Genomic DNA, 57,671 nt, shown 5'->3' with positions numbered 1-57,671 from the left:
CGCATTTCCGAAGTTCGCCCCGTAGACGTGGAAGCCGCCAGCGCCGAAGTTAGTTCCGCCACTTCCGCCGCCAGACAAGCCAAAGCGAATCTAGCTCTAGCTTACATCCGCTCTCCCAGAGACGCGCAAGTCCTGAAAATTCACGCATATCCAGGGGAAAAGGTGGGGAATGACGGGATTGTCGAACTCGGACAAACTCGCGAGATGTTGGCTGTGGCTGAAATCTACCAAAGCGATGTGGATCAGGTACGAATTGGACAGCCGGCTAAAATTACTAGCGATTCTTTCCAGGGCCAATTGCAGGGAACTGTTGAACATATCGGCTTACAAGTACAGCGGCAAAACATTGTTAATACCGATCCTTCTGCGAATATTGATGCTCGAATTGTGGAAGTGAAAGTGCGTTTAGATGCAGTTTCTAGTCGGAAAGTCGCTGGATTGACTAATTTACAAGTTAAGGTGGCGATCGGCGGAAATTAAGGATTAAGAAGTTTTTAACCGCAGAGAGCGCAGAGGACACAGAGGAAGAGAATAGAGAGTTGCTTTTTTCAATCCAAAATCTAACATCTAAAATCCACAATCCTATGCTTGGACTAATCAAACCATTACAACAGTTAAGAAACAGAACTCCTCTCGGATGGCTGCAACTGAGTCATGACAAAGGGCGCATGGCTGTAGCTATAGCGGGAATTGCCTTTGCTGACATTTTGATGTTCATGCAGTTGGGCTTCCAAAATGCGCTTTACAGCAGCAATACGCGCCTGCACCAAACTTTGCAAACCGATTTAGTTTTGGTCAGTCCCCAAGGTCGCAATTTACTGAATTTGTCTTCGTTTCCCCGGCGCAGATTATATCAGGCTATGAATGTACCGGGCGTGCGATCGGCCGATCCACTTTATGTCAAACTTGCTAACTGGAAAGTCCCGGCCACAGGTCGCGAAACGTCTATTATGGTGGTGGGCTTCGATCCCGATCGCCCTGCTTTTTCCCTGCCAGAAGTCAACCAAAACTTGAACTCGATTAAATTGCCGGATACAGTGTTATTTGACCGAGCTTCCAGGGGAGACTATCAAGATGCGATCGCCCAAATCAATCAGGGAAAAATTGTGAAAACAGAGATCGATCGACGCACGATTACGATCGACGGCTTATTTAGCATTGGAGCATCTTTTGCAGCCGATGGAGCTTTAATCACCAGCGATCAAAATTACCTACGCTTGTTTCCCAAACAAAATGCCGGGAGTGTTAATGCCGGATTAATTCAATTGCAAACCGGTGCCGATCCAGTACAAGTCCAACAAGTTTTAAAAGCATATTTGCCACCGGATGTCAAGGTATTAACCAAAGCAGAATTTATAGAATTCGAGAAAAATTATTGGGCTAAAAATACTGCTGTCGGCTTTGTATTTAACTTAGGCGTCGCCATGGGTTTTGTAGTTGGTGTCATTATTGTTTATCAAGTTCTCTCCACCGATGTCAGCGACCACATGGCAGAATACGCTACTTTTAAAGCAATGGGATACCGCAATATTTACTTACTCGGCATTGTTTTTGAAGAAGCTATAATTCTTTCAATTCTCGGTTTTTTACCTGGTTTAGGAGTTTCTTTCGGCCTCTATTCTTTAACTCGTAAAGCAACAAATCTACCCATGTATATGACCCTAATTCGGGCAATTACCGTATTAATTTTAAACACAATCATGTGCAGTATTTCAGGAACTATTGCCACTCGCAAACTGCAAGCAGCCGACCCCGCAGACATTTTTTAATCTGCCTTTCGGCTCTCTCCGATCTATCTCTGTGTTCTCTGCGCCCTCTGTGGTTAAAAAAATCCAAATCTTTAACTTATGAACTCCACTATTGTCAACCCCACAACCAACAAGTTACCCATTTCAGAACCTGTAATTTCCATGCACAAACTAGACCACTACTTCGGTCAAGGTCAACTGCGAAAACAGGTACTTTTTGATATTAACCTAGAAATCAATGCAGGCGAAATTGTCCTGATGACAGGGCCTTCAGGTTCTGGAAAAACCACCCTTTTAACCTTGATTGGTGGACTGCGTTCTGGTCAATCTGGAAGTCTCAAAATTCTCGGTCAAGAAATGTGTAACGCCAGCCCAGATAAATTGGTTAAGACGCGGCGCAAAATTGGCTATATTTTTCAGGCGCACAACTTGCACCGCAGTTTGACCGCACTGCAAAACGTACAAATGGGTTTGGAAGTTCACGGCAATTTGTCGCGTTCCGAAATGCGCGATCGCTCTGCAAAAATGCTAGAATTAGTAGGACTGGAACAGCGGATTAACTATTATCCAGATGACTTGTCAGGGGGACAGAAACAAAGAGTTGCGATCGCCCGTGCATTAGTCAGTCACCCGCAAATTGTGTTAGCTGACGAGCCCACAGCCGCCCTGGACAGCAAATCTGGTCGCGAAGTGGTGAATTTGATGCAGAAACTGGCCAAAGAGCAGGGTTGTACCATTCTGTTAGTTACCCACGATAACCGAATTTTGGACATAGCCGATCGCATTATTAACATGGAAGATGGAAAATTAGCATAAATAGTTATTGGTTATTGGTTATTTGCTCCCAATAACCCATAACCAATAACAAATAACAACTAACCAATAACAACTAACCCATAACCAATAACTAATTGGTAACAGCCAATCCAGGGCGATAAATCTCCAAATTTTGCTGATACATTGCTTCTAGTTTCGGCATCGAAGATTCCACAGAACCGCCAAAACGCCGAAAAGATGGCCAAGTGTAAGCGAGTTTTCTGACTGCTGGTTCCAATCGACCCGCTTCTATATCTTGTAAGGCTCCTTTTTCTCGGATTAACTCTACAGCTACAAGGTCTTGATTTTCCGGGCTGAAATCCTTGATCCGAAATTTTTTGGCGAACCTGTCCCAAGTGGTGCTGAGAAACTGATATCGCCCTGCTGCATCGGAACAGAGTTTTTTACCGTAGCGACGGCCGCACCTCATTTCTCTGGGATGATCTTGAAAGCTGACAAATTTAGTGCCTGTGTACTGGGTGCGGTAGCCATCGGGAGTAGCCGTGCCTTCGGCGCTGGCAATCGTATCCAGAAAGGCTTTGACTCGACGATCGCGCCCGATGCTATCCTCTTCTTGGTCTGGTGAATTCCGCGTTGGTGTTTCTGATGCCTCATCATACCCGCTGCGATTATCTCCTGGGTTTGGTGAATCGATGGCTGCAACGGATGGTAGACGTTTTGGGGTGGGCGCAGTTTCTGCCAAGATAGATTGCCCCCACAGTCTGGGAGTCATTCGACCGAAGAAAAAGCACAAACAGATTAAGAAACCCCAAGACAGTTGAAAACGCAGGCGTTTGAAGCGATACCGGCCCACAACCGGCCACCCGTAAAGGGGGAGTGTGGCGGACAAAATTCCGGTTTGCTGGCCGAAGGCGAACAGCGATTTCAGCGCTACCAAGGTTTGCTTGTAGAAACGGGGTGCAAGTTTCCGGGCTCTCATGGCAGCGGCGAAAGTGTGGATATCTGTGAGACTAACTTGTGCCAGCGGTTTTTCTACAAACGCTCTAAAATAATTGGCAGCCTGCCAGCTAAAGCGCCGATAGCGGGGGGATTGGCGCTTTACCCACAGACGAATTAGCTCCTGGTCGGACATAGGGAGCAGATGGCTTCCCAGATGTTCTGGTGCGTACAAAAGTACCTCCTGATATCAGTTCTGGTTGAAATATCCCTGTCAATGGATTGGGGATTAGTTCGGCAGTGGAAATTGGGGGTGACGAAAACCTCGAATTTTTTCGTCATCACCGAATAGTAGGGACAGGGATCAAGATAAACAGGCTTCAACCATATCCAGTGATACTACTAAGTGTTCGTTAGGTCAAGTTTATGGGTAAATTTGGCATCGCCTTGAGTCGAAAATTTGGTGATGACCAAGGCCAGACTATCCCAACTGATATGGGTTTCAAGGTAGCCATCCATCCCATTTTTTCGGCTCTGATATCTTTGATATTAAGAATTCTTGCGCTTAGAGGGTGGCGAGGATGGTTGCTCTTGGTTGTTGAGCAAATGCTGGCGTTTTGCCAGCATCAGGGAACCATATCGGTTAGCCCAAACTTGGGTAAACTCAGCACCTAAAAATAGTATCTGAGCTGAATAATTGATCCAAAGTAAGATAATCACGAAGGAGCCAGCAGCACCGTAGGTAGAGGCGACACCGCTACCACCAAGGTAAATTCCAATTAGGGATTTGCCGATCGTAAACAACACGGAGGTGATAGCGGCACCGATCCAAACATCGTTCCAAGCAAGATCGACATCGGGCAATAGTTTGTAAATTAAGGCAAACAACAGCGTGACTACACCAAAAGAAATGGCAAAGTCCACAATCTGCCAAATACCGACTGGTAAGTGTAGCAAGCCGTTCAACCAATAGCTGACTGCTGCTAAAAGAGCGCTAATTACCAAAGAGACTAGCAATAAAAAACCTATGCCTAAAATCATGGCAAAAGACAATACGCGGTCTTGCAAGAATCCCCAAATGCCTCGTCCGGGGGCTGGTTTAACATTCCAAATAGTATTGAGGGCTTCTTTGAGATTAGTAAAAACATTGGAAGCACCCCACAACAGGGTAGCAACGCCGACTAACGTAGCAATCATTCCCGATTTGGGTTCCGAGGCTTTGACGATCAACTCTTGGACAGTTTGGGCACCATCTTTACCGATTAAACTTTGGAGTTGGGCGACGATTTGGCCTTGGGCTGCGTCGGCACCAAAGACTAAACCCGCGATCGCAATCACGATAATTAGCAGCGGAGCCAGAGAAAACACAGTGTAATACGCTAGGGCTGCTGCTAGAGTTGGCGCTTTATCTTCTTGCCATTCAGTAAAAGTTTGTTTGAGTAGCGATAAGACTGTTTTTAAAGTCACGGCATTTAGTTTCCTTTACTTATCGTTGACAAGCAGATTTTAAGCTTTCAAGATTTTTTTAGCGTCGGCCACAAGATAGATTTAACCATTAGCCAAATTTCCCAAATTACTGTAATGTCAGATTCAAACACAATTGTTAACGACACCCCCCAAAAAATATCTACAAGGGCAATCTCCTGGGCAAAACTCAGCGCCTTGGTAGCTGTGGTAAATTTCGGACTGGTACTGTTTAATTTCACTTACCTTAAGTTGCGCCCTTTCTATCTGAGTTTCTTCCCCAGTTTAGTGAAAGCTTACGACCCTTTCAAAGGCATTGATTCAAGTTTGCCCAATTCCGAATACTTAAAAACCGCTGACGGGTTTTGGCGGATTGATGCCTTTTTTATCTGTTTTTTTGGGGTTGAGTTTTTAATCAAAACTCTTTTTCACCAACGCCGGAAACCGGGGGTAACTTGGTTAGATTTTGTACTGCGGCGCTGGTACGAAGTTTTTCTGCTACTTCCGATATGGCAAGGGTGGCGGATGTTGCCGGTTTTGGTGCGCCTCCACAAGTCGGGTTTGGTCAATCTCGATCGCGCAGTTGCTCAAATCACCTACGAACCAGTGGCTTATTTAGCCGATACCATGTCGGAATACATGATGGTGCGGTTGATCAATCAGGCCCAAAGTTCGATCGAACAAGGCGACGCAGCCCGCGTGCTGCTACAGCAGCAACCATACCTGCACGTCAACCAAGAAAACACGATCGAACAAATTACCAACCGGATTTTGGAACTGACAATTTACAAAGTTTTACCGCAAGTGCAACCCGGTTTAGAAGATTTGCTACACCACAATTTAGAATCGACAATCAAACAATCAGATTTTTATCAAATCCTACAAACTTTTTCGCCTGTTAATATCTTGCCCCCCGAAATGACAGAACAACTAGCAAATTATCTAGCGAAAACAGCGGTAGATGTAGTAGCCAATACTTACGAAGATGATAAGGGTCGAAAAATCATCGATAATTTTAGTCAAGAATTCAATCAAAGCTTGCGACGAGAATTGCAGGATGAAAAAACCCTAGGAGAATTGCAGTCGCTGCTGTCAGATTTATTGGAAGAAGTCAAATTAAATTACATTCAAGGAGGCTTAAAAATAGATCCAGAAAAGACATTTACAGAAATTGAATCCCTGCGAGAAGTAACAGATAATTCCCAGGGGAGTGCCGTTTTAAATGAAAACAGGTAATGGGTAATCGATCGGGGGTAATGGGTAAAAAGTAGGTTAGGTGCGGATATCCGAAACAAGAAGGGGGTCAACCCATTTAAAATATTAGCTAAAATTAAGGAATTAGCAGACAACCTTTATCATATTATCTATCTACTTTGAACAGTATTACTTCCCTAGAAATAGAAGTCGCCCAAACACTGCTGAGATTGTCGATGTTGCTGAGCTTAACACTCTTAATCGCCTTTTTTGTGGCGTCAGAATTGGCCTTAGTATCAGCAGACAGACATCAAATCCGTCAACTCGCGCAGTTGTCAGACTCTCCAAAAACCGCCGCATCCGCCGAACTCGTCCACCAAGCTCAAAACGACATCCCCCATTACCTATCAGTCACCCAAACAGGCACAACTGCTGGCAGTTTGCTACTAGGTTGGCTAGGCGAGGGAGCAACAGTGCATTGGATCGAACCGTGGATCGGCAAATTGCCCCTCGGTCATTTTCCGGCGATGCTAACGGCTCATGCGATCGCAGTTCCAGTCGCTTTCATCTTAGTAACATACATAGAGATAGTATTAGGAGAACTCATCCCCAAAGTATTAGCATCCCACGCCCCTGAACGCACCGCTTTACTACTGATCCGTCCCCTAAAAATCTGCTCCTACTTGCTGTGGCCCTTGCTGGCAATTCTCAACGCTAATGTACGACTGCTGACAGGTAGAATTACCAGCCATCAGTCTCCACCTCTACTATCACCTCCCCAGACAACTCTCGTGCAAAAAGACGCACATTCAGCACTCATTTCTGGGGTATGGGAAGTGACAGAACTCAACAAACAACTGGGATTAAAACTACCAATTAGCGACGCTTATCAAACAATAGCTGGATTCATGATTCACCATTTGGGTAAAGTGCCAAATCAAGGAGAGCGATTGTTGTGGGGCGAGTTAGAAATAGAAGCAGAAAATGTAATAGAAGGCAGTTTAGAAACAGTGCTGATCCGTCAAGTAACACGTCCTTTGTTTGAGACTAAACAGCCAGAACTTGTGTTGAATTGAACTACTACGAATATCAACAATAATTACTCAACCCTTTATCCTCTCTTCCCTTCCATACTCTTCCTTCGTGTCCTTCGCGCCTTCGCGGTTCGTTTAAATCCAGAGATTTGAGATTAGCAACCAATCCCAAATCTCAAAAACAGCGAACTTAATCACCCAACAGCCACCTTGATAGAAGCACCAATAAACTGCTCATAATCCGTCAACAACCACGAAGGCAAACAGCTATTCGCATCCTCAACCCGCAACTGTCCAGCGCGACAAAACAGCATCGCAGCTAACAAATAATTCACAACTTTAGGTCTTCCAAACCCTTTACTCAACTCAGCAACTAACGAATTAAAAACAGCACGTTCCGTTTCATGCAACGGCTCATTAATAAACCCACTAGCGAGAATTGCTTTATAACCTTTACCAAAATCGCTCCGGTACAAAAGTTCCAGTTGCTCCTCAGAGACACTCAGCCACAAATCAGCAATTTGCTTGCGAATTTCCCGCAAATCGGCTAACACTGGTTCAGCCGTATTGTCTATTTTATAAAGATTGATAGCACCAGTTAATCGAGCCAAAAACTGCGGTAGATAGTCTTCTTTGACTACAGTTTTTTCTGTTTGAGCAAAGGCACTTTCAAAAACCCGGTCATAATCGTCAAACAACCACTTGGGTAAACGAGTATTAGCATCGGGAATCCGCATTTTACCGGGCACAAAATACAACATCGCACCCAACAGAGCATTGATAGCTTGCGGATGCACCAGCCCTTTGCTAATTTCAGTCAACTGCTGCAAAAACTGCTGTTCGGCTTCACTCATTGGTTCTGTTTGCAAGCCACATCCCAGTATTGCTTGATATGCTTTGCGAACTTCGCCTTGATACAAAGTTGGCAATTTTTCTGGCCCAACAGTTAGCCAAAAATCAGCCAATTGTCGGCGAAGTTGGCGGAGTTCCAAAACTACCGATGCGTCTGATGAATCAATGCGGTAGAGATTGACGCATCCTAATAATTGATTGACAAATTGTGGGGATTGAATGTATTGAGCTAGTAAGTCAGAACTCGATTCGGAATTCACAGCGGTTTCGGGCTCAAAAACTTGTTCGTAATCGCCGATTAACCATTGGGGTAAACGGTTCCTAGCTTCAGGGATTCGCATGGTTCCCGGTGGGAAATATAGCATGGCGGCTAGCAGAGCATTCAGAGCTTGGGGATGTACTAATCCTTTGCTAATTTGGATTAATTGCTGCAAAAATCTTTGTTCTTCTTCCCTCATTGGTTGATGTTGAAAGCCGGAGGAAAGCAGGCTTTTGTAGTTTTTGCCGGGGTTGCTTTTGTAGGTATTTTCTAGATTGTCAACGGCAACGTTTAGCCAAAATTCGGCTATTTCTTTGCGGATTTGACGCAACTCGGAGATGGCTGAGGTGTTTGATGGATTGGTTTCATATAACTGGAGGGTATGGGATAGGCGATCGCCCAAAGTGGCCGCTTTGGGAATGCTATCCTGTAGGATGCGGGATGCTGCTTGGTGGCTGGTTTGCCATTTGCCAAAGAGTTGTTGAAATAATTTGGCGATCGCCCCCGAATATGCAACACTATCAAAACAAGCCGGATTGCCCTGCATTTTCTGCTGAATTTCCTGCCGGTACCGCTGCCGCAATTCAGGATTAGTACCGAGAGTAACAGCTAACTGAATATAAGAAGCTTCGCTATTAGTAATTAAATCAGGCATTTGTAATTCCCGCAACATCGCCGCCCCTTGCCGAAACCGCAAAGCATTTCCTTCCACAACCACCGTCGGTAATCCTACTTGCAAAGGATCGATTAACGATGTTGCACCCGCATAAGGATAGGAATCGAGATAAACATCTGCTAGCTGCAAAAACTCTTTCACATCCGCGCGACTAGGCAGTTGTTTTACAAAACACAAACGGTTATTATTAACACCATATTTAGCACATACAGCTTTCAAATTGTTGACAAAAGGTGTGGCGGGATAACTGCGAGTCCAAGCCGGGCCAAAGGGATATAAAATCAAGATAGAATCGGGTACTGCTGCTAAAATTTTGACCCAAGTTTCTCTCAATTCCGGCAAAATCTTGTAGAAGTTTGCACCGGAGATAAAAACAGTTGTTTTGTCGGAAATACCGAGACTTGGGCGGGTAGGCTTAACTGTCGCCACTTCCGATTCCGTTGCATATTTGAAACAAAAACCGCTGCCTTCCATAACGGCTAATTGTTCTCGATATTGTTCTTGATAGCTGGCATCAGGAACCGTAAATTTTCCGGCAATGTAGTAATCCATATGCCTGATTCCCGTGGTAGTTGGGGAACAGAAAGATGTCGTTTGTACCCGCGCCAAACGGTGCATTGCTAGTGAAACCAAGGGTTTGTTAACAGCAGTTAAATTCGTACCAAAAAACAGGATATCTAAGTCATCGGCGCGAATTGTTTGGACTTGAGATGCAAAGTCTGTGGGGAGTGTAACTAGCTTGTCTGCACGACTTTGGCAATACTGTTCTAATGGGTGTCCGTTGGTGTTGAGCGCATAGAGAATAATCTCGAATTGGTCGCGGTTTAAATGCTCGAAAACCGGGATTGTAGCGAAGGTTTCAGTTTGGGGTGTGAAATGGTCGTTGATGATGCCGAGGCGGATTTTGGTTCGATTGGGCGATCGACCTGGGAAGATACAATCAATAGAACTCCCGCGATTTTTTAGCGAAAACTCGATAATTTCTGCCCGTTTGGTGTAAAGTTCCCGCAGGTTAGCCGTTGTGAAGTACAGCGGGATAAAGTTAGCAGCTTGGGAGAAAAAGAAAGCAATATTTTGCCAAAGTTGTGATTCGGGATTTTTGAAAATATTGCTATGGATGTAATTCACCCAAGCCTGGATGAATTGATAGTAATTGTCAGCTTCTCCAACTGTTTGAAACAAACTGGGAGAGGCAAACATAAATTTGAGATAGTCGTTGGCGAACCAGTTGGGGATTTGAGCGCGATCGTACTTGATATGCAATTGATCGGCGCGTCGGTACAGCATGGCTGCTAGCAGGTAATTAATAGCTTTCGGCTCATTAAATCCTTTAGCAATATATGCTGTTAGTTCACTGACCAAAGTCTCTTCTGTATCCGTTAGCGGTTCATCTTTAATTTCGCTATTTAGCAGCAACAGGTGCTGTTTGCCCGCCTCACCTGCATAGGCGCTGGCAAGCTGTTCGGCAGTTAAATTCAGCCAGTTTTCTGCAATTCTTTTTCTAGCTAGGCGGGCATTTTCTAGGAGATTTGGATTTGCAGAATTTTTATGATATTGCTCAATAATGATTGATAAAGAAGTTTGATTCTCACTCGAAATAGCAGGTATTTGTTGTTGGGTATCACAGGCTCGTATCAAAGCATCACTAACTATTTTGGCCATTTTTGACCAAGAGAATTTTTTAGCTTGTTCCAAACCAGCAGAAATTAAGGATTGGCGAATCTCAGGCTTTTGAACTTCAATTAGTGCCTGTTTCAATCCTGCAACATCTTCTGAGTTCACATACAAAGCTGCTTGAGCAGCCACTTCAGGAATTGAGCTATTTTTACAGGCAATCACTGGACATCCGCAGGCGATCGCTTCCAGAATTGGCAATCCAAAACCTTCATATTTTGATGTTTGAACTAATGCTATAGCACCGGAATAAGCGCTTTTTAACTCGTTGTCGCTCAGTTTTAGTAGGTGAAAGTTGATGTCAGAAGTGTATGCTTTTAACTCTGTTTCTAATACTGAGTTACCGCCTACGCAGACTATTTCAAAGTCATGTTTATTGTCTAATTGAGCAAAGGCTTTGAAAAACAACAGAGCATTTTTATAACCGTTAAATCCGATGCGATCGCCCACCCACAAAAAGTACGGTTTTGAGATGCCGTATTTCATCTTAAATTGATTAACTTCGACAAAGGTTAAGGGCGAAAATCCTTTGTCAATACCACAATATGCTACTGTTACTGACTCAGGAGAAATTTCAGGAAAGCATTTGACTAAATCGCGGGCAGTATTTTCCGAAATCGCTATGTATGCAGAAGCGTGACGAATACCATGATATTTTTCTGTCCACATTGGGTTAGCTAGATTAGCTCCCATGACTTCTGGAATCATGTCGTAAGCCATGAATACAGATGGTGTCGATCGCGGTGTGGTATAGTAAGTGGAAATAAACAAATCCGCTTGTTCTTCATCGCAGATTTGCTGCAACATTTCGCGATCGCCTTCAGTATTACTATAGTCATAAGCTGGGACTTGCCGATAATTGATCCCGGCAATTTTGGGAAAAGTTCCATTGCGATCGAGTACGAGGATGTGCTGGCTGAAATTCTGAGTTGCCCATTCTGTAATTAATGATTGCCAGACACGGGTAATTCCAGACTTGTGAATCTGAAACATTACGCCGTCAATGATAATTTTTAGCGCAGGTTTCGCTTCTGTATTACTCGGTTTTTGTACAGTTTCACTAGATAAGAATACAGCCGGAAGTAAGTTAATTACTTTGGCAGAGGTGCTGCATTTCAATCCTTCTTTAATTTGGGCGATCGCTGAATTTTGGTCTCCTTTAGCAATCATGGAATGGGCCATTTTCAAAGCTTCGATCGCATAATGCTCTCTGGATTGATTTGATAATTCCTCAGCGCTTTCTTGAGGTAAATAAGATTGAGAAATTTCGATCGCCTTTCTAGCCTCTGCAATATTTTCACCCGCTTGAAATAAGCGAGATGTCCATGATGAAGAGTTGATCCGCGTACAAGCAAAAGTTTGAGGCTCATACCACATCGGATAATACACTGCAATTCGCTTCCACATTTCCCAATCAGCAGCAGCACCAGCCTGGGGACAAAATCCACCCAACTCCTCATAAACGCTACGCTTAACTACCATAGAAGCCGCCGCAATCCAAGAATACACAGCCAGTTTTTTGATCCAGTCAGTTAAAATCCCAGGAGTTTCCCTTTCCAAAGGTGATAACCATAAAGGCGCATTTTCTTCATTCACATGGAGACAGCGACAGAAAGCAGCACCAATTGTTAATTGTTGTTCGATCGCTCCTCGAAGGCTGCTATAAAATCCAGGCTTGACAAAATCATCATCGTGCAGAATGTGCACCCATTGACCGCGTGCTTGCTGAATGCAAATATTAAAAATGGCAGTTTGGCCAACATTAGTTTCAGAATGACGATAAAATTTGATGCGATCGCCAGCCACTTTTTTGATAATTGCTGCTATCTCAGCTTGAACTGACTGACTCGGATGATCGTTGACAACTTCAATCTGCATTTCATCGGGAAAGGGAGCTTGTTCAATAACACTCCTGAGCGTTTGTTCGAGATATTTTTCCTTCAGATTATAGGTCGGTATCATCACCGACCAAAAAGGTCTTTTATTGCTTGGCGAGAGCGGCAAAATTTTCGGAAATTCAAATTGAGAAGATGTTTTCATGGTCAAGTTTTGATGTGATAAAGCTAATTGGCGCGAATCCCAGCCTGAAATCAACTGTTGTAATAACTGAGTATAATTTTCATCAGTAATTAACATAATATTTTGAGTTATGTCTGTTTTGGTCAGCAACTCAGTTTTGACAAAGGTTTTTAGCTGTTCGTGCCAGCCGTATCGCTCTGCGGTATATAATAGCGATCGCGCCGCTTTAACATACTCCCCATTTTGCAATAGAGCCTGACGAATCAAGGTCAAATAGAAGTCAAAATTTAGCGGGATTTCTTGGTTAAATCGGCTTCGCGCTGCGGAAAATCCTTGAATCAGAGCAGTGTAAGCACATTCTACTACCTGTTCAATTGGGCAAGCCGTCATTTCTAAAACTTGCTCCGATGACTGTTGCGAATATTCCCGATCGTGGGCGATCGAAGCATATACTGATGTAGATGCTAGCAACAACTGAATCATCGGTAATGGTTTGGCCCAATCTGTTAATGCTATCTGCGTTACGCCACTCGAACAGCCAATTAAAAGAGAGCAATACTTAGTTAACTCCGCATTATCCCGTAGCGTCAATACACTACCATCAATAATACGTGTATCTCCTGTGGTAATTTTAATGTGAGATGACAGAATAATAGTGCAATCGGGTAAGCGAGACACTAGCCCTTGAGCAACAGACAAAGCGTATTCTGGCTTCACAAAAGACTGACTGCTACTACTCGTATACTCGAATAAAATTACATGACTGCGTTTCAGTAAATTGTGATGTTCTGCAAAATTGCGAACTCTTTCAATCTCATCACTTCGGAGGCGCAAAATATTCTGAATCGGCACCGTAATCGGCTTGGGATAGCCTCGAAAAAGAGAGGCTTTAGTAGTTCCATCATAATTTTGATAGTTGTTCGGGCTCACCTGCGTCAAAAATACTTCATCAAATTCGCCGCGACTGAGGCGCACCTGTACCTCTTTTTCTAGGTCATACCAAGCAGCCACAATTTCCGACCAATTCCTAGCAGGAAATTCCCAAATTTCATCCACAAAGGGATTACCTTCTATCATACTTCGGCACATTGATGAAATTGCCCAAGTCAAATGACAATTCGGATAATCATGCTTAATTTGTCTCGCCAAGGTAGTTGCATGAAGACAATCTCCATTTGAGCCAAGTTGTGCCAACAAAATGCGCTGACCGGAATTATTTTGTGGGAATTCAGCAGTGAAAAAACCTGACCAAGAACGTTCTGTTTGCCAACGTGGTATCTGAGCTTCCAGAGATTTCGCGCTGCCCTCCATAACCACAACTTGGTCAATGTCAGGATTATTTTGCAGCAACATCTCACCTTCCCCAGTAGTGAACCATGTAATTATGCAGTTTGGTTCGCTATTTTTGAGATTTTTTGCTGTGGGCAGATAGGACAATATTTGCTGTGGATTAAAAAATGCAAAACCGTAATGCTTGTGCATCGGTTTATAGGGGTAAGAAGCTGGGTGAGATAATTGTTTCATCATGGAAAGCTCTAAATTGAGACGGTAATTTTATAGGGTTTCTAGCATCATAGTTGCGAGTTGGCGCAGGTCAATCTTGGGATGCCAATCTAGGCTGTGCATTAGCGCCGGATTGGATACTAATCGCTGATATTCAGGCTGAAAATTTTCCGCCTGCTCTACATAGCCTGTCCAATCTAAACCGAGGTGGGAAAAGCACATTTCTATCCAATCTTTGATAGAATGAGTTTTACCCGAACCGATGACAGCTTCAAAAACATTTTCCTGTTCTACTAGCGTCATCATTCCCTCTGCTACATCACCGGCAAAGGTCCATTCTTTCTCTACATTAACATCGCCCATCTGAATTTTTTCCTCAGATCCACGAGCAATGCGCTTAGCAGCAAGTACAATTTTTTGACTGACATGATTTGGCTTTCTGAGAGGGCTTTCATGATGGAATAAATATCCTACATAGGCTTTGATACCCAGAGTTCTGTAATATCGAGCAGCATAAACTGATTGGATTCGAGCAACGGCATAATGACTACTTGCTTCAAAACAAGTATCTTCAGAAATGGGATTGCCATCATTATGAAACTGAACACCGCTACCTGTAATAAAAACTTTAGAATTGGCGCTATGCTTGTAAACCGCTTCTAAAATATTGAGTGTACCTGTCGAAATTGCTGCATGATTTTCAAACAGCGCATCGTGTCGTGTTGTTGATTTAGCCGCTAAGTGAAATACATAGGTTGGTTGGTATTCTTTTACGAACTCCTCAACCTGTTTGTAGTCAGACACATCGCCACGCATCCAATCTCCCGATCGCGATACAGCTAAAGGTTTAATTCCTTTAGCTTTGCACAACTGATGGAGATAGTATCCATCTTGTCCGTTAGCACCAAAAATAAGAGCGTTCACAGTTTATTTTTCTGAAAAACAAAGGTGGCAAATGTATAACGACATCCTTCATAGATAAAATCGGGGTTCGGACAATCCCACTGCGGAACATCAGGGAGAACACAATTTTTCAATAAAGGAAGCAGTCGTTGTTTGAAGTCTTTTTGAGTGTAAAGACGAAAGTCTACGCCGGGAATGCGATCGCCCGGTTTATACTGGTCATTATAATCGCACGTTAAAATAGCAACACCTCCCGGTGCAAGAAGTTCAGCAATTTGGATCAAAAACAACTCGTCATTTTCAACGTGTTCCACCACCGAGGTGGAAAAAATAATATCATAGCTCCCTTTGATAGTAGACGGCTTTTGGAAATACACATTCAGATCGCAGTTGATCGCCGGATCAATTTCTTCCAAGTGGTATCCGATTTGCTTCAAGGCAGCAGCAGCACTATCTTCATAACTGCCCACGCATAAAATCTTAGGTTTGATGAATTGGGAGGCAAATTTTTGCACCGTATCCAATATAAAGGCTTGCTGAATATTCGCTGCTGGTATTTTACGCACCATCATCTCAGGAACTAGCGCAAATAACTGATCGATGATAGGTTGGTACTGCGATCGCGCCGCATCATCCAAGATCCGATTGAATGATGTTACATTGGGAATCCCAACATCTAAATACCTCTGGCTGTGCGACTTCTGTGGCTTTTCTAATACTTGAGCAAGTATACGCTCATAATCCAAAATGAAATTAGCTTCGCTCCATTCATTGTAAAATGGCACCAGCGGTGCAATACCGTTATCAACAATTTGTTTCAAGCTGGAATCTTCTATACAAATTGAAGGCTTTGCTGAAACAATATGTCTGAACATATTGCTTTTTGTAATGGCGATCGGTCTTTTTACAGCCAGGGCATGATCGATGGTGCTAGAGATACCACGATTATCATATCTTTCATAAAAAAATGCGTTGAGCGTATTTTGTGCCAGAAAATCCAGTAATTGCTCTTGAGTGAGAAAATCGTGACTTAAACTCAGTTTAATACCAGGCTTGACGATCGCCTGCTGACATCTTTTTGCTATGGCTACTGCTTGACTTCCATCAGCATCCGCAAAAGTTGCAAAGGGAATATGCAGCCTAATCAATGCCTCATCATACTCTTGCTGTACAGTAGCAATCACCTTCTCAAATCCTTTTCCTTCCAGTCCAAATCCAAAACTACCAATAGTTACGATCTCTGGTAATTTGTGATTATTCCTGTAGGGCAATACGATTCTTCCCGTTTTAAATACAATTGGATTCTTCAGTTCTAAAGTCGGATCGGGAGCTATATGGTATTGAAAAAGTGAATCATTTGATACATCGGCGATGCGCTGAGTAACTTCATGAATAATGCCTATATGTGGCACATTGATAGATTGAAGAATAGTTGGATTGACCCAACTTAAAGTCAAGGGATGATAGTTGTAAATAATTGCTACTGGCTTGAGCTTTTTGACGCTCTCCAACAACTCTTCGGAACTGGAACACTCGGCATATACGAAACAGTATTTAGTGGATTTTTCCAGGGTTTTTGCTATGTTTAAACCATACTGCTGCACGCCGCATTGTTTTTCTTTGTGGGAGACAATCAAAATTTTATCCTGCAAGTTATCGTTCTCTTTACTTGCTGATGCTGTCTGAAATTTTGATTCCCTAGTAACCCAAATATTTGCTGTTTTAGCTTCTCCTGTAGATAAACTAATCTCTTCAACTATCTTGCCCAGCCATTGTTGGAGTTCGGCATAATTCTTGGCATAAACCACCGGATTTTCCAAGTTGTCCCAAAGTTTCTCGGCTAAGTCCCAGCCCACAATGCAACGAGGTTTATATCGATTAATCTCCGTTTGGCAAGCGGCGTTGATAGCGCTTCCTTTCATCAACAAACCAATACATTTGTCTCCCATTTGCGACAATTGCTTCAGATTCATGCCACTGCAATCTACAAGATTTGCCGCCTGGGATTTAGGTGGAGCCGAACAGTAAAAATTGAGTTCAGGAAAATCCGCTGCTATTTGTTTGAGGTGTTCGTTTAAATAAAAATAGCTTTGATTCGAGAAAACTTCCCCGTTTTCTACCAAGATACTGTTGGCTCTAACTTCTATTTCCGGCTCTCTCTGCCCAAAGAAGTTAATTGTGGGAGTGTGAATCGGTATCGGCAGGAGATATTTATGATTCAGTCTGTACTGATACATCTGGCGATTAAAGGTATGAACGTTATTTTGGTACGTCATACCGTAGAGTTTCAAAATATCATCAAAAACCCCAAACCATGTATTGACAAATATGGCATCCGCAGGGCAGTTTGGCGTGGGTTTTGTGCCTTTGTATTCGCCGTCTTGAAAAAAGGCGATCGCTAAATCTAAATCATCCCAAAGATAAGCAGATACTTCATCGCACTCTAGGGTAATTTTTACCGCCGGGAAACTAATTCTCACAGCCTGAATGAGGGCTCTTGTCAAAATCACATCACCGCTCTGAAAACTGTTATGAATGAAAAAATGTGTCATAGGTTGATTCTCTTTTGTGTCCGCTTAGTATTTGATAATTTCCAGGTTAGGCAAAGGAAAAATTAGACCTACACCGCTGTTGAGTGTTTCTTGCTCGCGCTTGAGAAATTCTTCCTTAAAATGCCAAGGCAAGACTAAATAATAATCCGGTTTCATTGCCCTAGAATCCGCTTCGCTGACAATCGGAATGTCAGTACCGAGCGTATAAGCACCATATTTATCTGGGTTTCTTTCCGCTGCTACATCTATAATTCGATTATCAATTCCACACCACTGCAAAATTGTATTGCCTTTAGTCGATGCACCGTAAATGTGAATGCTCTTACCTTCTTTTTTCAGCATTTTTAGCAGCGAAAGTAACTGCTCTTTATGCACGTTGATCCTGTCTTGAAAATGCTTATAAGGTTTGTCCGTATCCAGCTCCAAATCAAATTCTGTCTGACGTAATAGCTTGATACGTGTCAAAGCTTCTTGTTTCTTGAAGGCAAAGTTATCAAGATGCGTGGCATAACAACGAATGCTACCGCCGTTGCTGTCATTCAGGACGGCATCTACTATTTTCAAATCAGCTTGTTTGAGAATATATTCCAGTACAGCTAAACTATAATATTCCAAATGCTCGTGACAAATTGTGTCGTAAGAATTCATTTTGAGCATGGATGGCATATAGGACATCTCAAAGACCCACAAACCAGCAGGAGCGAGCGCTTTTTTGATTTCTTTGCAGAAGCTTACTGGATCTTCAAGGTCATAAAACATGGCGATCGATGTAATAATGTCAAATTGTTCGCCTTGCAAAACCTTGGTGAGTTCTTCTGAAGGAAAAATGTCTTGAATTGCAGTAATATCTCCGGTTATTTCTTGGGCTACGTCAGACGGATCGACACCAAATTTGATAAATTCTTGGGGATAACACTTCAATAAAGTACCATCATTGCAGCCAATATCTAAAACGCGAGCATTGCTTTTACCAATCAGCGATACTGCTTCTTCAGTAATTCCTTGTAAGTGACTGCGCATGGTTTGGTTTGTACCGGAACGATACCAGTAGGCAGAATATAAAACTTCTGGCGGTACGGTATGTTCCATTTGTAATAAACCGCAAGCTTTTTCATCTCTGGTTGGATCGCAGCGTACTAGAGAAAGGGCAATTTTGCGGAGGGGTGGTTCTTCTTTTCCTGGTTTGACAAATGAACCTTGTAAATGCTGTTCGCCTAAATTAATCACTGGGGTGAGTGCTGAAGAACCGCAGACTCGACAAGTTTTGCGATGACCTAAGTGCATTGATTGACCTCCAAAAATCTTTAATTATTTATGATAGCTGAGTTTTTCTACAAGTGCTTGGAAATTTTTGTCTATGCCGTCTATGCACTTATTCCGTTGCAAGTTCAGGATGGCTAGCTGTTTGACTACTAAATCTTTTTCTGTTACAGCTACTTTTTCAAATTCATACACTTTTTCTTGTTCGTGCCACAAGTTGCAGTTAACTTGAGCGAGTTCGGAGAAGATTTCGCCGATGCTACCACCGACATCAGGTACATAATTGCCTTCTTTTTTATAAACTTTATTTGACGCAAAAATCAGGCGATCGCTCGGAATTTGCCCACCTATAGCAGCACTAATAAATTCGTTGATTTCCTCCTGAAGCTGTTTTTCTTGAACCGCAAGGCTCTTGAGTCTGATTTCGTCTTCGGAATGCCACTGTTTCAATTTGACAATTGTCAATTTATCGCAGAGAGAGCCAAGTGTTTCTGCCATGGGTCAAAGGTGATTGGTTGGAAATAATTTGATTCTGGATGCTGGCGATAGTTAGTATTGTCTAAAGGAAGTTTGGGCACATCACCCTACATCCCGTCCCTACTTTAGTGCTAAGTCATACACTGAATATTTTATCCTAGTTGTTACCACCAAGTTACTAATATAGGTCGTTTGCTATCAGACGAATACCTATGGTGGCTGTTCCCAGAATCATCTATACTATTTTATACAAAGTCTTTGGGCATACACAGGATTATCTTAGATAGAAAGCAGCATTAGCACTATTTCCTCTGGATACTATTGAGCAATTAAACTTCCCAACAGTATTCCTATAGCAGTTGACAAAAAACACTAATTGTGATACCCCCAACCAAATATTGAGAGAAGCCTACTGTGAGGATGAGCTAGAAGCCCTAGGCTAGGACATGAGCAGCCGATCGCCCACAGCCGAGATTCCAGCCAACCAAAAACAAGTTACAATTACGTTAAGATTGATGAACATAAATAAAAATTCCCAAATCACAGGGACTAAAAATTAGGAGATCCACCTCAGTGAATAAACGCTGGAGAAACGCTGGCCTGTACGCACTTCTGGCTATTGTAGTCATTGCCTTAGCAACCGCATTTTTTGACAAACAGCCCCCAAGCCGCGAAGTTTGGAAGTACAGTCAATTCATTCAGGAAGTCGAAGGCAAGAGAGTAGACAAAATCAATATCAGTTCCGATCGCACCAAAGCCCTGGTCACAGCCCAAGACGGCAACAAAGTGATCGTCAACTTGCCCAACGACCCAGAACTGATCAACATCCTGACCAAAAACAACGTAGACATTTCCGTTCTACCGCAAAGCGACGAAGGCTTCTGGGTAAAAGCCCTCAGCAGCCTCTTCTTCCCAATTCTACTGTTGGTCGGACTCTTCTTCCTGGTGCGACGCGCCCAAAACGGGCCCGGCAACCAAGCCATGAACTTCGGCAAATCCAAAGCTAGAGTCCAAATGGAGCCGCAAACTCAGGTAACATTCAGCGACGTAGCCGGCATCGAACAAGCCAAGCTAGAACTCGCCGAAGTCGTGGACTTCCTGAAAAATGCAGACCGCTTCACCGCAGTCGGTGCCAAAATCCCCAAAGGCGTGCTGTTAGTCGGCCCTCCCGGAACAGGCAAAACCCTCTTAGCAAAAGCAGTCGCTGGCGAAGCAGGCGTTCCTTTCTTCTCAATTTCCGGTTCCGAGTTTGTCGAAATGTTCGTCGGTGTGGGTGCTTCCCGCGTCCGCGACTTGTTTGAACAAGCCAAAACCAACGCTCCTTGTATCGTATTTATCGATGAAATTGACGCCGTAGGCCGTCAACGCGGCGCTGGTATGGGCGGTGGTAACGATGAACGGGAACAAACCCTCAACCAATTGCTGACTGAAATGGACGGTTTTGAAGGTAACACCGGCATCATTATTATTGCTGCTACGAACCGTCCTGATGTGCTGGATGCTGCCTTGCTCCGTCCAGGTCGCTTCGATCGCCAAGTAGTAGTAGATCGCCCCGACTTCGCCGGTCGCCTCGAAATTCTCAACGTTCACGCCCGCGGCAAAACCTTGTCCAAGGATGTGGACTTAGAAAAAATCGCCCGCCGCACACCTGGTTTCACTGGTGCAGATTTGTCCAACCTGCTGAACGAAGCAGCAATTTTGGCAGCCCGCCGCAACTTGACCGAAGTCTCCATGGATGAAGTCAATGATGCGATCGATCGCGTCCTCGCAGGCCCAGAAAAGAAAGACCGCGTAATGAGCGAAAAGCGCAAAACTTTGGTAGCTTACCACGAAGCCGGTCACGCCCTAGTCGGTGCGCTCATGCCCGATTATGACCCCGTGCAAAAAATTAGCATTATCCCCCGCGGCCGCGCCGGTGGTTTGACTTGGTTCACACCTAGCGAAGACCGGATGGATTCTGGCTTGTATTCTCGCTCATACTTGCAAAATCAAATGGCCGTTGCTTTAGGCGGCCGCATTGCTGAAGAGATTGTCTTCGGTGAAGAAGAAGTGACCACAGGCGCTTCCAATGACTTGCAACAAGTGGCAAGAGTCGCACGGCAAATGGTGACTCGCTTCGGTATGAGCGATATACTAGGCCCTGTAGCCCTCGGTCGCCAACAAGGAAATATGTTCATGGGTCGCGATATCATGGCTGAACGGGATTTCTCGGAAAAAACCGCAGCGGCGATCGACAATGAAGTTCGGTTGTTGGTAGAACAAGCTTACCGACGAGCTAAAGATGTCCTGGTTGGTAATCGCCACGTCCTTAATGCCTTGGCAGATATGCTAGTAGAAAAGGAAACTGTGGATGCGGAAGAATTGCAAAATTTGTTGGCTAATAGTGATGTCAAAATGGCGACTATTGCCTAATTGATTTTGGATTTAATCTAAAGTTTGAAATCTGTAATTGGGGTTATTCTGGAATTGTCCGGGATAGCCCCGATTTTTTGATAGATACACCACTTTTCAGGTATGTAGGTACTAGCTCTTGTAGGGACACGGCAATGCCCATAGGTGTCAACTTAAGGTCAAACCCAGTCAGAGACTGTTGTTTGACTATTAAATCTAGATCCCCCCTAGCCCCCCTTAAGAAGGGGGGGACAGGAGTCTTTTCTTTCGTCCCCCTTCTTAAGGGGGATTTAGGGGGATCTAGACTTAGGTAAAAGCGAGATATACCAAGGGTTTCAGGCTTAAGTTGACACTAAAAAATTCGCAGGCTTCAAAAAAAGCTAGCACGGCAACCCAAAGACTCAAAACGTAGAAACAAAACTCGCATTCAGATAGCCAAACTGCACAATCAAATTGCAGATACTCGCAAAGACTTTTTGCACAAACTGTCAACCAAAGTTGTTAGTGAGAATCAAACTATTATTTGGGAAGATTTAAACGTGTCTGGTATGGTTAAAAATCGCAAACTTGCGAGATCAATTAGCCAGCAAGGATGGTACGAATTTAGAGCTTTGTGTGAGGCAAAATCTGAAAAGTTTGGCAGAGAATTTAGAGTAATTAGTCGCTGGGAACCTCTGAAATACTATATAAATCATTTAAAATAAAAGATTAAACCAAGTGAATCCTTCTCGCCATCGATGTCTGCCCGATCGCACTTATGGTAAATTTAATACATCCAGCCTTGCCATCAAAGCCAGATAAATCAAGGCTTGTAGTCGATCGCCCAAAACGCCATGCCCGATTCCGAATTCTCTGATGATTTAAAGTGGACACCCGAAGCCAAGGCCAAGCTGAAAAATATTCCCTACTTTGTCCGGGGAAAAGCTCGCGTCCGCATCGAACAGTTGGCCCGCGAAGCCGACACCGAAGTTGTCACAGTGGACTTAGTTGAGCAAGCTCGCATCGAATTTGGCCAATAGGCGATCGCAATGTACCCTAAAGCCTTAAACTATAACTTGCCTCTCCTAATGTTCACAGAGCTACTGAGTCACCCGTGCGGAAAATTGTTATTGCTGGCAACTGGAAAATGTACAAAACTGGGGCTGAATCCCTAGAGTTTCTTAAAGGATTCACCTCCTCTTTGACGGAAACCCCGGAGGAACGAGAAGTCGTGCTTTGCGTTCCCTTCACTTCATTAGCCGTCCTCTCGAAAAATCTGCACGGTGGCCGGGTGCGGCTCGGTGCTCAGAATGTTCATTGGCAAGAGTCGGGAGCTTATACCGGCGAAATTTCAGGGCCGATGCTCGCAGAACTTGGGGTTCGCTACGTCGTCATCGGGCACAGCGAACGGCGTCAATATTTTGGTGAAACTGACGAAACGGTGAATTTGCGCCTGAAGGCCGCTCAGAAGTATGATTTAATTCCGATTTTGTGTGTCGGGGAAACGAAGCAGCAGCGAGATGCAGGGGAAACTGAAACTCACATTTTCTCTCAGTTGGCACAGGATTTGGTTGATGTCGATCAAACTAAGTTGGTGATTGCTTACGAGCCGATTTGGGCGATTGGCACCGGCGATACTTGCGAAACTAAGGAAGCGAACCGAGTTATTGGTTTGATTCGCAGTAAATTGAGCAATCCTGACGTGCCAATTCAATACGGCGGTTCTGTTAAGCCGGAAAATATTGATGAAGTTATGGCTCAGCCAGAGATTGACGGGGTTTTGGTTGGTGGTGCTAGTTTGGAAGCTGCCAGTTTTTCGCGCATTGTCAATTATCAGAAAATTGATAATTGGTAATTGCTAAATTTGTCGATGGAAATTCTATTTCCAAGTCAAACAAAACTGTTGAATAACTTTATTTTTTAGGCCGCTGCTGCTGATAAACACTCACAACTTTATCCGCATAGGTAGCTGTCGCGCCACTTTTGCAAGCAGCCGATTCACCTGTCATCCACCAACAAGCAGCGCGACGGATAGCAGTCAATTCATTATTGTTGCTAGCTTTGTACTCGTCGCGCAGTAAGTCTCGTGCTATGCAGGTGACAATTGACTTGGCTTTTGTCGCGTCAGCCTCAAATTGTTGTGGCGTTAAGTCCTGTTTGGTGCAGAATTTGGCCCAACGGGAAATATTGTTCGGTAAAACTTGCCATTGACTATACATTCCGTCCTTGGGGGTTTGGGGTGGTGCAGCTTGTCGCAGGGCTTCTACCAGGGCCGAAACTTGGGCATCGGTAACTGCTTCGGCTGCTGCGGGAAGTGTTTGCCATCCCAGGCTAATTATCAGGCTGCTTAATAATAGATTGGTTTTGGCGATCGACTTTAACTTCATTTAGCTATGCCCTGTTTGATTTGAATTTTCTTTACTGCCAAAAGTTATACTATTTGGACGATCGACTTCCTCTGTCTTGAGCATGATTTTCTCCCTGAAGTCAAGATGTCTGGCTGTAGAGCAATTCTGCTTTCAAAGCTGCTTCTACTATTTGATATTCGGCTTTAACTTTTTCTAGAACCCCATCGGCTTTTGCAGACAAAGACTGGTTAGCATTTGTCGCCATCCGCCCCATTAATTCTAGTTCTTCGCAAAGCTCAAATAATTGAAAAGCACCGAGAGTGCCACTAATCGACTTTAAAGAGTGAGCAGCCTGCCGCAAAGCGAGCGGATCGGCGTTGTTTACGGCCTCAGAGATGCTTGTTAGCAATTGGGGGGCTGTTTCGATGTAAATGTCGATCGCCTCTTCTAAAGCTTCTACTTCTCGCAGTCCCTCAATAATTTTGCGACTCAGGGAGTTCTGATTGTCTGACGGGACTTGGCATACTAAAGATGGAGTAGGCACAATGTTGGGCTGGGAAATTGTCAGTTGTTGCGGTTCGGCAAAAGTCACATTCGATCGCACTTCTAATTGATTTGTACCCTCCATCTCTTCAGCATTTGAGTTAACAGAAATCATCGATTGCCACCGCTCAAACTCGATAGGCGATCGAGATTTACAACTCTTCAAAACTCGAACCAGTTCGTCAATTTGGATGGGTTTGCTCAAATAATCATCCATTCCCGCAGCGATGCACTCTTCGCGATCGCCCCGCATCGCATTGGCCGTCATTGCCACAATCCAAGGTTTCGCAGCATCATCCCATTCTTGACAAATCAGCCGCGAAGCTTCCAAGCCGTCCATTTCCGGCATTTGCATATCCATCAATATCACATCGTAGGGCTGGCGGCGCAAAGCTTCCAAAACTTCCTTGCCATTTCCCGCCACATCAGCGCGATAGCCCATCCGCTGCAAAATCTGTAAACCCACTTTCTGATTCACCAAATGATCGTCTGCCAACAAAATCCGCAGTGGCAAATCTTGGGCAATCCTGGGTATACTTTTGGATAAACTTCCGCTACTGCGCTGCACTCTCACTTCACTGCTCGATTCCCCAAAAATATTGATTAAAACATTATAAAGTTGGGATTGTTTGATCGGCTTGTTCAAAAAAGCAGCAAAATTCACCTGCTGCATCACCGGAGAGTTAATTTCCTGCCTGCCCATAGAAGTTAGCATGACTAAGGGCAACTGTTCCCCAGACTCTAACATCCGAATTTCTGATGCTAAAGTCAACCCATCGATTTCCGGCATTTGCATATCCAAAACCGCTAAGTCAAACTGTTCTTTTGCACTGAGCCAATCTAAGGCTAAAGTAGCAGAAGCAGCCGCGATCGGCACCATTCCCCAAGACTGAGTTTGGAGAGTCAAAATTTGACGGTTAGTAGCATTATCATCGACAATTAAGACTCGCTTCCCGGCTAATTCGGGTTGAGAATTGCTCAAATTAATGGGCAAGGAATTATGGCAACATCTAGCGATTGTCGTGCAATAAAAAGTAGAGCCACTGGATTTTAGATGATTACTTGGAGTATCAATGTCATTGAATTCTGGTCCTTCGCCATTGTCTCCCAATTCCCGATTCAAAACTGTCGGTTTAAAATCTTCTGGAGGATTGCCAGCTAAATTGCCCCTACTTTCCACCCACATCCTGCCGCCCATCATTTCCGATAAACGCTTACTAATTGCTAAACCTAATCCAGTACCGCCGTAGTGGCGGTTGGTAGAAGAGTCAACTTGACTAAAAGATTTAAACAACCGATCCATGCGATCGGCTGGAATACCGATACCAGTATCTTTTACCGCAAATTGTATTTCGTAGATTTGGTCAATTTGTGATTCTTCGCTATCAAATGCTGACTGTGGTTTGGAACTTGCTACAACTCTGGGCCTTTTTTTGGCAGTACAGGATAGCACCACTTCTCCCGCTTCAGTGAATTTAACGGCATTACTGAGCAAATTGATTAAAATTTGCCTCAAGCGGGTGCTGTCCCCGATCGCCGTTACGGGCACGGAACTGTCTATAAAATAAGCCAATTCCAATTTTTTTTGTGCCGCCCTAGCAGCTACCAAGTCCAGAGATTCCTCAATGCAGGTGCGGATATCAAAGGGATGCTCCTCCAAGTCCAATTTACCCGATTCAATTTTCGAGAAATCGAGAATATCGTTAATCAGAGTTAGCAAAGCATCGCCACTGCTGCGGATAGTTTCAACAAAATCTCGTTGTTCCGAGCTTAAGCGGGTATCCAGCAGCAAACCCGTCATCCCGATGACTCCATTCATGGGAGTACGAATTTCGTGGCTCATGGTTGCCAAAAATTCACTTTTGGCTCTCGTGGCTGCCAGTGCTTCGTCCCTGGCTTTTGCTAAATCAATGCCCGCTTGCTGGCGTTCTAGTTCGCTACCTACCCACTGAGCCATCAGTTTCACCAATTCTCTGTCTACCACTCTGAAAGGTTCTGTCATGGGATGAGCACTCCAGAAGCAGAGAGTACCGTAGACTTCCCCAGCCACGATGACAGAGATGCCCATGTAGGCTTCTATGTTGAAAGCCAGGTCATTATTGAATTTGCGATCCGATGTGTTGAAGGCCAAGCACAAAAACTTCACCGACTCAAAGTGCAGCGGTTCTTTTGACTGGGCTGTGGCCAGGCAGAAGGTTTTGTCCAAATCATAGATTTGTCCTTTGGCGATCGACCCATCGGGACACTTTACAGCCATGATTTGATAATTGTTACCTTCAATTGCCGACAAAATTCCCACTTCCAGCCCGAACTGTCTGCATCCCATAGTCAGCAGTTCTTGGAGTCGCAAATCGAAGGTTGAGAGGCGATTTAGCGGGTCTGTACGGGGTGCTGACGTCACTTGATACAGAGCTTTAATGGCTGCTTCGCTTTCTCGCAGTTCTTGTTCTGTTTGCTTGCGGAAGCTGATATCGCGGGAAATCCCAATAATTTCTTGAACAGTCCCTGTTTCAGGATCGCGGATGGTGCGACTGGTCGTTTCAAACCAGATATATCGGCCATCTTTGCGACGGACACGGTAGCTGAGGGTGTAAGTCACTGGCAGTGCCATCAATTTCGCGTGGGCTTTAGATAGCTTTTCTACATCCTCTGGATGAAAATAATCCTTGGGGACGTTGCCGATCAGTTCTTCTGGTTGATATCCCAGCAAAGCGTTGCAAGCGGGCGATACGTAAACAAAAACACCTTTGGGGTTGTGTCGGCTGATCATGTCCGTTGAGTTATCAGCCATCAACCGATAGCGGTCTTCGCTTTCATTGCGTTCGATTTGAGAATTGCCCAAGGCTTCTAGCATCTGGTTGATAGTGTCTGCTAGGCTGGAGAGTTCATCTGCTCCGGGCATATGAACGCGCAAGTCTGGGTCGCCATTGGTGGCTATGTTGTTGACGCTGATACTCAAGTCTTGCAATCTTGCTAAGACCAATTTTTCTAGTAATATCAGTGCGATCGCGCTAAATACTAAACCTACGGCCAATATCGATAGAGTAAACAGTTCTAAGGTGGCTTGACCTTGGCTATAGATTACTCGGTTTACTTCTACTCGCAACATCAGTGCTAGATTGCCGTGGATGTCCCGAATCAGTGCGTATCCAGCGACTAAGCTTTTGCTAAGGGGTTCAACTAAAACTTCTACTGATTTGAGGTTGGAAATTCTGATTTTGAGATTTTCCAATTCTTGCTGGGACTGAACTATCCTTTTGGTATCTGGCCCATAGTAGCTGGTCGCTCCGACTTTAAAATCTAAAGTTGGCAATCTAAAGTCTACGGACAAGTGAGTCAGTTCTGAGAGTAATTCGATTTCGGTGTTGTCGAGATACCGTGCCACAATCAGAGTGCCGCGACGGGGACCGATCTCGTTGCTATTGAGAATTGGCTTGGAGCTAATCAGCAACGTGGCTTCTGGGATGGTGATCACCCCTGTTTTGACCAATGGCATCCCATCCCCCGCATCTGCCCCAGGCTTTAGCAACGCCGCCGTCAGATGCTCTTGTAAGCTTTGGGGAATCGGGGTCTCGGCTTTGGATTTCAGGTCGAAACCTTTACTGAAGACCACACGCCCCTCTGCGTCTAGGACCATCAATAAATTCAGCCTTAAGTAAACAAATGTAGAATCTACGAAATTTGATTTGACAAAATCCTGACTATGGCTGTTGACGAAGGAGTAGGTGTCATCCCACTCTGCATAATCTCGTGCGCTAGTATCTAAATTCGATAAGTCATCATCTAAAGCATCCAAAGCCCGCGCTACATCCTGACGGACGTACTGCGCCTCTAGATTATGGAAATCGTGCAGCAAAATGGTTGATGCCGTCGCATACAGAACCACAATCAGGCAAATCAGAGCTGCACCAACAATTAATAGTGTTTTTTTTCGGAGTTGCATCGGGTTGCCCTCCTCAAGATGCCAGGAGGAAAATTTCCTGGGTCTGTTTGAAATGTAAGTCGTTTAACATTCTATTGGGATGACCTGCGTATTTTAACTGAGCTTGGCACATATGCAGTAGCCATTGCTATACCTTAATATTCTCGATTTCACCAAAAATAATCAATCTAGTATCTAAATAGTATCTAAAAACCTTTAGTTCCTTACTATTCATAACCCATGAATTGTGAGTTGTTACCTTATTATCTCAATTTTTTCAATTTGCACGAGCAAGCGGAAAACAATTAAGGTTTAATCCTAGCGTAGCTTGGTCGCCGGTGGTTGGACAGGGCATAGTGGGAGACGGGGAGATTGTGACAGGGGAGGGGGGGAGATAGGGGGAAACTATTTTTAGTTTGACAAATAATTGTTAGGGACTTTTGGTTTGACGTTTTAAATTATACCCAGAGCCCCGACTTCACTTAAGAAGTCGGGGCTCTAAAAGAAGAGATATTTACGTCTCCCAAAATAGGGAGTGGGACAACCCCCCGTGGAGGACTAGAGGAATTGTTGTTACCGAATTACCGCTAGAGCACCAGCACCGGCGGCTGCCGCGGCGGAGGAAAGTGCGGTAAAAAACAGCCACCAAGCCGCAACTTCTGCTGCTTTGCGGGTTTCTTCGGCTTGTTTTTCCGCTTGCAATTTGATACTTTCGAGGCGAATCTGTGCTTCTTGCTGCAAGCGTTCAGCTCTTTGCAGGACTGTGTTGCGGCTTCTTTCGATCTGGTCGATCAAGCGGTTGGCGTCTGCTTCGGAGATATCGTCACGGGAACTAATGAGTGCTACTAAAGTATCCCGGTTGAAGTGTCCGAGCCGATCGCGCAAAGCTTCAAATCCAGCTTGGGGATCGTCAAATAACTTACGAACATCCTGGGTAATACCTTCGTAGTTGAGTTCTGGGCGATCGAGGGAATTGAGATAATCCCGAATTTTTGCCAAAATTCCGTCAATTACCGACTGAATGCGCTCCTGAATTTTCTGAATTTGCTGTTGGAATTGGTCGCGCACTGACAAAACTTGATCGACAATGCGATTGGCTTCGGCTTCCGAAATATCCGGCCGCTGAGACAGCAGAGAAACTACTGTAGCGCGATCGATATGGGACAGTCGTTCACCCAAACTGTAAGCCCCAACTTTCGGATCGTGCAGCAACAATTGCAAATCCCGCTTAATAGCTTCAGGATTCAATTCCTCCTTGCCCGTATTCCGCAAATAATCTTCTAAAACACCCTGAAAATCATGTACTTGACTTTGCATCCGCCTTGCCAAACGGCGGGGCGATTTCACAATGGAGCCGATGGTATCCTGCACTTGGTCGATAATTTGATTGACTTGTTCTTCGGTCAAATCTTCTCTTTGAGAAAGCAGTTTTACCAAAGTATCCCGGTCAAAGTTCGACAGACGACCTCGCAGGGCTAAAGCTCCTTCTTTGGGATTTTCCATCAATTTAGTCAAATCGCGCTTAATCCCTTCAGGATTGAGTTCAGATTTGCCCGTATTCCGCAGATAATCTGCCAAAGCGGTGGTTGTTTGGTCGTACTGTTCCTTAGCTTTTTCAGCGATTTTTTGCGGTGCGCTCAGGGCACTGTGCCAAGTCTCTTCGGCGCTGTCTAGTAGTTGATTCACTTGGTCTTCGCTGAGGTCTTTCCGCTGAGATAGCAATTTTACCAAGGTGTCGCGATCGAACTTAGAAGCTCTGGCTCTGAGCGCCCACATTCCCGCTTCTGGGTTGTTTAACAGAGTTTTAAAATCTCGCTGAATCCCTGCGGGGTTGAGTTCTTCTTTTCCGGTAGATTGCAAGTATTCTTGCACTTTTTGCCACTGATTGTCTAGGCGGACTTGGGCAGCTTCTTGCAGACCTTTGGCATCTGCTAAAACTACATCTTTTGTCCTTTCCAACTCTTTAACAATCTGTTCTACTTCTTGAAATCCGAAGTTTTCCCGACCTCGGAGGATTTGGATAAAACTATCACGATTGTAGGGAGCAATCCGCTCGCTCAACTGTTCGTAACTAGCATCGGAGTCTTCGAGGATTTTCTTGAACTCCTTACCAATACCTGCTGCTGTCAGTTCCTCTTTTGGTGTTAACTTCAAATAAGTTTCCACTCGCCACTGCAAATCCCGGATTTTTTCTTGTTCCTCCGCAAACATCACAGTGTTTAAAACTCGCTGTCTAATTGCGTCTAATTCATTGGTGATTTCTTTGATTTTGCTTTGAGTAAATACTCCTCGGCTAGCCAATATCTCCGCAAATTTCGACTTGTTGAGTTTTTCTAATTCGCGGCGAACTGTTCCAGGATCGGCGCTAGGATCGTAGAGTACATCTCTAAAATCGCGCTCGATGGTTTGCGGATTCATTTGCCAGGAATAAGCATTAAGAAGGTAGTTTTCGACATCGGCTCGAATTGGGCTGTAAGTTTCCGGTTCGCCTTTGACTTGAGCGGTGATTTTATCAGTTTGTTGGCTAACTTTATCTTTTGCTGTTTTGAGTTGACCAACTACTTTTTCCACATCCAAGTCAGAAATATCTGTGCGTCCCAATACGATTCCCATTAAAGCATTGACTGCCATGGTCGTTGCTTGGGACATCATGGTTGGGTTTTGTCCTTGATTTTGACCGCCCAGATTGCTGAGGGCTTGTTCTACCCTACTTGTCAATTTATCTGAGAGCAATTCTCCCGATTTTGCCGACTTAAAATATTCTACTAATTGGGCGATACCGTCCGTTTGCTGGCCCTGTTTTCCTACTTGTTTCCAAGCGTCTTGCAGTTGGTCTACAATGCGGTTGACATCGCGTTTTGAGAGGTCCGATCGCGAACTGACTAATTCTACAAGGGTTTGGCGATCGAGATTGGGCAAATTCTCGCCGGCTATAGACTTAAGTTGGGGATCGTTGAGCAACTTTTCAAATTCACTCCGCATCCCTTTGATGTCTAATTCAGGCGGTTTGAGGCTTTGAATATAGTCTTCGACGTTTTCCCGTAAACTTATGGGATCGATCGCGCTACCGAGCTCATGACCCACTGCTGCTGCTGCGGCTTTGGCTGTGGCCACCACTTGATTGCTGGCTGCTTTAGCGCCCAGGGCGGCGGCGGCGGTGCCGACAATCGCTTGAAAGCCAGATGTGGCGGTGTTGACGACGGAACCGATCAGGGAACCAACGGTGGTGGAGCTCACCCACACCAGCATAGAGAAATAGGTAGCCCAGACAACTAAACCGACGATCGCACCTAAGCCGGGGCTGCTAATCAAACTCAGTTTAACTGCTAGCAAGCAGGCGAAGAAGAGGGCGACGGTGACAGTGATTAGCGTCCAAGTTCCTACTTTTTTGCCAATGTGGCGCACTGGAGGGCTGTCGCTGTGAGAATGGGAACTGTCATGGGATTGATTTCCCATGTAAGAAAGGCCGGCTGCTACTGATAAGTTGGTTAGCAATAGTTGGAAGGCGAAAGCCAGTACGACTCCTGCGATTAACGCAATAAAAAATTGTGGCCCGGAGTAGAGGAGTGCTGCGTCTTCTGCGGTGTTGATAGTCCGCTCTGCTGGCACTTGACCGAGCCAGAGGCTGATATTATAGATTTGTGAAGTTATTGGCAAGTTTTGATACATAGTATATTCCTCGTTCAGGTGCGGGTTCGCATAATTGAGTTGGCGCGCGATCGGCTAATGTATAGTTTCTGTTTTTTGCCCTCAATGCCAAGCATCACCTGATTAACGAGCTAAAGCATCCCCCTACAGTCGGAAGTGTATAAATATGTCTGTAGCTAGCTGTCACTTTAGGAATAATTGTGCTATGTGAAACTTTACCAGTAGTCAGAAACCGGGTTTTTGCGAAAATACTTCGTTACACCTCGTAAAAACTGCTAAAAACCCGGTTTCTTTGGTTTACGAGTAGTCAGAAACCGGGTTTTTTACCGAGATACTGCATTTAATTTATCTGCACTCTCAACACGAAATCTAGAAGTTGCCAGTAGATTTTAACTTCAGTCGATGCTAAAATCAAAATAGTCATATCAAATCCTCATTCCACTATCACCGACTGGAGTTCAGGCAATTATTCTGTATCATTAAAATGGAACCTTGGGATAATCAGCTAGATAGCAACGACTCACAAGAAACAGTAGTCATTGATACCGATGGCGAAGTTATCTTCTATCCCAATTTGTTTAGCATCCAAGAGAGCGATCGGCTTTTTTCAGCTTTACATTCTAGTGTTAAATGGCGACACGATACCATTCATATTTATGGAAAAAAGATACCATTACCCAGACTTACAGCTTGGTACGGAGATGAAGGTAAATCCTATATATATTCCGGTATACAACAGCATCCCGAACCTTGGACTCCCACACTAACTTCAATTAAATTAAAAGCTGAAGAAATATCAAAAATTACTTTTAATAGCGTTCTTATAAATCTATATCGTGATGGTAAAGATAGCGTTTCCTGGCATAGCGATGACGAACCAGAACTAGGTAAAAATCCGATTATAGCCTCCATTAGCCTTGGGGGAACTCGCCGATTTTCCTTAAGGCATAAAACATCAAAAGACTACAAAATCGATATTGACTTACCCAAGGGTAGTTTGCTGTTAATGAAAGGTGAAACCCAGCACTTCTGGAAACATCAAATTGCTAAAACTGCTAAATCCGTTGAACCCAGAATCAATCTAACTTTTAGAGTTATCAAACCAGTTTAAAATAAAGAAAACAAAATTTAAATAAAAAACTTCAATATTTAAAAAAAGATGATTTATATACATTAAATCAAAACATAAAATTACATATTTTTTCAAACATATTAGATGTTACAGGCTTTGAAATCAATAATTTGGCTAATACTATTAAAGAAAGTCAATCAGGAATCAACTATTTTATTTGTGTGAGTCCTACAGATTTACATAATAGAATTCAACTATTTTTTGATTTTTGGAATAAAACTGGATGTCCTCTAGAAGAAATACAATTATCATCAGAAGATTTGTATTATGACACATGGAGATTTAAATCAGATAAATTTCAGCGTGATAAAATTTATAGGGTTCAAAAGCTATTTTATGTTAACTTATAAAAACTATCTATGACACTTATATTTTTGTTTATTTATTATACTGTTCTCTATTCTCTCACTCTGTGTCCTCTGTGTTCTCTGCGGTTAAATCATTCCGATATTGTAGACAGAAACGAGATAAATGCGATTGCAATCGAAGATTATTGTGTCTCTACAAACGCTTAACCAATATCCATCGCAACTCCATTGGCGGCGTTTCCTGCATTGGAAATAAATCGCGGCCACTAGCCCAACTCAAAAACCAACTTGTCGGTGGCCAAGCTTCCTTCGGCAAATGCTTCTGTTCATATTCAATTACCGATTCATCCGATACAATTTCCAAAGGCAAACCCTCAATCGCCTCCGACAACTCCTCTCTAGTAATCAAATAAGACCAAGACTGTTCCGACATTTGTTTCGCCATATCATCTGGTTCATATCCATCCACAGCCAAGAAAGCACTAAATAAAATAAACCCACCACTTAAAACCGAATCAGACATTTTTCCCAGAAACAAACGCACTTGTTCTGTGTGGCGGAAATGCGACAAAACTTCCGTAGCAATGGCTAACTTATAGCGATAGGTTTTAATCCTCAATAAGGGATCTAAAACATCACCTAGGGTGACAGTAATCGGCAAATTTTCTGCGGAGGCGGAGGCTGACAATTTTTCAGCAAAGATGGGTGTTAATTCGATCGCATCTACAGCATAGCCCAACCTCGCCAAAGGCAGACTATTGCGCCCAGGGCCCGCACCGACATCTAAAATCGGCCATTTCCCCGCTTCCCCTAATCCCGCCACAATCGCCATCACCTTCGCATCGGGATGACTACCAAATAAAGGCTCAGGACGAATCTGCGGCCAGCTATGATATTTATCCGCCATAGATTCGACTTGAATCTTGGTATTGATAGTAACTCCCCCACTTAAACCAGTTTGAGCATTTGCCGGAAAATAAGACACAATCAAAGTAGCGTGGGGCGACTGTTTGAATCCTTCCGCTAAGGCATTACCAAGCAATTTTTTTAAACTTTCGGTTTCGGGATAGCCAAGATTTTGTCCAACCAGTTTTAAGAAATCTGACAACAATTTCAGATAATCATCCAGCATCGACGGCACACAAGGCAAATGAAATTCTCCATTCACATTGATGCCTCTTTTGAGCTTTTCTGTGAGTGCTAATTTAAGACGCGAATTATTAGTCAGCGGCTCCGTATTTTTCGGTAATTCGCTGACAGATAATTCTGATGTAGATGCAACACTGCTAATTTTTTTAGTCACAATATTTCTTAGTCCGCTTAGAGTGGACTTTGTTTGACAAGACGCGGTTTCTAACCGCCGAGTAATCAAGGTTGACTTTACATCCAAAACTTGCTAAGAATCTGCCATCGCCTTCTGAAACAACGCCACTAAATTCTTCGCTTCCAAAGCCACATCATGCTGCTGAGCAACCCGCAAAGCTCCCACCTTCCCCATCTGTTCCAACCGTTCCACAGGCACCTCCAAAGCCTCCTGCATTGCATCAGCCAGCGCCTCTACAGAACCAGCAGGAATCAACCAACCGCAAACTCCAGGCTCCACGAGTTCCGGGATACCAGCCACATAGGTACTAATCACAGGTCTGCTAAGAGCCAATGCTTCCATAATTACCACGGGTAAACCTTCGGCAAAACTGGGCAAAACCATTGCTCGTGCAGCTAAAATCTGCTGCTGAACTTGAGCGCTATCGGCCCATCCTGTAATTTCTAAATGATTTTGTAATCCATATTGGTCGATCGCCTTTTCAATATCCGATCGCAACGGCCCATCACCTACCAAGATTAACTTAAACTGCAAACCAAGGCTAGCCAACTTACGCGCAGCTTCCACCAACAGCAAGTGACCCTTTTGTTCGCTGAGTCGGCCAATACAAACCAACCTAGGCTCAGAAGTTACCGGAATATACGGTAAATCCAAAAAAGCAGCATCTACGCCACAGTGAATTACATGAATTTTAGACCAAAAAGCGCGATCGCACCACCGATACAACTGACTTTTGCCAAAAGAACTCACCGCCGCCACAAAAGCCGCCCGCTTAATTTTTTCCTCAAAGCCAAGAATTGTAGCCTTGTCGAATTCTTCAGGACCATGAACCGTAAAACTGTAACTAGGCCCACCAAGCACCCGACACAACATCGCTACAGTGGTTGAATTTGTCCCAAAGTGAGCGTGAACGTGTTTGACTCCCTGAGTGGAGAACCAATTTAATAGCACACAGGCTTCAGCAAAGTAAGCTAGATGAAGTATAATACCGCGATCGGAATGCCAACCTACTTTAAACATTAACCCTAAAGCTTCAACAAACCGAATAGGTCTAGTTATCCCCACCCGCAGCAAACCCGATACTAAGCCCAGAACACCAACTCCTAAAACAATCTGAGTCTGCTCTTGCTCTTTTTTGTCTCCTTCGTCCACCAGTTCCGACTCGCAGGAGCGAATTGAAAAACGGGCAACTTTCATACCACAATGCTCTACAGCCAAAATTTCTCGGCGGACAAAACTGTGACTGACTTTGGGATATTGATTAACTAAATAAGCAATGGTCATGGCCTGTCTGAAAATGCTGTGGTTAAACTGAGATAATTCTAGCCTGCTAATCCCTGGGAAATTTAAGATGAGAGATTTGAGATAGCCAAACCCCAAAAAATCACCCCACACACCAATCCGGGGCTAAGAAGAATCCATGAAGTTAGACCGACAGAGACTTTGACTATCATTGTTCACAAAGCCTCTCCCGGTCTAGCTTAACTTAATTTTTGTAATCTTACAGTCCATCGGCCCTCCAGCAATCACCTATCTCTTCAGAGATTGCTGATTTAGCCATCACAGAAAGGCGTTTTATAATAACCTAATTTTTGTTCTACAATCAATCTGAAAAAAGGCAGAGCATCAACCAAATATCTTTTCCACAGCCTTCTCGGTTCACTTAACAATCGGTAAGCCCATTCTATACCAACTTCGCTCATCCATTTCGGAGACCGGGCTTTGCAACCAGCTTCAAAATCAATAGTTGCACCTATTGCCAAGAAAACTTTAATATTGGTCAGTTTGTCTCTATATTTAACCAACCATTTCTCTTGCTTAGGCGCACCCACTCCGATTGCCAATACAGTCGCCCCTGATTGATTAATGATGTCAATTATTTTTTCACACTCTTCTTCATTCTTTTCAAACCCAAAGGAAGGAGAATAAGCAGCAACTACTATTTTTCTACCCACTTTTTGGTTGATTTTTTCCTGAGCTTGAATTGCCACCCCTTCCGCTGCTCCTAGTAAGAAAATTTTAATATCTTCGCTATCTTTGTGATAGTTATAAAAGGCGGGAAACAAGTCAGAACCAGAAATCTTTTCTTGGATGGGAGTACCCAAAAATCTTGAGGCATACATCAATATCTGACTATCGCAAACTCTATAATCACATCTATTATAAGCTTCGTAAAAGTCTCGGTCATACTGCAATTTAATTAAATGGTCTACATTTGGCGTAAATACGACACCGCCTCCTTCTTTTAGCTTTTCAAACAGTTCTGCGATCGAACAATTATCCACCGGTACATTCAATAAATTAACAACTTTCATTTTGGATTTCCCTCAAATTTTTATAGTGTACTAAGACTCACACTAGAAATTCGTCACTCCACATTTTAGCGAGCTGGCGAATCTACTTTTCTTCATTATATCCTTTTCCCTTAGTCCTTGAGGATGTCTTTTTAAAGATTGTGTAAAGAATTCTGGATTTCCGGCCAAGAATCAATAAAGATACTACATTTTATAATTAACAACATAGGTCATAAAAATAATATCTTTTAACGAGGGCTATATTTCAAGCCCGCACTCTAATCGGCGCTAGGCCAGTGTCTAGTCAAACCATACTCATATTTAGTGGTGGGTGGTTGACATTCGTGATTTTTGTGGACTCAAAGACCGTCTAGGTAAGGGCGAACTGGTTTTCTTTGGCTTAAGACTTTCGGTATCTTTTAAGACGACACCAGCTATTCCTCCCGCAATCAACGTAAAAATTGGGTTAGTCATAGCATTCAAAACACAGTCAAACGCATACATAGTTAAAGCTATTCCCAGGACAGCCGCTGGCGCGACTTTCGGATTAGACCAGGTTCGGGCTGGATATTTGAAACAAAAGGCGATCACAGGTAATAGCAAAGAAGAAAATAAACTCGTTAAACCCACTACGCCGTTGACACCAAAAGCAATAATCCACAAGCTGTCAGTGACCGATACATCATCACCGTACTCATTGTATACGCGGTTGCCACCCGAATCTCCCCAGCCAAAAAGAAATCTTAGTCGCGCTTTATTACCCAATATCTCTTCATTTTGAAATCTAAACCCCAGAGATGCTGCTCGTTCTTCCCCAAATATTTGAGAGATAAAACTAATCACTTCTTCACTAGAAAATTGACCCGATGCAGCTAAATAAAGGTAGAAGATGATATATCCAATTATCAACAACAATGGCAAAGACGTTTTGAAAATTTTGGCGCTGAACAAGACAACTAGCGACATTGCAAATAAACTGTAAGCCCCAGTAGAACGGCACAATAAAAAAGCGATAATTATTACAATTACCAAAGTCTTCATATTGCGCCCCTGAAACTTCTTGAGGACCCCAGTTTGCCACAACCAAAATCCCACTAAAGCAGCAGCCATCATCCACAGCCCCACCATCAAACCATGCTGCATGAATACTACCGGTCTCCACCCCCCCATGCGTCTGGCCTGACCCCAATCTTCAAAAGCATTGACACCGTAAACCATCTGGTGCAGAATCGGTCCCCTAACCCCTTCAATCATTGTAAAAGGAATGTAGGATAACCCACCTGCAAAAATGCCGATCGCTAACTGTCGCAACCCATCTAAACTATTGAGATACAAACGCCCTAAAAGAAAAGGCATCCCCCAAGCAACAATTTGGTTTAAAGTTGGAGACAACGGGCTTCCACCATTAGTAACTTGCGAAGCAATCGGGCATAAACAGCAAATTAGGATTGGTACATCTATCCAGCCTGGCTTAAAAGAGCTGAATCGCGTAGTATCGTAAACCAAAGTACCCAGCAAGACACCGTAGCAAGCTGCTGACATCTTGTTGTAGGGAGGTAATCCCGGCAGGCTTAAAGAAACTTGCGGTAAAAACTGCCACGCTACAATTAGACTTACGATTACTGCTCGCTGAGTAGGGAACCTGACAAACAGATACAAAACGACTGGAATCCAGCCGTACATCACAATTGGAATCAATGCTGCCATAGACGTGGTGTGCCAAGTTTATTGCCAATCAGTTTTAGTTATCACAAATCTAACCTGTCACAGCGGGAGTTAGGACTCTTTAGTTTTCTCCTCACTTTAATTGTACGATCGATACCCATCAAGTCACACACCCTAGACACCCTCTCAGATAGCCACTGTTACCATTGAACTTGAATTCTGGGCTGTAATTTTGCTGTTGCCCCATCCTTTTGTGTGGATTTGGAAATAGCAGCTTTCAATGCACCCTCGAAGCGCTCCGTAGCATCATCCCAAGTATAAACGATCGCCTTGGCGTAGGCAGCCTCAGACATCGCTTGCCAGTCGGCATTAGGCAAGCCACAGATAAACTCAATGGCTTTTGCCATAGCTTCGGGGTCTTCTGGTTTTACCAATATGCCAGTACCCCCACTCAAAAATTCAGGAGCCGCCCCAACAGGAGTACCAATCACAGGAGTACGACACGCCATCGCTTCAATAATTGGTAGACCAAAACCTTCACAACGACTGGGGAACAGCCACGCATCGCATTTACTGTAATAATCTTTGAGTTTGTCTTGGTCAGGCTGAATCACAAACTGACTGTTGGGCGGCAGTGGCAATTCTGGAGATGGCTCCTCCATACCAAAAGCAATTAATCGCAAATTCGGAATTTTTTCAGCAGCTAATGAAAAAGCTTTGAGAGCAATGTCACTTCCCTTCCAATAAGCTTGGGAGTAATACATCCCAACTGTCGGAATCGATTGCTTTTCACGCTTGCTAGCGTAAAATTGCTTGGTATCTACGGTAGGGGGAACTAAAGAAACCTGGTGGTCTCCATATCTCTTGTGAGCTATGTCTACTAACCACTGGGCAATCGTAATTTTGTGCAACGGCAGATTCCAAGTGGCTTCCACTCTCGCTTTAGGTAGGTAATCAAAAACTTCGTAGTGCTGAAGGAAATAAGCTTTTGCTCCTTTGCTGGGAGATAGTTTGGCTACCCACTCCGCCGTTTCCCACCAAGTGGCAACAATCACATCAGCATCCGGTAAATCTTTATTTTTTATGGGTCTATATTTGTCGATAATTTTTGGTTCAACGCTCAAATTGTCGAAGAATGAGGCTTGCTGCTGAGGTCTGGGTATCCAACCCCGTCCTCGTAACAGTGACTTTGTTTGTTGAATCCAACTCGGTTTGGAAGGTGGTACAGAGATGACAAAGACTTCATGACCTCTCTTCTTCAAACGCTCTGCAAAAATAGAGACTACTCGAATTCCACCGCTAAGAGAAAGTGTGGGAAGAACAAAAGTTATTTTCATCTTTCAAAAATCCTCTTGACAAGTCTGAATGTTGACAAACTTGGGAACACTATTCTTCCCGTTAAGTACAAAATTGCCGTGGCAATTAAATTACTATTTTTCGAGATATCAATAAAATAAAGCTAATAAAATATGAGTAATATTTCATGATATTACTCATTAATTAGCTTTAATTGCACTAATACTAACCACTATTCATCTGCTTTAAAAGTTCCTTATAGCAGATATCAATTATCAATAAATGTGATTCTTAAGATAGATGTCTGAAAATAAAAATTTCTTTAATTGAGCCCGTCCACCTAATTCCAGGTATAGCAAAAGGCATAGGCCAGAGGGCAGATTTGATATACACAGTAGTAAATTTTGGACTTGGAATCACAAGTCCTAGATTTACCGAGTTCAATGTATCTGTGGCTTATTTCACACGCAAATTTCAATTTTCTCAGTCTCCTGGTGCCTGTATCCCTTAGCTCTAGAGCTAACTTTGAGGAGGTTTGTATCCCCTCTCCAGAGCAAATTTTACAAGCTGAGCTCGATTTTCCAGGTGTAACTTGCTGAAAATGCTACCCAAATGAGCTTGGACGGTTCTGGGACTAATAAACAGTCGATAGCTAATTTGTTTATTGGTATGGCCTTGAATAACCTCCCAAAAAACTCTTTCCTCCGCAGGCGTTAAAGGTAAAGGTGCAGGTGGTGGCGCTGCTGACAGCACCTTTGGTTCCACCGCCACAGGATTAGAATTTTGTAGGAGTCGAACAATCTCGGCATGAATGCGGTGAGAGCGTTCTAACTGGGCTTTGACTTTAGCTAATATTTCTTCCGACTGAAAAGGTTTGACTAAATAATCATCCGCCCCCATGGAATGACCTTCAACTTTGGAATCCATTTCGCCTTGACCCGATAAAAATATAAATGGCATCAATTGTCCCAAGCGGGTATTTCGTAGGCGGCGACAAAACTCAAAGCCGTCCATCTCCGGCATCATGACATCAGAAATCACTAAATCTGGAGGGTCGTTTTCAAAGATAGAGAGTGCCTCAATACCAGAATTAGCACATTCCACCCGGTATCCTTGGCTCTCCAAGTACATTGCCAAGACTGTTTGACAGTCTGTCTCGTCGTCAACAATCAATATTCTTTCCATGCCAGCCTTGCACCAAGTCGCGTTGACAGTTATTGAAACTGTAACTCCTAAAATAGGAACTTTAATGAGTTTAGCGAAAAATAGGGTCTAAATCCCCATCCTTCTTGGGCGGCTTTTTATCTAGTTGTTTTTGTAGCCTGACCAGCTAGTTTTAAAGGGCTTGGGAATCTATAATCTAGTTTATCTTCACGCTGTAAAAACCGTGAAAAAATAAAACATATCCTCAGTTGAAAATTGTCGAGGAGGATTGAATGATGATAGATATTTTGTTTGAGGAAACTCAAACTATTCCTAAGCTTGACATGGAGAGGTTTTTTGATTTTTCGCGTTCAGCAAGAGGCATAAAAGGGATGGCACGAGTAGATACTATTCCCAGTGGTGCCTCACACAACTGTTTGTCTGCTACCAACAAACGCTCAAATATGGTTGCAGGTTCGGGACGGCTGAACAGATACCCCTGCATGATATCGCATTGGTTCTGTCTCAAAAAATTCAACTCTGCTTCCGTTTCTACCCCTTCGGCAATTACCGTCATGTTTAAACTGTGACCCAGTAAAATCACCGCAGTGGTGATGGCGGCATTTTGAGAATCGTCATTAGCATTGCGGACAAAAATGCGATCGATCTTTAAACTGTCAAAAGCAAATTGCTTGAGATACCCTAAAGTAGCATAACCAGTACCGAAGTCGTCAACAGCAATCCGAATGCCTAGAGCTTTGAGTTCATTGAGAGTAGCACCTGCGACAGCAGCATTTTCTACCAAAGCGCTTTCTGTCATTTCTAGCTCTAAATTAGAGGGTTCCAAGCCCGTAGTTTCCAAAATTTGGACAATTCGCGCCTTAAGTTGGGGGTCCGACAACTGTCTGGCTGATAAATTCACTGATACCCGGAACGGCGAAAATCCGGCTGATAGCCAACTTGCAGCTTGAGCGCAAGCTGAAAGCAGTACCCACTCCCCAATGGGAATAATTAAGCCGGTCTCTTCTGCTAGAGGAATAAATTCTGCCGGAGAAATTATTCCTCGATCGGGATTTTGCCAACGCACCAATGCTTCTGCACCGATAATTTGTCCGGTAGCAATATCGACCTGGGGCTGATAGTATACCTGAAACTCACCCTGTGCCAAAGCGCGGCGCAGCAAAGCTTCCAAGGCCAACTTTTCAGGAGACAGAGCCGAAATTATTGTCGAGTCATTAACTAAATCGGTGAGTCGGGCCTCTGCTTGTTGCAGTGCGACAGTCAGGGGGTGAGTAATAGTTTGTCGTTTCGAGACACGAGAGGAAATAGCTCCCAGCAATTCATTCTTGGTAAACGGCTTTGTCAAATAATCGTCACCGCCCAAGTCCATCCCCCGGCGAAAATCCGCTTTAGCAGCTTGAGCTGTCAGAAAAATAAATGGAATTGTTGCAGCCAGGGAGTTTTGGCGCAGAGTCCGCAAAACCTCATAACCGTCTAGTTCCGGCATCTGCACGTCACACAAAATTAAATCAGGAATCTCCGAGAGTGCCATCTGCACCCCTACTCGACCGTTTTGAGCCACAATGACTCGATAGTTCTGAGATTCCAGGAGTTGCACAAGAGTTTCCCGGATTAATTCGTCGTCCTCAATTACCAAAATTTTGAGCATAATACTTAGATAACGGATGGCTGTATAGATACCGGAACCTGACTAACACTAGCATAGTAAAAATATCGACTTGCTGATTGGGCCAATCAGCCAATCTATAATTAGCCAAATGGCTAATCATATTTCTTCTGCTTGCAAGTCACAATCAAAATACCCAGAAGGTAGTTATCAATATATATCAAAACTAGGGAATTTTTGACAGGGAGGAAATGAGCTAATGGTCTAGCTGTAATGCTCTAGGATAAATCTGTCTCGTCCCTTGTCTTTAGCTTGGTAGAGACAACGGTCTGCTGCTGCAATCAAGTTTTCTTTGGAGGTTTCCATCTGAGGAAGGGTGCTGGCGACACCCAGGCTGAGGGTGACAAAAGAACTGACAGGGGATTGAGCGTGTTCAATTTTTAGTGCTTTGATCCCTAGTCTGATTTGTTCGGCAACGTAAGCAGCGGTGTCCGGTGCTGTGGCCGGAAGTATTACGGCAAATTCTTCGCCGCCGTAACGAGCCACTAGAGTTTCTCCGGGAACTTTACCAGCCAAGTCATTGATAGCTTCTACAATCCTTTGGGCTACCTGTTGCAAGCACAAGTCTCCAGCTTGGTGTCCGTAATTATCGTTGTATTTCTTAAAAAAGTCAATATCACACAAGATCAGAGATAATTCTGCCTCTTCTTGCTCTAATTTGTGCCATTGTTGATCTAAATATTCGTTAAAGCAGCGGCGGTTAGCTACTTGAGTTAAGCCGTCGGAGTTGGCGAGGCGATACAACTCGGAATTGGCTGTTTCTAATTTAGTATTCGCCATCTCTAAATCGGACTTGGCAACCGCTAAATTGTAATAAAGTTCGCTAATATACCAAGTAGCTTGTTGATGAATTTGAGACAGAGCTAACAGCACTTGATGTACGTCTAACAGTCGGTAAGTTTTATCGTTTAACTGTACCACAATAGGCTCGTAAAGTAATTCGGGCGACCGCTGGACTGCTCGCTGAGCTGCCATCACAATTAATGTTACTCCCGGTAAAATTAAAATCTCTGTTCTGGCTATTTGATATAAAGCTAGAATGGGTCGATGAGCAAATATATCTATGCCATAAGGACGGCTCATATGTTCCATAAATCGTCGGCGAGATATCATTCCCAAAAATTCGCCTTTTACAGTCAATACAACTCCGGGAAGTAGCGGTTGAGCTTGAAATAATCGAGCTACTTCTTTGCCTAAATAAGAAGATTCAACCTGAAAATTAAATACCGAAAGCTCGTTAAGAGTAGATTCTAAAGATAGAGTTTCGGGTAATTTTTCAGGCCAAATAGGTGAGGAGACAAATTTAGCAGACACAGCGTACACCCGCATGAACGTTATAGTAGCAATTAAGCTAATGCCAGCTACAAACTAATGCTACCATTAATATATTAGCATTAGTTGTGTTGTGGAATACATGAGTTTTTATAATTATAACTTTTGCTGGTTTTTTGCTTTTAGAAAAAATGTTTTTTGGCGAAGAATTGAGATGAATTTGCCCTAAAAAAATGCTAGGGGTGAGGGCAATAAGTAATTACTTAAACAGCAAATTGATGGGAAATAAGGGCGATCGCACCTATCATGATTTTGTGTTCCTGTACTTGAATGCGAGCGTGTAAAGTTTCTGCGGTATCGTCGGGAAGTACGGGTACTGCTGCTTGCATTAAAATTGGACCGCTGTCAACTTCTAAATGGGCAATATGCACTGTGCATCCAGTGATTTTTACCTTGGCTGCAAGTGCTTGTTCGACAGCGTTGATTCCTGGAAAACTTGGTAATAAACTGGGATGAATGTTAATAACTTTTTCGGGAAAAGCATCGAGCAAAACTTTGGTGACAATCCGCATCCAGCCAGCCATGATAACCCATTGTACGTCATATTTTTGGAAAACTTTAACAATTTCGGTGTCTAATTCAGCACGTTTTTTGTAGTCGCGGTGATTGAGTAAAATTGAGGGAATGCCGTACTTTTCGGCTCGAAGTGCTGCTTTGGCTGCTGGGTTATTGTAAATTAATACTTGGACTTGAGCATTAAGTTGTTGGTTTTGGATACCTTGGGCGATTACTTCAAAGTTGCTGCCGCTTCCTGATGCAAGAATTCCTAGTTTTAATGGTTGAGTGCTGGGAGCGATGAAACTGGTGTTAATTTCAGGAGAAATTAAGCTAGCATGGGAATTAAGAGATAGGGGATTAGTTGTCATTCTTCGATGAGGATTAAATTGGTTGACAGATGGAAGACGGAAGATTTAAGATGGTCTTTAGGCCCTTAGACTACCCTTCGGCGAAACTGAGTTCTTAACCGAACATGGCAGACGTAATTGAGGAATTCAGAAAATATAAGACTGACACCTGGGTGTTCGTAAATCTGGTTTTTACAGCATCATATTGGCTTCAACTCCTTCAGTTTAGTGACATACTTGGTTCCTAAAGTCCGGGTGGGTAATTATTGAAATACTAAGCAATTACTTGCCAGTGTGAGGGATTGGTTAGTTAGTCTAGGGGGGAGTGATGATTGTGGACATCTTCTACATAAGCTCGTCAAAAAAATCCTCCCGAAGAATGCCATAGATTTTCAGATTCCAATAGGTGTCCTTAACAAATAGATGTTGTTTCAATATCCCTTCTAATTGCATTCCGACTTTTTCCATCACGCGGGCTGATGCAATATTTTCTTGTGCACAACGAGCCTCTATTTTATTCAGGCTCATTTCCCGAAAACCGAACTCTATAATTGCACTAACAGCCTCACTCATGTATCCTTGATTCCAGTATTTGCGAGAAAGAGCGTATCCAATTTGAGCGCGACTGTGGTTCATGCTCCATTCGACATATCCGCAAGTTCCGATTAATTTTTGTTCGGACTTGTGAACGATTCCCCAGTCAATCAGTTCTCGCTTTTTATACATTTTAGTGAGACTTCTGAGAAAACTTTTAGTGTCTTCTATAGAGGTATGGGTTGACCACATTGTATATTGAGATACTAGGGGGTCTGAGCCATATTCAAACATATCGTTGGCATCGTTTAAAGTGATTTTTCTGAGCAGGAGTCTCTCGGTTTCTATAGTGGGTAAATTCGATAATATATCTAGAGGCTGCATTTTGAGATTCACCTGTATTGTGATACAGTTTAAAACTAAAAGATAATTTTTACAAGCAAATGGTTTCGATTAAATCTGGGCGTTTTAACTGGTTGGACAATGAGTCGATCGCAGCTTGGACTTTTTTAGCCCCAGCTTTGTTGTTTTTGGGTACTTTTTTGATTTACCCGATCGCCTATTTATGCTACCTTAGCTTTACCAGTGGCAGTTTTACCCAATCAGGTATGCGTTTTATTGGGTTAAAAAATTATTGGAGTCTACTCACTAACCCAGATTTTTGGCAAGTTATCCAAAACACCATCTATTTTACTACTGTTACAGTCATTCCCAGTTTAGTTATTCCCTTGGGTTTGGCAGTTTTGCTAAATCGCTCCTTTGCTTGGCGAGGGATACTCCGCACAGCCTATTTTATTCCTTCGATTACCTCTTTAGTGGCTGTCGGCTTAGGCTGGCGGTGGCTGTTTCAAGCTGAGGGGCCTGTGAATCACCTCTTAAGGGCGGTGGGTTTAAATCCGATACCTTGGCTTAGTAGCACGGTTTGGGCAATGCCGGTGCTGATTTTGCTGAGTATTTGGAAACAATTAGGCTTTAATATGGTAGTATTTTTGGCGGGTTTGCAGGCAATTCCGGTCAATCGTTACGAAGCTGCCGAATTGGATGGAGCGGATGCTTGGCAACAATTTTGGTACATTACTTTACCGGGGTTGCGCCCGACTTTGGTATTTGCGACTGTCACTACTGCTATTTTTACGCTGCGGAGTTTTGAGCCAGTTTATGTGATTACTGGTGGTGGTCCTTTAAATTCTACTAATCTGTTGGTTTATTATATTTACGACCAAGCTTTTGCACAATTTGATTTTGGCTACGCAGCGGCGGCGGCAACTTTGCTGATGGCTGTGGCTTTGGGATTGGTTTATTTGCAACTGAGGGTTTGGGGGGAGAAATAAATAAAACAAAACTGGAATGGCTACCTTACCCGTTTCAGAATGCAAGTGCTGCTCTCTACCTGCCAAAACATGGTTAAGTACAGGAGGAGAACAGCAGAGGGTGACTAAAATTCTGGTTGCAGAACTATTCAATGATATGGAAATAATAGGCTGCAACTAGAAAATTGATACCTAGTAGTACCAAAAACCAAGCCATGCGAAAGGTGTAAGGTGGCTTACCCGTTTTCATAACGGAGTCGGATTTTAGTTGATTCTTTGCTATCTCTGCCATAGGTCAAAGTCCTAATTAATATGTGACTGTATTTACCACCAATAGCTTGTAAAAGTATAGTCATGATGTGCATGACTAAGGAGGCGTGAATCTCTCCCTTTTCTTTTTTACTTCTAGCGGGGATTGACCCGCCTGAGCTGAACTATGCAGCTCCTTATCCCATCGCACAAGGCATTTGGGATTGCTTGGGTCTTAATATTGTAAGACCTACTGATTGAAACAATCGCCGACAATTAGGTTCGGTGATGCTTGACACTTAATCAAAATCTGCTACCGAGGTAGTCTGAGGTTTTTTTGTGCCTGTTTAGAGTCGTGGAAGTTTTTGATCCCGACTTTATAAAGTCTTACAGTACCAGAGAGGGTTCACGTTTGTACCATCCTCTAGAGTTACTTTTTGTAACTTTGAATCTATAGCGATTGAGATTAATTTCAATCGTCTCCGGCGTGGTAGGAACTGCGGACGAGAGGGCCCGATCGCACTTGTTGAAAACCCATCTCTGTGGCTATTTCCCCCAAACGGTCAAATTCAGCGGGTGTCCAGTATTTTTGCACAGGGAGGTGTTCGAGAGAGGGTCTCATGTATTGACCGAGGGTGAGTCGATCGCACTTGGCATCGCGCAAATCGGCCATCGCTGCTACTATTTCAGTTTCGGTTTCCCCGTGCCCCAACATCAAACCGGATTTGGTGGGAATGCTGGGGTCAAATGCTTTGACAATGCGCAGAACGTCGAGGGAGCGATCGTACTTGGCTCCCCTACGCACAGGCCCTTGTAACCGCCTTACTGTCTCAATATTGTGGTTGTAACAAGCTGGTTTAGCCTCCAAGACTGTCCGAATTCGCGATCGCTGCAATTGATCTAAGGTTCTGTTTTCGGGTTCGGGGTGGGTGGGTGCGGTGGCACCACCCCAAAAATCCGGTGTTAGTACCTCTATTTGAGTGTCGGGGTTGAGAAGGCGGATGTGGGCGATCGTCATCGCAAACCAACCAGCACCTCCATCGGGTAAATCATCCCTAGCTACCGAAGTTAGAACCGCATAGCGCAAACCCAGCAGATTGACTGCTGTGGCGACCTTTTGCGGTTCTTCGGGGTCTAGGGGCATGGGAGAATGACCTTTATCTACTTGACAAAATGCACAAGCACGGGTGCAAGTCGGACCCATTAACAAAAAGGTGGCGGTTTTTTGGGCATAGCATTCTGCGCGGTTGGGACATCTGCCTTCCTCGCAAATCGTGTGAATTTGCCGCTGCTTAATAATTTTTTGCACTTGGGAGAGTTCGCTGGCTTTGCCAAGTGGGCGGCGCAACCACTCTGGCATCGCCTGAATTTGCTCCCGCATTGGGGAGGCAATTGATTGGGCTGCGGAGGTTTTAGGGGTTTGGGATGGCATGAAATTAAGTGCGATCTGGTTAATGCTTTTCGATCGTATCTGAAATCCAAGTCTCTGAACTTGCAGGAATCGTGTCCCCAATCACCATTGACGTCTGTGGTGACAAAAATTCAAGTTAGAAAGGATTTAGGAGAGAATTCTGTTAGAGATATACTGAAGGTTGCGAATCAACACTTACATACGGTGGGGCACACCGAAATTAACGCTTGGGGACAGAACTACCTCTACTCGTTGGTGGTGACATCAACGGGCAAGTTGACTGGTGGAACCAAGAATCAAGAGTGCGTTCACGCGCCCGGAGTGTCAACTATCTGGAAAGCTTAGGGCTTACCAGATTATGCTATACACAGTAGATCGAAGGTTAATCCTAGATTTACCGGGTTAAATGTATCTGAAGGAGTCAGTCGTGGCTGGTCAAAAAATCTTAGTCATCGATGACAGTAAAGTCATCCGCGTCCGAGTCCGAGAAATGTTACCCCAAGGTAACTTTGAAGTTCTAGAAGCCAAAGACGGAGAAGAGGGACTAAAGCTGATCCGTCAAGCCCGTCCCAATCTAATTATGTTAGATTTCCTACTGCCCAAAGTCAGCGGTTGGGAAGTGTATCAAAAAGTTCAAGCCCATCCCGAACTTTCCAAGATACCCTTGGTGATCATGTCGGGCCGGGAAGAAGAGGTGATGGAGAAAATTCCTAAACCTTTTGAGAAGCATTTTTTTGCATTTATCGCCAAACCCTTTGAGAAGAAGCAACTCACTGAGGCGATTAAATCAGCGATGGTATTGGCTAAAAAGAAACCAGTACCAGAAGCCGCCGCCACCGCTGCTGCACCTACCTCTGGATCGGGCACCGCCGAACTTCAGGCGATGACTGAGAAAATGGCAAAAATGCAGGCTGAAATTGACGCACTCAAGAAACAAATGACTCAGGTGATTACGATCATCAAGCAGAAGTTGAAGTAACGCTGCCTTCGGAAGGTTGCAGACAACTTTCACACCTTAAAGGTTGCTCTGATTTCTCAAGGTGTTTCCTTCGATCTGCAATCTTGTGGTAAGTCGTTGAAGCGATCGCGATCGCTCTGCCATAGGTTTTCACTCTGGTGAGAACATGAATTACAAGTTAAAAATCCAAAGATGGAGGCAAATATTATTAGTCTTTAGGGGCTATTTTTTATTTGCCACTTGTCCCCCACCCAATTGTCAATTCCTCAGTCTCATTTTTTATTGTTCATGACTAATGACTATTCCGATTTTTGGCTTCAACTGCGCGACTCAACAGAGAAATTATTGCAAAGATTAGACTGCTTCGATCGAGCACAGGTATTGGCGATCGGAGATTTGACCTTGGACGAGTTTGTTACCGGACAAGTAGAGCGAATTTCCCGCGAAGCACCTGTGTTGATTTTGCGCTACGAAAATACTCGACAAGTACCGGGAGGAGGCGCAAATGCTGTCTATAATTTAGCGAAACTGGGAGGCAAAGTAAAAGTTGCTGGCTTGGTGGGAAAAGATGACCAAGGAAAGGCTTTGTGCGGTATTTTTGAGGCTGCGGGAATTGATACGGCGGGGATTTTCATTGATGCGCAGCGTCCAACAGTGACTAAAACTCGTATTTCGGGACACGCGCGGCAGTCGGTGACTCAACAAATTGTCAGAGTCGATCGCAAATCGGATGAGTTGCCCGATTTAGATTTGCAGTTACAATTAGCAGATTATATCCGGCAACAAATACCGACTGTAGATGCGGTGGTTTGTTCGGACTATGGTGATGGAGTTTTGACTAATTTGGCGATCGAATCAGCGGTAGTTCCTGATAAAACAATTGTCGATGCTCAAACAAATTTGCAGCGATATTCGGGAGCGATGCTATTTACTCCCAACTTGCCAGAAGCCGAACAAGCTGTCGGATATAGTATTAATAATTATTCAAGCTTAATGCAAGCGGGACGGGATTTGTTGAATTTAACTAAAGCTCAAAAAATCCTGATTACTCGCGGGGAAGAAGGGATGAGTTTGTTTGAAATAGTTCCGGGAAAAACTCTCCCAAACTCACCACCCCCAACATTTATTTGCCAACAGGGCGATTTGGATATTCAACGTTGGGATATTCCCCCGTTTAATAAGACGGATGTATTTGATGTCACAGGTGCTGGGGATACAGTCGTAGCGGCGATGACTTTAGCTTTGTGTGTCGGTGCGTCTGGTTGGGAAGCGGCGGTTTTGGGGAATTTGGCCGCTAGTATTGTGGTGCGCCAATTCGGTACGGCGACGACTACAATAGAGGAGATGAAAGAAGCTTTGGAAGCTATCGCTTATGAGTAGTCTACCACACAATAATTTCTCAAAATTAGTGTTATAAATAAAAGTGTTATCAAAAAAAGCGAGTGAATGGTTTATTTTCATAGTGTTAATTATAGGGAAAATCTGCAAACTAAACCCTTAACACTCGCTAGGCTAGGAAGCAGATTGAACACTTAATTTAACCAGACGATCGTTGTTCACAAAAAATCCTTGAGGCAAGTATTTGTCAGCCACAAGAAGGAGACTGGATGACCCATCATAACCAAAATCACTATCTGCCTTCAGGGGGTGGCTTAGCTGACAACCACCAAAAGGCAACCACCGAAGCAGATGTCGCCATCTCCTATGCACTGGCCGATCGCCTAGCCAGACAACCAGATTTCGCGGCCGAAAACCAAGCCCTTCATACTCTGGCTCAAAAACTGACCGATGACCCCCTCTCGATTCTGAAAACTGTGGTTGAGATGGCACTGGATTTAGGTCGAGCAGACACTGCTGGGGTCAACTTGCTGGAGACTTTAGCTGATGGTACTTCTGTCTTTCGCTGGGTGGCGATCGCTGGTGCATTAAAATCTTGGGAACAAACCACAATCCCAGCCAACTTTAGTCCTTGTACTGCGACGATTCAGGGCGAGGGAGCGCAACTATATGCGCGTCCAGAACTCTATTTTACCTACCTACATCATCCACAGTTTCCGATCGCTGAAAGCTTGCTATTTCCGATTAGCGCGGGCGATCGAAAGTTAGGCACTATATGGCTGATTTCTCACCATCAGCAGCGTCAGTTCGATCGCGAAGACGAACGGTTAATCACCAGTCTGGCAAGCTTCAGCGCGGCTGCTTTGCAAAATATTCATCTGCGTCAGATGGCTGAATTGGCCTTGCAGCAGGAGCAAGTGGCGCGGCGAGAAACAGAAGCCATTCGTAAAACTTTCGCCGAGGCGCTTCCAGGGAATGTCGATCTGCTTGCAAGTATTAGCGATCGCCAGCAAGCAGAACTGGTGCTGGTAGATGAGAAAAGACTGCTGGAACTAACTGCTACCGGGAAACCCCTGGAGGAATGTTTATCAGCTTTGTGTACCTCCGTGTCGAAGTTGCATCCCCAAGTCCGCGCCTGCATCCTACTGGCGGATGCGACGCGACAAAGGTTTCACAACTCGATCGCCCCAGATTTTCCCACGGACTTTGGTCTAGGACTCCAAGATGCGCCGATTAATGAACTGGCGATCGGGACCTGTGGAGAGGCGGTATATCGCGTTGGGCCTATCATGTGTGCCGATATCGCCAAGGACGATAGTTGGTCCCAGCAATGGCGAGACTTATGTGTGGCTCACGGTGTGCTGGCTTGCCACTCCTCGCCTATTGTGGGCGTAGATCGTCTGCCACTGGGGTCTTTAATGCTTTGCTTTGGTGAGCCGCGGATGCCGACGGATTGGGAATACCAACTGGCTAACTTTGGGACTCAAATCGCTAGTATTGTCCTGGAGCGCGATCGAGCTAGCGACAGTCTGCGCGAATCTGAAGCAAAATACCGCACGCTGACGGAACTCTCCACCCATCATGTCTGGATGTTGGATGCGACGGGAGAACTGGTGTTCCTGAATCAAACCTTTGTGGATTATTTCGGCAAGTCGCTGAATGAGTTGAAGCGGGAAAACTGGGCGGAAAATGTGCATCACCCTGACGATTACCCTCGCGTCATTCAAGAAATTGCTAGCGCCATGGCCTGTGGCATCAACATTCGTTCCGAACATCGGCTGCGGCGATATGACAATCAGTTTCGCTGGTTTTTGAATGAAGCTACTCCGTGGCGCGATGCCCATGGCAAAATCACACATTGGGTTGGTGCTTCGGTGGATATTCACGACAGCAAACAAGCAGCAGCAGCTTTGCGACAAATGTCCGGCGAATTGGAACGAGAATTACGCAAATTCGATGCGATCGCATCTTCAGTCCCTGATTTTATTTACACGTTTGATTTGTCGGGAAGGTTCACCTATGTCAATCCGCCACTCCTGCATCTGTGGCAAAAAACAGCGGCTGAAGCTATGGGGAAAAACTTTTTTGAACTGGATTACCCAACCGACTTAGCAACCAAGCTGCAAAATCAAATTCAGCAAGTCATCGAGACCGGCAAACAGCTCAAGGATGAGACTCCCTACACGAGCGGATTTGGGACGCGGGCCTATGAGTACATTTTCGTGCCACTCTTCGACGAAAACGGCGCGGTAGAAGCGGTGGCAGGGGTGACGCGAGACATCACGGATCGCAAACAGGCAGAAGCGGCACTGCGAGTCAGTGAAGAGAAATTTCGCAACATGGCAGACAATGCTCCCTGTATGATCTGGGTAACAGACGAAACGGGCTACTGCACCTATTTGAGCCAAAGTTGGTATGAATTTACAGGACAGACTGAAGCAACGGGTTTGGGATTTGGCTGGTTGAACGCGACACATCCAGACGATCGTCAGTTTACTCAACAGGTTTTCCTGGCTGCCAACGAGCGTCATGATGTGTTCCGAATCGAGTATCGCTTGCGTGGCTCTGACGATCGCTATATTTGGGCGATCGATGCGGCTAGTCCCTGGTTTGGACCAGAAGGTGAATTCAAAGGCTACATTGGCTCGGTGATTGATATTGACGATCGCAAACAAGCTGAGTCTGCCTTACGGCAATCGGAGGAACGCTATCGAACTCTGTTTGAATCGATTGATGAAGGCTTTTCGGTGATTGAAGTGCTATTTGACCAGAACAATCAGCCGATCGATTACCGCTTTTTGGAAGTCAATCCAGCATTTGAGAACCAAACAGGACTGCAACAGGCGACGGGTAAAACTGCACGTCAGCTAGTTCCCAATCTAGAAGATCATTGGGTGGAAACCTATGGCAAAATTGCGCTCACAGGCGAATCCCTACGCTTTGAAAATGGCTCTGAAGCGATGAATCGTTGGTTCGATGTTTATGCCTTCCCCATCGGGGAGCCCCTGGAGCGAAAAGTCGCGATTCTGTTCACCGATATTAGCGCTCGCAAGCAAGTTGAAGAAGAACTACGGCAAAAGAATGCGATTTTAGAGGTAATTAATGAGTCAGCGCCCACCCCTATCTTCGTTAAAGACCGGGAAGGACAGATTATTTATGCTAATCCCGCTACCCTGGAGGTGCTGGGTAAATCTGCTTCGGAGGTGGTTGGTTATCGCGATCGCGATTTCTATCCCTCACCTGAGCTGGGGGAAAGGGTTATGGAAAACGATCGACGCATTATGGCATCTGGACAGACAGAAGTGGTTGAAGAGTCTCCTGATGGGATTCGGACTTTTCTGGGGATGAAAGCGCCTTACCGAAATGATGCCGGAGTTGTGATTGGGTTAATTGGCATCTCCTATGACATTAGCGAACGCAAGCGCATTGAATCTGAACGGGAACAAGTTCTGCAACGGGAACAGACTGCACGGGAAGCCGCCGAAAATGCTAACCGAATTAAAGATGAGTTTTTGGCTGTGTTGTCTCATGAGTTGCGATCGCCTCTCAACCCGATCCTTGGCTGGGCCAGACTTTTACGCCGTGGTAAGTTGGATGGAGCTAAAAGGGCACAAGCATTAGAGACGATCGAACGCAATGCCCAACTTCAATCCCAGTTAATTGAAGATTTGCTGGATATTTCTCGTATTATGCGTGGCAAATTGACCATGGTGCCGATGCCGGTGAATTTGTCTTTTGTGGTTGCCGCGGCGATCGAAACTGTACGACTAGCAGCAGAAGCTAAGTCGATTCAGATTGAGGTCAATATGGAACCTAATATTAAAAAAGTTTATGGAGATGGGGGGCGATTGCAGCAGGTGGTATGGAATCTGTTGTCAAATGCGGTTAAATTTACCCCAACAGGAGGAGTGGTGAGAGTCGATCTCACTGAGACTAAGGGCTATGCCCAACTGCAAGTGATAGATACGGGTAAAGGTATCAACTCGGAGTTTCTCCCCTATGTGTTTGAGCATTTCCGCCAGGAAGATGGAGCCACGACACGCCAGTTTGGTGGTTTGGGATTGGGATTGGCAATTGCGCGTCAAATTGCGGAACTTCATGGTGGCAGAATTTGGGTGGAGAGTAGGGGAGAGAATCAGGGAGCAACCTTCACTCTGGAATTGCCCCTCTTGGACACTGTAAATTTGGTGGAGGAAGTTGCTGACACGACTTTCGCTCTCTCTAAGGATCTTGTCCTAGAAAATCTGGATGTGTTGGTGGTGGAGGATAACCCGGATTCCCGCGATTTTTTGGCTTTTGTGTTGAAGCAAGCGGGAGCAGAAGTGACTGCTGTTGGCTCAGCTATCCAAGCTTTGCAACTGCTTTCCACGGTGTCTTTTGATATTCTGTTGAGTGACATTGGAATGCCAGAGATGGACGGCTACGCGCTCATTGCTGAAGTTCGCCAATCCCTGAGCGATCGAACTCGGCAGATGCCGGCAATCGCTCTGACTGCTTACGCGGGAGAGCAAGACCAACAAAAAGCGATCGCTTCTGGGTTTCAAAATCACATGGCTAAGCCGATCGATCCCCAAGAGATTGTGGCAGTGGTTGCTCGTATGTGCCGGCGAAAATGAACAAGGTATTCAGAAATTTAGTTGGTTTATGAATACTCTCAAAGTTTGAATTTGAATTTTAAGTTTAAACAGAGAGGGTGAGATTTGAACTTCAGGGGGCGACAAGCGCCCCTGAACCTTTACAGGCAAATGTTTTCGAGCGATCGACCAGCCTCAAAAATTTCGGCTTATTGACAAAATAATCTCACGAGTGAAAAAGTACCTAGTTGTGATAAAAAAGAAGGGTCCTGCTAATACCACAAGACCCAAACCAATAATATGTTGCCCTCATTCTATCACTCGATACTTGAAAAATATCTGACACCAACACAATTACTTACCCTTCAAATGCTAGTCTGGTTGTTACAGACTCAAAAAGAAGTCAGATCCAGTTCAACCAGGAATTCATCTCTTCTATCCGAAAGTGGGTTTCACTCAAAAGAAAGGTTTTTCTAGATTTAACTTAGTCGCTTACTGGAAACGGAAATATCGAGGCAAACAAGAAGATGAACCTTGGTATTTGTTAACTAATCTACCAGATTTGAAAAGTGCGATCGGGGTTTACAGCAAACGTTATGGTATCGAAGCAATGTTTAAAGACTGTAAAACTGGAGGATATAACCTAGAAGGGTGTCAAGCATCACCGGATAAATTGATTGCTTTAATGATTTTAATCGCCTTAGCCATGACTTCGGCGTGGTTAAAAGGGAAAAGAACTCAGCTTCAAGGACAAGAAAAATATGTATGTCGTCCTCAAGAAAAAGGTAGAAGTAGAAGAAGACATAGCAAGTTTTGGATTGGTTTATATGGCGAAAATTGGTTAATTGCCAATGACTGCTGTTGGGATTGGGTAGAGTCCATGATGAATTTGGTTCGCAATAAGCAGCCATTTTACCAGAGGGGGCTAAGAGCTAGAAAGCTCATTGAGCAACCGCTTTAGCCTCGTTGTCGCCCCCTGAACTTGGCTGATATGGAAGCAGTTTTGGGCATAATTGAAGGGTTAAATGGCTCAAACTGAATACAGGTAAGCGTTGTATTCAATTTGTATTCAATTGTCTCCAATTTGTATTCAAAATAGTCAAAATCGTAGTCAATTTCTAGTCAACTTGACCCCCCACAAAGCCCAAAAATCAGCAATAAAAAGCCCCAAACCGTTGATTTCTCGTTGATTTGGGGCTTTTTGTAGTCAGAGCGGGCAGCGGGAATCGAACCCGCATAGTTAGCTTGGAAGGCTAAAGTTTTACCACTAAACTATGCCCGCATACAGTATTTAATATTACCGTAAAGTTCGGGAAATAGCAAGAGATTTTGGAAAGTTTTTTTATAACCTCCCGAAAAGTGGCTTAATCGTCACTCTCACCCACAGTTCCGAGTAAACTGGTTTGCCGCCCGATCGCGCAGGCTGAAATTCCCAGTCTCGGAACAGTTGTCTGGCGATCGCCTCGAAATTAATGCTTTTGCCGGACGATGACCCTTGATTGCTACTACCTTTAACATTACCGATCGCAGCAAGTCTCCCTCGATCGTCAATTTGCAAAAACACGTCCAAGCTTACAACCGACGAACCAATCTGCAAAACATCGATCTGTTTCTGATTTTGCCTCGGTCTGGCTAGTTGGTCGGGGATGTCCCTATTGCCACCGCGGATACTGTTTAAATCTAAAGTAGCGATCGCACCCGAACTTTCTGGTGGCTGAGGAACCCTGACTGGCGATCGCCGAGGATTTGGCAATGGAGGTCTGGGATAGGGTAATGGTTGCCGAATCGGGGCTGGAGAAGCGATCGGTCTGGGATAGGGTAATGGTTGTCGAATCGGGGCCGGAGAGGCGATCGGTCTGGGATAGGGTAATGGTTGCCGAATCGGGGCTGGAGAGGCGATCGGTCTGGGATAGGGTAATGGTTGCCGAATCGGGGCCGGAGAAGCGATCGGTCTGGGATAGGGTAATGGTTGCCGAATCGGGGCCGGAGAAATAGGTGGTTTCTCAATCGGTTGTGAATTAGATTCGGGAGAAATAGGTGGTTTCTCAATCGGTTGTGAATTAGATTCGGGAGAAATAGGTGGTTTCTCAATCGGTTGTGAATTAGATTCGG

General features: G+C 44.3%; 38 protein-coding genes, 1 tRNA gene and 1 pseudogene (1 of these 40 running past the window's edge). 16 read left to right on the top strand and 24 right to left on the bottom strand.

What is annotated here, in order from left to right:
* The 3 genes from AAFP14_RS19665 to AAFP14_RS19655 form a co-directional block, all read left to right on the top strand.
* Window positions 1–480, top strand: the end of a protein-coding gene (locus AAFP14_RS19665) for an HlyD family efflux transporter periplasmic adaptor subunit (protein WP_341733898.1). Its footprint begins 942 nt before the window's first position; the window shows 480 of its 1,422 coding nt (coding positions 943–1,422); the start codon falls outside the window, past its left edge; it ends in the stop codon at window positions 478–480.
* A gap of 104 nt (window positions 481–584) precedes the next feature.
* Window positions 585–1,769 carry an ABC transporter permease DevC gene (gene devC / locus AAFP14_RS19660; protein WP_341733897.1) on the top strand — a complete coding sequence of 395 codons (1,185 nt, stop codon included), beginning with the start codon at window positions 585–587 and terminating at the stop codon, window positions 1,767–1,769.
* A gap of 78 nt (window positions 1,770–1,847) precedes the next feature.
* Window positions 1,848–2,564 (top strand): DevA family ABC transporter ATP-binding protein, encoded by a 717-nt coding sequence (locus tag AAFP14_RS19655; protein WP_341733896.1) that lies wholly within the window; start codon window positions 1,848–1,850, stop codon window positions 2,562–2,564.
* A 91-nt stretch (window positions 2,565–2,655) separates the two neighbouring features.
* Here the strand turns inward: AAFP14_RS19655 and AAFP14_RS19650 are convergent, their stop codons facing one another.
* Window positions 2,656–3,657 (bottom strand): glycoside hydrolase family 104 protein, encoded by a 1,002-nt coding sequence (locus tag AAFP14_RS19650; protein ID WP_341733895.1) that lies wholly within the window; start codon window positions 3,655–3,657, stop codon window positions 2,656–2,658.
* Window positions 3,658–4,010: 353 nt separating this feature from the next.
* Complete coding sequence (locus AAFP14_RS19645) at window positions 4,011–4,928, bottom strand: YihY/virulence factor BrkB family protein (protein ID WP_341733894.1); 918 nt, start codon at window positions 4,926–4,928, stop codon at window positions 4,011–4,013.
* A gap of 114 nt (window positions 4,929–5,042) precedes the next feature.
* Here AAFP14_RS19645 and AAFP14_RS19640 point away from each other — a divergent pair, with 114 nt between their 5' ends.
* Window positions 5,043–6,161 carry a hypothetical protein gene (locus AAFP14_RS19640; protein ID WP_341733893.1) on the top strand — a complete coding sequence of 373 codons (1,119 nt, stop codon included), beginning with the start codon at window positions 5,043–5,045 and terminating at the stop codon, window positions 6,159–6,161.
* 137 nt (window positions 6,162–6,298) lie between these two features.
* On the top strand, window positions 6,299–7,195 hold the full coding sequence (locus tag AAFP14_RS19635) for a CNNM domain-containing protein (protein ID WP_341733892.1): 897 nt from the start codon (window positions 6,299–6,301) through the stop codon (window positions 7,193–7,195).
* Between the two features lie 152 nt (window positions 7,196–7,347).
* On the opposite strand, the gene AAFP14_RS19630 is transcribed toward AAFP14_RS19635, so the two are convergent.
* Genes AAFP14_RS19630 through AAFP14_RS19610 form a run of 5 tightly spaced genes read right to left on the bottom strand, consistent with a single transcriptional unit; the run spans window position 7,348 to window position 19,349 of the window.
* Window positions 7,348–14,160, bottom strand: a complete 6,813-nt coding sequence (locus AAFP14_RS19630) for an O-linked N-acetylglucosamine transferase family protein (protein ID WP_341733891.1) — start codon at window positions 14,158–14,160, stop codon at window positions 7,348–7,350.
* A gap of 27 nt (window positions 14,161–14,187) precedes the next feature.
* Window positions 14,188–15,060, bottom strand: a complete 873-nt coding sequence (locus AAFP14_RS19625) for a GDP-mannose 4,6-dehydratase (RefSeq protein WP_341733890.1) — start codon at window positions 15,058–15,060, stop codon at window positions 14,188–14,190.
* Window positions 15,057–17,591: a class I SAM-dependent methyltransferase gene (locus tag AAFP14_RS19620; protein ID WP_341733889.1), complete on the bottom strand. Its 2,535-nt coding sequence runs from the start codon at window positions 17,589–17,591 to the stop codon at window positions 15,057–15,059. Before AAFP14_RS19620 ends, AAFP14_RS19625 begins: the two co-directional genes overlap by 4 nt.
* Before the next feature lie 24 nt (window positions 17,592–17,615).
* A complete protein-coding gene (locus AAFP14_RS19615; protein WP_341733888.1) occupies window positions 17,616–18,875 on the bottom strand; it encodes a class I SAM-dependent methyltransferase in 1,260 nt (419 codons plus the stop codon).
* 24 nt (window positions 18,876–18,899) lie between these two features.
* Window positions 18,900–19,349: a hypothetical protein gene (locus tag AAFP14_RS19610; protein WP_341733887.1), complete on the bottom strand. Its 450-nt coding sequence runs from the start codon at window positions 19,347–19,349 to the stop codon at window positions 18,900–18,902.
* Between the two features lie 552 nt (window positions 19,350–19,901).
* On the opposite strand from AAFP14_RS19610, the gene ftsH3 reads away from it, so the two are divergent.
* From ftsH3 to tpiA, 4 genes and pseudogenes are all read left to right on the top strand, one after another.
* Window positions 19,902–21,740, top strand: a complete 1,839-nt coding sequence (gene ftsH3, locus AAFP14_RS19605) for an ATP-dependent zinc metalloprotease FtsH3 (protein ID WP_341733886.1) — start codon at window positions 19,902–19,904, stop codon at window positions 21,738–21,740.
* 335 nt (window positions 21,741–22,075) lie between these two features.
* A pseudogene (locus AAFP14_RS19600) lies at window positions 22,076–22,423 on the top strand (RNA-guided endonuclease InsQ/TnpB family protein); the annotation flags it as partial.
* A 129-nt stretch (window positions 22,424–22,552) separates the two neighbouring features.
* Window positions 22,553–22,738 carry a PCP reductase family protein gene (locus AAFP14_RS19595; RefSeq protein WP_340520478.1) on the top strand — a complete coding sequence of 62 codons (186 nt, stop codon included), beginning with the start codon at window positions 22,553–22,555 and terminating at the stop codon, window positions 22,736–22,738.
* A 74-nt stretch (window positions 22,739–22,812) separates the two neighbouring features.
* The gene (tpiA, locus tag AAFP14_RS19590) at window positions 22,813–23,553 is read left to right on the top strand and encodes a triose-phosphate isomerase (RefSeq protein ID WP_341733885.1); all 741 of its coding nucleotides are present in this window, start codon (window positions 22,813–22,815) and stop codon (window positions 23,551–23,553) included.
* A 58-nt stretch (window positions 23,554–23,611) separates the two neighbouring features.
* Here the strand turns inward: tpiA and AAFP14_RS19585 are convergent, their stop codons facing one another.
* From AAFP14_RS19585 to AAFP14_RS19575, 3 genes are all read right to left on the bottom strand, one after another.
* Window positions 23,612–24,085 (bottom strand): hypothetical protein, encoded by a 474-nt coding sequence (locus tag AAFP14_RS19585; RefSeq protein WP_341733884.1) that lies wholly within the window; start codon window positions 24,083–24,085, stop codon window positions 23,612–23,614.
* A 100-nt stretch (window positions 24,086–24,185) separates the two neighbouring features.
* Window positions 24,186–28,532: a response regulator gene (locus AAFP14_RS19580; protein WP_341733883.1), complete on the bottom strand. Its 4,347-nt coding sequence runs from the start codon at window positions 28,530–28,532 to the stop codon at window positions 24,186–24,188.
* A 552-nt stretch (window positions 28,533–29,084) separates the two neighbouring features.
* Entirely contained in the window at window positions 29,085–32,180 is a 3,096-nt protein-coding gene (locus tag AAFP14_RS19575; RefSeq protein WP_341733882.1) for an MFS transporter, read from the bottom strand.
* Between the two features lie 463 nt (window positions 32,181–32,643).
* On the opposite strand from AAFP14_RS19575, the gene AAFP14_RS19570 reads away from it, so the two are divergent.
* Entirely contained in the window at window positions 32,644–33,270 is a 627-nt protein-coding gene (locus tag AAFP14_RS19570) for an alpha-ketoglutarate-dependent dioxygenase AlkB family protein (protein WP_341733881.1), read from the top strand.
* A gap of 522 nt (window positions 33,271–33,792) precedes the next feature.
* On the opposite strand, the gene AAFP14_RS19565 is transcribed toward AAFP14_RS19570, so the two are convergent.
* From AAFP14_RS19565 to AAFP14_RS19520, 10 genes are all read right to left on the bottom strand, one after another.
* Window positions 33,793–34,902, bottom strand: coding sequence for a class I SAM-dependent methyltransferase (locus AAFP14_RS19565; RefSeq protein ID WP_341733880.1), 1,110 nt, complete (start codon window positions 34,900–34,902; stop codon window positions 33,793–33,795).
* A gap of 93 nt (window positions 34,903–34,995) precedes the next feature.
* On the bottom strand, window positions 34,996–36,207 hold the full coding sequence (locus tag AAFP14_RS19560) for a glycosyltransferase family 4 protein (RefSeq protein ID WP_341733879.1): 1,212 nt from the start codon (window positions 36,205–36,207) through the stop codon (window positions 34,996–34,998).
* A 269-nt stretch (window positions 36,208–36,476) separates the two neighbouring features.
* The gene (locus AAFP14_RS19555; RefSeq protein ID WP_340519590.1) at window positions 36,477–37,238 is read right to left on the bottom strand and encodes a WecB/TagA/CpsF family glycosyltransferase; all 762 of its coding nucleotides are present in this window, start codon (window positions 37,236–37,238) and stop codon (window positions 36,477–36,479) included.
* Between the two features lie 300 nt (window positions 37,239–37,538).
* On the bottom strand, window positions 37,539–38,924 hold the full coding sequence (locus tag AAFP14_RS19550) for an O-antigen ligase domain-containing protein (RefSeq protein WP_341733878.1): 1,386 nt from the start codon (window positions 38,922–38,924) through the stop codon (window positions 37,539–37,541).
* A gap of 158 nt (window positions 38,925–39,082) precedes the next feature.
* Window positions 39,083–40,219 carry a glycosyltransferase family 4 protein gene (locus tag AAFP14_RS19545; RefSeq protein ID WP_341733877.1) on the bottom strand — a complete coding sequence of 379 codons (1,137 nt, stop codon included), beginning with the start codon at window positions 40,217–40,219 and terminating at the stop codon, window positions 39,083–39,085.
* A gap of 478 nt (window positions 40,220–40,697) precedes the next feature.
* Window positions 40,698–41,363: a response regulator gene (locus tag AAFP14_RS19540; RefSeq protein WP_341733876.1), complete on the bottom strand. Its 666-nt coding sequence runs from the start codon at window positions 41,361–41,363 to the stop codon at window positions 40,698–40,700.
* A gap of 280 nt (window positions 41,364–41,643) precedes the next feature.
* Window positions 41,644–42,990, bottom strand: coding sequence for an EAL domain-containing response regulator (locus tag AAFP14_RS19535; protein ID WP_341733875.1), 1,347 nt, complete (start codon window positions 42,988–42,990; stop codon window positions 41,644–41,646).
* A 222-nt stretch (window positions 42,991–43,212) separates the two neighbouring features.
* Window positions 43,213–44,322: a GGDEF domain-containing protein gene (locus AAFP14_RS19530; protein ID WP_341733874.1), complete on the bottom strand. Its 1,110-nt coding sequence runs from the start codon at window positions 44,320–44,322 to the stop codon at window positions 43,213–43,215.
* Between the two features lie 221 nt (window positions 44,323–44,543).
* Window positions 44,544–45,206 carry a phosphoribosylglycinamide formyltransferase gene (gene purN, locus AAFP14_RS19525; RefSeq protein ID WP_341733873.1) on the bottom strand — a complete coding sequence of 221 codons (663 nt, stop codon included), beginning with the start codon at window positions 45,204–45,206 and terminating at the stop codon, window positions 44,544–44,546.
* Window positions 45,207–45,530: 324 nt separating this feature from the next.
* Window positions 45,531–46,103: a GNAT family N-acetyltransferase gene (locus AAFP14_RS19520; RefSeq protein WP_341733872.1), complete on the bottom strand. Its 573-nt coding sequence runs from the start codon at window positions 46,101–46,103 to the stop codon at window positions 45,531–45,533.
* A gap of 59 nt (window positions 46,104–46,162) precedes the next feature.
* On the opposite strand from AAFP14_RS19520, the gene AAFP14_RS19515 reads away from it, so the two are divergent.
* Window positions 46,163–47,050, top strand: coding sequence for a carbohydrate ABC transporter permease (locus AAFP14_RS19515; protein WP_341733871.1), 888 nt, complete (start codon window positions 46,163–46,165; stop codon window positions 47,048–47,050).
* Between the two features lie 124 nt (window positions 47,051–47,174).
* Here the strand turns inward: AAFP14_RS19515 and psaX are convergent, their stop codons facing one another.
* Both psaX and lipA read right to left on the bottom strand, forming a co-directional pair.
* The gene (psaX, locus tag AAFP14_RS19510; protein ID WP_340541223.1) at window positions 47,175–47,279 is read right to left on the bottom strand and encodes a photosystem I protein PsaX; all 105 of its coding nucleotides are present in this window, start codon (window positions 47,277–47,279) and stop codon (window positions 47,175–47,177) included.
* Window positions 47,280–47,750: 471 nt separating this feature from the next.
* Window positions 47,751–48,710, bottom strand: coding sequence for a lipoyl synthase (gene lipA / locus AAFP14_RS19505; RefSeq protein WP_341733870.1), 960 nt, complete (start codon window positions 48,708–48,710; stop codon window positions 47,751–47,753).
* Between lipA and AAFP14_RS19500 the strand changes: the two genes are divergently transcribed.
* The 5 genes from AAFP14_RS19500 to AAFP14_RS19480 all read left to right on the top strand — a co-directional run bounded on the left by AAFP14_RS19500 (window position 48,699) and on the right by AAFP14_RS19480 (window position 56,520).
* Window positions 48,699–49,034 (top strand): hypothetical protein, encoded by a 336-nt coding sequence (locus AAFP14_RS19500; protein WP_341733869.1) that lies wholly within the window; start codon window positions 48,699–48,701, stop codon window positions 49,032–49,034. The two genes, lipA and AAFP14_RS19500, sit on opposite strands and share 12 nt — an antisense overlap.
* An 82-nt stretch (window positions 49,035–49,116) precedes the next feature.
* Window positions 49,117–49,668 carry a response regulator gene (locus AAFP14_RS19495; protein WP_341733868.1) on the top strand — a complete coding sequence of 184 codons (552 nt, stop codon included), beginning with the start codon at window positions 49,117–49,119 and terminating at the stop codon, window positions 49,666–49,668.
* 267 nt (window positions 49,669–49,935) lie between these two features.
* On the top strand, window positions 49,936–51,027 hold the full coding sequence (locus tag AAFP14_RS19490) for a bifunctional heptose 7-phosphate kinase/heptose 1-phosphate adenyltransferase (protein WP_341733867.1): 1,092 nt from the start codon (window positions 49,936–49,938) through the stop codon (window positions 51,025–51,027).
* 227 nt (window positions 51,028–51,254) lie between these two features.
* Window positions 51,255–55,601: a PAS domain S-box protein gene (locus tag AAFP14_RS19485; RefSeq protein WP_341733866.1), complete on the top strand. Its 4,347-nt coding sequence runs from the start codon at window positions 51,255–51,257 to the stop codon at window positions 55,599–55,601.
* A 403-nt stretch (window positions 55,602–56,004) separates the two neighbouring features.
* Entirely contained in the window at window positions 56,005–56,520 is a 516-nt protein-coding gene (locus AAFP14_RS19480; RefSeq protein ID WP_341733865.1) for a hypothetical protein, read from the top strand.
* 250 nt (window positions 56,521–56,770) lie between these two features.
* On the opposite strand, the gene AAFP14_RS19475 is transcribed toward AAFP14_RS19480, so the two are convergent.
* Both AAFP14_RS19475 and AAFP14_RS19470 read right to left on the bottom strand, forming a co-directional pair.
* A tRNA-Gly gene (locus AAFP14_RS19475) sits at window positions 56,771–56,841 on the bottom strand.
* Between the two features lie 60 nt (window positions 56,842–56,901).
* A partial coding sequence (locus tag AAFP14_RS19470) for a hypothetical protein (RefSeq protein WP_341733864.1) occupies window positions 56,902–57,671 on the bottom strand: 770 nt, incomplete at its 5' end.

The sequence above is a fragment of the Microcoleus sp. EPA2 genome, assembly GCA_020882975.1.
In the GTDB taxonomy this organism is placed as follows: Bacteria; Cyanobacteriota; Cyanobacteriia; order Cyanobacteriales; family Microcoleaceae; genus Microcoleus.
The sequence above is the reverse complement of the archived record's forward strand: the minus strand, read 5'-3'. Positions and strand labels throughout refer to the sequence as shown.

Excerpts from the sequence above, each read along its gene's own strand:
- AAFP14_RS19575 (WP_341733882.1), bottom strand. The coding sequence starts at position 32,180 with ATGTATCAAAACTTGCCAATAACTTCACAAATCTATAATATCAGCCTC.
- AAFP14_RS19640 (WP_341733893.1), top strand. The coding sequence starts at position 5,043 with ATGTCAGATTCAAACACAATTGTTAACGACACCCCCCAAAAAATATCT.
- AAFP14_RS19520 (WP_341733872.1), bottom strand. The coding sequence starts at position 46,103 with ATGCAGCCTCTAGATATATTATCGAATTTACCCACTATAGAAACCGAG.
- AAFP14_RS19585 (WP_341733884.1), bottom strand. The coding sequence starts at position 24,085 with ATGAAGTTAAAGTCGATCGCCAAAACCAATCTATTATTAAGCAGCCTG.
- AAFP14_RS19595 (WP_340520478.1), top strand. The coding sequence starts at position 22,553 with ATGCCCGATTCCGAATTCTCTGATGATTTAAAGTGGACACCCGAAGCC.
- AAFP14_RS19540 (WP_341733876.1), bottom strand. The coding sequence starts at position 41,363 with ATGGAAAGAATATTGATTGTTGACGACGAGACAGACTGTCAAACAGTC.
- AAFP14_RS19615 (WP_341733888.1), bottom strand. The coding sequence starts at position 18,875 with ATGCACTTAGGTCATCGCAAAACTTGTCGAGTCTGCGGTTCTTCAGCA.
- AAFP14_RS19655 (WP_341733896.1), top strand. The coding sequence starts at position 1,848 with ATGAACTCCACTATTGTCAACCCCACAACCAACAAGTTACCCATTTCA.
- AAFP14_RS19535 (WP_341733875.1), bottom strand. The coding sequence starts at position 42,990 with ATGCTCAAAATTTTGGTAATTGAGGACGACGAATTAATCCGGGAAACT.
- AAFP14_RS19485 (WP_341733866.1), top strand. The coding sequence starts at position 51,255 with ATGACCCATCATAACCAAAATCACTATCTGCCTTCAGGGGGTGGCTTA.
- AAFP14_RS19490 (WP_341733867.1), top strand. The coding sequence starts at position 49,936 with ATGACTAATGACTATTCCGATTTTTGGCTTCAACTGCGCGACTCAACA.
- AAFP14_RS19555 (WP_340519590.1), bottom strand. The coding sequence starts at position 37,238 with ATGAAAGTTGTTAATTTATTGAATGTACCGGTGGATAATTGTTCGATC.
- AAFP14_RS19620 (WP_341733889.1), bottom strand. The coding sequence starts at position 17,591 with ATGACACATTTTTTCATTCATAACAGTTTTCAGAGCGGTGATGTGATT.
- psaX (WP_340541223.1), bottom strand. The coding sequence starts at position 47,279 with ATGAAAACGGGTAAGCCACCTTACACCTTTCGCATGGCTTGGTTTTTG.
- AAFP14_RS19570 (WP_341733881.1), top strand. The coding sequence starts at position 32,644 with ATGGAACCTTGGGATAATCAGCTAGATAGCAACGACTCACAAGAAACA.
- AAFP14_RS19560 (WP_341733879.1), bottom strand. The coding sequence starts at position 36,207 with ATGACCATTGCTTATTTAGTTAATCAATATCCCAAAGTCAGTCACAGT.
- purN (WP_341733873.1), bottom strand. The coding sequence starts at position 45,206 with ATGACAACTAATCCCCTATCTCTTAATTCCCATGCTAGCTTAATTTCT.
- AAFP14_RS19650 (WP_341733895.1), bottom strand. The coding sequence starts at position 3,657 with ATGTCCGACCAGGAGCTAATTCGTCTGTGGGTAAAGCGCCAATCCCCC.
- AAFP14_RS19630 (WP_341733891.1), bottom strand. The coding sequence starts at position 14,160 with ATGATGAAACAATTATCTCACCCAGCTTCTTACCCCTATAAACCGATG.
- AAFP14_RS19515 (WP_341733871.1), top strand. The coding sequence starts at position 46,163 with ATGGTTTCGATTAAATCTGGGCGTTTTAACTGGTTGGACAATGAGTCG.
- AAFP14_RS19610 (WP_341733887.1), bottom strand. The coding sequence starts at position 19,349 with ATGGCAGAAACACTTGGCTCTCTCTGCGATAAATTGACAATTGTCAAA.
- devC (WP_341733897.1), top strand. The coding sequence starts at position 585 with ATGCTTGGACTAATCAAACCATTACAACAGTTAAGAAACAGAACTCCT.
- AAFP14_RS19545 (WP_341733877.1), bottom strand. The coding sequence starts at position 40,219 with ATGAAAATAACTTTTGTTCTTCCCACACTTTCTCTTAGCGGTGGAATT.
- AAFP14_RS19580 (WP_341733883.1), bottom strand. The coding sequence starts at position 28,532 with ATGCAACTCCGAAAAAAAACACTATTAATTGTTGGTGCAGCTCTGATT.
- lipA (WP_341733870.1), bottom strand. The coding sequence starts at position 48,710 with ATGCCATCCCAAACCCCTAAAACCTCCGCAGCCCAATCAATTGCCTCC.
- AAFP14_RS19550 (WP_341733878.1), bottom strand. The coding sequence starts at position 38,924 with ATGGCAGCATTGATTCCAATTGTGATGTACGGCTGGATTCCAGTCGTT.